The sequence below is a fragment of the Anaerococcus lactolyticus S7-1-13 genome, assembly GCF_000758765.1.
Lineage (GTDB): Bacteria > Bacillota > Clostridia > Tissierellales > Peptoniphilaceae > Anaerococcus > Anaerococcus lactolyticus.
This window is the reverse complement of sequence record NZ_JRMW01000026.1, coordinates 1-47,291: the sequence shown is the minus strand read 5'-3', so window position 1 is coordinate 47,291 and position 47,291 is coordinate 1. Positions and strand designations below refer to the sequence as shown.

Genomic DNA, 47,291 nt, shown 5'->3' with positions numbered 1-47,291 from the left:
TAATGTTAAAATGAGGAGCTCTATTACTTGAGCCTATTTTTAGGAAAATTGTGGAAAAATTTATCTTTACCTTTAAAATTTCTATATAATTAAATAGCTTGATACAAATATCCAAGAAAAAAGTGATGAGCAGAATAGTTTTAACTATTCTGCAACATCACCTTTTTGTTGGATATTTTATTATTCAAAATACTGGGCTTGGGCCTTGTAGAGTTTGGAGTAGAGGTTGTCAGATTTCATTAGGTTCTCGTGGCTATCGAAGGCTGCTGCCTTTCCTCCGTCTAGTAAGAGAATTTTGTCGGTAAACCTTGATGAGCTCATTCTGTGGGAGATGAAGATGGCGGTTTTGCCCTCAGTCATTTCGTTAAAATGCTCATAGATTTTGCTTTCTGCAAGGGGGTCTAAGGATGCTGTTGGCTCATCTAGGATTAGAAAGTCTGCGTCTTGGTAGAGGGCTCTGGCTATGGCGAGTTTTTGTTTTTGACCAAGAGAGAGGTCGGTTGCATTTTCGTAGATATCCTTATTGAGGTAGGTACCAAGACCTTTTGGGAGTTCTTTTATCTTTTGATCTAGGTCTAGCCTTCTTATAATTTCATGAGTTTTTTCTCCGCTAAAATCCTTATTTGCTATAATATTTTCCTTGATGGTAAAAGGCATGATAGCAAAGTCCTGGAAGACTCCGCTGATTTTTTTATAGAGAGATTTTTTGCTAATCTTTTTTATATTTACTCCATTATATAAGATTTCTCCGCTATCTATGTCGAAAAACCTCAAGAGAAGTTTCACAATCGTTGTCTTTCCAGCGTTATTTACACCTACAATTGAGATTTTCTCGCCCTTGTTGATCTTAAATGACAGATTGTCTATAATTTTCCTATCAGATCCTGGATAGGTGAAGGTCACATTTTTAAAGACTAGGCTTTCAAAATCACCTGCTTTCTCTAAATTTTCTTCCTTGTCAGAATCTAGGATATAAAAATCATAGAGGGGCTCGAGGTTGGCTAGACTCATAATAAAGTCAGCTAGCTCTGAAAACATGGTTTGAAAAGATTTCATAAAGTTTTCGTTCGCAGCAATTATGGCAGAAAAGGAACCAAAACTTATTTGTGGGCCGTAGGCAGCTGATAGGGTTCTCATTGCTACATAGGTGTAGGATACAAGCCTTAGGATTGATTCTAAAAAGATTTTAATAGCACCCATATTTGCTTCATAGCCAAATTTATCTTCAAAGCCATCCATCATTTGGTCTAAGTATCCTTGTGTTTTGGATTGGAGCATTTCTCCTAGGTCAAAGACTCTTATTTCCTTTTGGTAGTGGGGACTTGCCATGAGGGAGAAATAATAGGAAAATCTCCTGTTTACATTAACAATCTCTAGGTTAAACTTGCTGGTGTAGGAAGACTCTTTGCCATTTACAAGGATTATTAAAAGGGAAATCAAAATTGAAAAACCAACCAAGTAAGAGGAGAAAGATATGATTACAAGGGCAGTTCCTATCATGGTTGCCACGCTCGTTATAATATCTTTAAGGCATGATAGCAAGTTATGGATAGCTCCCATATTAATCGCAGCATTGGCCTTTTCCTTTAGAACTAGCGTATGAGGATTTTCTATGTTTTGGTAGGTTAAATCCATGGCTTTTTTTGCAAGTTCAAAGGTTAGGTAATCATTAATCCCTTGGCGCCTTACAAATTCCTCTCGGTTTAGAAGTCTTTCAAGGCTTTCTAGGAGGATTTTCCCTATAATTAACAAGACTACAATTTTTATAAATTGGTCAGCTGGCCTTGGGTCTGTGATTTGATTAATAAAAATCATTGGTACAAAGACATTGATTAAGGTTCCCGCCGCAGGGGCTAGGGCATTTAGGATAATCACCGGTATATAAAGAGGATCGTTTTTTGCGGTGATTTTTGCAAAAAGCCAGAGGGCCTTTAATTTATTTTTCATTATTTTCCTCCAAATAGTATTTTCTTTGGGATTCGTACATTTCCTTATAAAGACCATTTTCTCTCAAAAGCTCATCGTGAGTACCGTATTCGGTAATTTTTCCACCATCAAGGAGCATGATTTTGTCACAAAATCTGGTTGAAGCTAGCCTGTGGGAGATAAAGATAAGAGTCTTATCCTTGCTAATCTCATCAAGGTCCCTGTAGATTTTCTCTTCTGCGAGGGCGTCTAGGGCAGCTGTTGGTTCGTCCATGATTAATGCTCCTGAATCTTTCTTGTAAAGTGCTCTTGCGATGGCAAGTTTCTGATTTTCCCCTCCAGAGAAAAGTGTACCATCATCGTGGATATTTCTGGTCATCTGGGTGTCAATTCCTTTTGGTAATTGGTCAAGCTTATATCCTAAACCTGCTTTTTTTAGAGAGTCGATAACCCTGTCCCTGTCGATATTTTCATCGGTCGCTGCCACATTTTCTGCGATAGAAACTGCGAGGGGTTCTACATTTTGTAGGACTGTGGCAAAGGCAGCGTACCTTTCTTTTAAGTCAAGGTCATTAGCATTTGTACCGTTTATAAAAATTTCTCCTGCAGTTGGCTTATAAAGGCCAAGGATTAGGGAAACAATGGTAGATTTGCCAGCTCCATTCACACCAACAATGGCAACTTTCTCCTTTTGTCTAATAGTAAATGACAGATTTTCCAAAACATTTTTATCAGATAGGGGATAGGAAAAAGATACATTTCTAAATTCTATTGACATTGGTCCGGTAATTTTTTCTGATCCTTCTTCTGATTTTAAATCTACCCTTAGCATATCAAAGCCATCTGATACATAAAGTAGGTTTGACCTGGTTTGGGCAATATTTATCACGAGATTTGAGATAACAGAGCTGTAGATTGCCACAGAAGTGATAATTAAAGTTAGGTTTTTTAGTGTGATTTGGTCTGCCAATATTTTTCCTGTTAGGAAATAAAAGCAAAGGGCTTCGACTCCTACAAGGAGGACTGCAAGGATAGGGGATAGGTACATTTCAGGCTTGATAAAGGTCCTTGAAATCTTAACCACATTTGCCACAAGAGGTTTAAATCCCTCTATAAACTTGTCTTTGAAAGAAAATACCCTAATATCCTTGGCAAAACGAAAATCGGATGCTTCCTTGTAATAAGCTTCGGTTTTTCTTTTGACCTTGTTAAGCTCTCCCATGTGGGCATGCCTGTACTTGTCAGTATAAGTCCTAATCCCAAGTTGAATTAGAATTGAAATTATGACAAGGATAAAAATAAGGGGAGAGAGCTTTGCCATAATCACTGATATTATCACAAAGGAGATAAGATTTGCCAAAAGCTTATACATATCGTGGTAAACTCCCTCAAGGCCTGTGACATTGTTAGAAAAAGGCTCAAAACCTCTGGAAAATTCAGCCATAAAGAGAGAATTTTCCCCAAGGCCGTAGTCCATTTCCATAATAGGCCCAGAAGCTTTGATGAAGGTAGATAGCCTTGTGCCCATATAAGTCGAGTAAGTCCTACGCTCAATCTGGTTTGAAACCATGGAGCAGATGAAAATTATTAGGGCGTAGGCTAGGATTGTTAAAATCATGGTCCTAAGATCAGTATTTTTTTCTATCAGACCTACCAAGTAATACATGATAAAGGCCTCTATAATTGGTATTAGACCAGCTGTGATAGGATAAAGAATTAGGGATGATTTTATTTTTAGATTGTCTTTAAAAGGCCCATAGGCCATTTTTAGAAGGTCAAAATTTGATAATTTATCGGCTCTTAGATATGATTTTATGACTTCTTCATCATTTAGATTTTGGGCGAGGTTTTCTTTTAGGTTTTTAAGATTCTTTTCCATGATCTTCCTCCTTAATATCCTTAGAAAATTCGGTTAATTCTTCTATTACTTTTTCAAAACCGGGTTTTCTCAAGTAATAATATGTCTTCCTGCCCTCGATATAGGCACCGATAAAGCCGCATACGTGAAGTTGGCTTATGTGGTAAGAAAGGGTGGCGGGAGTTATATAAAGCTTGTCAGAAAGCTCTTTTGCGTAGTAATTTTTTTCCTTTAAGAGATCTAGGATGTCAATCCTAGTTGGGTCTCCCAGGATTTTTAGGTATTGGCTTAGGTGTTTTAGTTTATTTTCCTTTTCAATAAATTCCTTATTTGAATAAATTCCAAACTTGATAAAGGCATCATCATAATCTTCTGAAATAAATTGAATCATGGTCATATTTGGTGCAAGGATTAGACCATAGATGTTAAAAGGCTCATCTCTTTTGCTTAAAAAACTTGCTAAGCCAACTTGGTCTATTACTTCATTTACCTTTTTGTAGTCATCTTTTTTTATTTTTTTTAAATGGTCCATGAATTCGTCTTGGATTTTATAAAAATTATTTTCTAAAATCTGGCAAATTTTTTCTAAAAGAGGATAAAGCCTATCATAGATTGATTTTTTATTGGAAAAAGACCTTAAAAGTGCCATAGAAAGCTTATCTTCGTAGGGTAGACTAGCTATTAAGCTTAGAAAGTCTGATTTTAAAGCTTTTTTTGACCATTCTTTTATAGTTGTAGACTTTAATTCTGGATCATCTATGTCAACACCTATATATCTTAAAAAAGCTAGGTTGAAGACTAGGTCAAAGATCTCATAGGAAAATTCTTTAATAGAGCTAACATTGATATTTTGGAAAACACCTGCCATAAAAGGCAAATAATTCCCATCGTTTTCTGTAAATATGTAAAAAAGATTTAAAATATCCTCATTTTGGTCATGAAAAAACTCTTCTAGATAGGGAAGGGATTCCTTTTTTACACTTCTAACAAAGTCTATATAGGCCTTGTTGTTGTAAAAAGCAGTATCTATTGAGGTTAAATTCATATCCTGGGAGTAATTAAAACCTGGATAGGAATCCTCAAAAGAGAAGAAGTTTTTGTTCTTTGCAGCTAGGTAGTTTGTATAAAGGTAAACCATTAGACCAGCTTCATTTACAAGTAAGGGCTGTTCTATGAGCTTAAAATTATAGAAATTAGTTTTCATTGTGAATCCTTTCTTAGAATTATATCTAATAAATATTTTTATCTTAGATTTCTATTAACTTAATTATAAGATAAATCTCATCTAACATCAATAGTCTTATATTCGATATTAATCTAAGTATAGATTGGGAAAATTTTCCTTGACAAAAATTTGAGAAAGATTTAAAATATAAGGCATACAAGGGAGTTCTTAAAAGATCTGAGAGGAGGCCTAGCCTCGACCTTACCTGATTTGGATAATGCCAACGTAGGGATGTATATTTTTATGCATATTTTTTTGAACTTATAGGACGAGCCTTGGCTTGTTCTTTTTTTGTAAATAAGAAAAAGGAGATTTCATGAAAAAGATGATGAACTTATTTGGGGAAAGAAAATTCCAAGAAAAGAAAGGAGAAGAAAAATGAAAAAAACTTCTAATTTTGAAAATGGCCTAATTTGGTTTGGTGCGGGCGTATCTATAGCAGAAATTATTACCGGTACATATTTTGCACCCCTAGGATTTAAAAAAGGTCTTTTGGCAATGCTAATTGGTCACGCTATCGGTGCTGTTCTTTTATATATGGCAGGTCTTATCGGTGGCAAGACCGAAAAATCAGCTATGGAGACAGTAAAAATGTCCTTTGGCCAAAAGGGCGGACTATTTTTTGCACTTTTAAACGTCCTCCAACTTGTAGGATGGACTGCTATTATGATCTACGACGGGGCGATTTCAACATCCCACGTTTTCTCTACAGGCCATATAATCTGGGCACTTGTAATAGGAGCCTTGGTTTTAGTCTGGATAATGGTCGGCATTTCAAATCTTGGCAAACTAAACACAGTTTCTATGTCGCTTTTATTTATCCTTACAATCTTACTTTCCTTTAAGGTATTCCAAGGAGTAAATTTTGCTTCAAAAGAAACAGCCGATGCTATGAGCTTTGGTCTCGCCATAGAACTTGCTGTAGCCATGCCACTTTCTTGGCTACCACTAATATCCGACTACACCAGGGAGGCAGAAGACCCAAGAGGAGCAACCCTCACTTCAACTGTAATCTACACTCTAGTTTCTATGTGGATGTATGTCATTGGTATGGGCATGGCCCTACTTACAAAAGAGAGCGATATAGCAATGATTATGGTAAAATCAGGTCTAGGCTTGGCTGCGATTTTGATTATAATTTTATCAACAGTAACAACCACCTTCCTAGACGCCTATTCAGCAGGAATTTCTGCCGAATCACTTTCTAAAAAAATTAATGGTCAGAAGATAGGAATATTTGTCACCATAATTGGTACAATTGGAGCAATTTTATTCCCAATGGATGATATAACAGACTTTTTATACCTAATCGGTTCAGTATTCGCTCCAATGATAGCCATCCAAATCGCTGACTTCTTCATCCTACATAAAGATAAATCGGAAGCTGATATCTATTACAAAAACATGGTAATCTGGCTAATCGGCTTTATCGCAAACAGGGTATTTTTGAAGATGGACCTCCTTGTAGGTTCGACAATTTCTTGTATTATTGTTGTGATAATAGTAAAAGTTTTGGCAGAAAAGTTAATAAAAGATTAAAAAAATACGAGCCTGGCAAGATTTCCTTGCTGGCTCGTTTTTTAGTTTATATCCTCTATGGAAATGTCGTAGAGGTCTTCGTAGAGGTAGGACTTGTCGATTCCCTTCATGAAAACATCCCTGTTATTAATTTCATCTGTAAGGGCAGATTTTAAAAGATGTTTGATTTCAAGTGTGTTTACAACCGATCTTTCCATGGCGGACAGGTAAGCAAACTTATCGATCTTATCCCAATCGATGCATTTACCTAGGTTTTTCTTAAGGATTAAATCAAGCCAAATCCTTGTAGCCCTTCCGTTTCCTTCTCTAAAAGGATGAGCTATATTCATCTCAACATATTTGTCCACAATCTCATCAAAAGTTGTTTCTGGCATTTTTTCAATAATTGCAAGGTTTGATTCTAGGAAAAGCAAGGGTGCAAAACGAAAATTCCCCTTGGAAATATTTACAGTCCTAATTTTGCCAGCAAAGTCAAAGACGTCTTGGAAAAGATAGGCGTGGATGTCTTTTAAAGATTTAAAAGTTCCAACCTCAAAATTATTTATAAGGCCAAGATCCCAAAGTTCTTTGGCACGTTTTTTACTTAAGTATTCTTCATTTCTATTCATTTTAGCACCTAGGATTATTATACAAGATTAAGAGAAAAAATTCCCCCAAAACCAAAGTTTTGGAGGAAAATTTTTAGGCTAATTCCACCTTGTGGAAGTTTTTCTTGCCTTTTTTGATTATTATTCTGTTATCTTCAAAGATTTCTTCTGTGACTTCAAAGGCTGGGTCTGTGATTTTTTCATCGTTGATTGACACGCCACCTTGTTGGACAGTTCTTCTTGCTTCACCATTTGATTTGGTTAGGCCTACTTCTGTCATGAGGGCTAAAAGGCCCTTTGGTAGGTCAGATGCAGAAATTTGTGTTGTTGGCATGGCGCTCTCATCACCTTTGCCAGAGAAAAGTGCCTTTGCTGCATCAAGGGCAGCGTCTGCTTCTTCTTTGCCATGGACGAGTTTAACAACTTCGTAGGCTAGGATTTCTTTTGCTTTGTTTATTTCGGCTGCTTCTGTTGCTTGTCCTAATTTTCTACATTCAGCTGTTGGTAGGAAGGTTAATTGGAGGAGGAATTTCTCCACGTCCCTGTCATCTACATTTCTCATGTATTGGAACATTTCAAATGGACTTGTTTTTTCCTTATCAAGCCAAACTGCACCTTTTTGAGATTTGCCCATTTTAATTCCGTCAGCTGTTGTAAGGAGGGCAAAGGTCATGCCGTAGGCGTCGCCTTGTTCATGTTTTTTGATTAAATCAACACCACCGATGATGTTTGACCATTGGTCAGACCCACCCATTTCAAGGGTTACGCCATTTTCCCTGTACATTTTCAAAAAGTCGTAAGATTGGAGAAGCATATAAGAAAATTCGAAAAATGTTAGACCACCAGCTGCCATCCTGTTTTTGTAGGCATCTTTTTTGATCATTTCATTTACCAAAAATTCGCTTCCAACATCTCTTAAAAATCCAACAAAGTTAAGGTCAAGTAGCCAATCTTTGTTGTTTAGCATTTCTGCTCCGCCCTCATCAGAGAAGTCTAAAAATCTTTGGAATTGCTTGTAGAAGCACTCAGCGTTGTGGTTGATTCTTTCAACTGTCATAACTTGGCGCATGTCAGACCTGCCTGATGGGTCACCGATTAGGGTTGTACCACCACCGAGAAGGGCAACTGGTCTGTGACCGTAGTTTTGCATACGCATCATAACCATGATCTGGATAAGGTGGCCAACAGTTAGGGAATCTGCAGTAGCATCAAAACCACAGTAGAATTTTACAGACTCTGTGGCAAGTTTTTTCTTTAATTCTTCTTCGTTTGTAGCTTGCTCGTAGTAGCCACGATCTACAAGCTCATCAAAAACATTATCGTATTCTTTTTCGTAAGTAAATTTCATAAATCTTCCTTTCTTTTCTTTTGTGTGTCATATGGAATTCAAGCGAGAAATCCCATAAAAACAGGACTTCTAATTCAAAATAGGCACAAAAAAAGAGCATAAAAGCGCAAAGACTTGCGGTACCAGCTTTTTTTATACTCATTGCCAAGTACAGACAACTTGGCTTGCCTTAAACAAAATGAAAGTGTAATTTCAAAAAAGCCATTCCAGGCCCTTCCTACTTGAATTCATTGTAAGTTTTATTCTTATAGACTATTTAACACTATAGGCGAACTTTTGTCAAATAAATCTCACTTTATTGAGGTATTTAATTATTGAAACCTCGCAAGAGGGGGTATATTTATAATAAGAAAACGATTGATAATAATAGAAAGGAGCAATCATGAAAAAGAAATTTTTGGCAGGAGCCCTTGCCCTTATATTTTTAATTCCAAATGCAAGTGCCTTTGCCGACGAAAAGGATGTGGCAGGTTCGGATGATTTTAAGGGAGATTATACCTATGAAGATGGCATGTATTTACCAGCCCTATATCATTTTGGTGTAACAAAGGGTAGGCAGGTCCATCCTTATGGAGCTAGCAAGGTAGGAAAGATATCTCAAAAAGAGAAAAAAGCAGTCCTTCAAAGACCTAAGGTTAAGAAATTGATAAAGCTATACAACAAATATTACCAAAATCTTATTGTCTGGTATAAGTTTGGCGATAAAAACATGGCTAGGTGGAAGGAAGTTAAGACCATGACCGACCCTGTTTTTGGAAAGTTTACCAAGGCTAGTTGGGTAGATCATTACGAAAAATGGGCAATCACTCTCCAAAATGCGCGTGATTATTTTAATTCTTTGGGCCTTGCTGATAGTGACTTCACAAATGAAAAGACCTTGAAAATGATCTATAAGCCTGAATTAAGCTTTGAGAAAATTGAGTCTTGCGGGGCAGAAGATACAATTGTTTTTAACCAAGGAATTTCAAGTGCTAAACTAGATGCCCAATCTAGGGAACTTACTGATGCAAATGGCGGAAAGTTAGTAAAGAAACTTGTGGAAAATCTTGATGGATATGAGCTTGGAGAACCAACAGAAGTCTTGGGCAAGTCGAAATCAGGTGCCTATGATCAGAGACTTTTTGTGGAAATTTATTTAACTAGGGATGACTCACAAATCCTCTTTCAGATGGCAGGCAAGGATGAAGAAACCTGGAGCGATTATTCCTTGAAAGATAAAAAAATCTCTAATTTCTATGGCCAAGAAATGCTACTTTCTTCCTATAAAGAGGGAGGTTTATATAGGGCTGAGTTTAAAGATTTGGATAATGAATATTTGGTAGAATCCTCTGGTATTTCTGAAGACGAATTTTTGGTAATATTAAGGTCCTTTATAGCCAATATTAGAAATGTCTCAGCTTTATCATCCATGAAATTAGAATTCTAGGAAAATCTAGGATTACTGTCATAAATATAAAAAAATCTGGATTTTAATAAAAAGTTACCGTTTATAAAACTTTGAAATTTAAATGATACAACCTGTATTTAAAAAAATGTCGGGAAAAATCTAGGAAAATTATTTGACAAAGAATAAAAGCCGGGTTACAATGTAATCAATCAAATCATTAGTTAGCAAAAGTGTTGAAGAGAAGAGTAACTTTCTTAAGGCTTACAGCGAATCCCGTAGAGTGTGAGGGGAGAAGTTAAGAGATTGTGAAAAGAACCTCAGAGCTTATAGGTCGATACAAGGAGACTTATACGGGCACTCCCGTTACAGAGTTAGAGTATGTTAGTACTTGAAGAGGTCTATTTTGTGAGAAATAGATGAATATGGGTGGTATCACGAGTCTTCGTCCCTTTTTGGGACGGAGGCTTTTTTTATTATCAAAAAAGCGGCACAAATGACTAATTTTGATAAAAAAATTAGGAGTAAAATATGATAAAGAATGAATATGAAGTTTTAAAAGAAGCAAAGAAGGTAGTTTTGGCCTATTCTGGAGGTCTTGATACATCTGTGATTGTAACTTGGCTTATGGAAAATGGGGCCAAAGAAGTCATTTGTGTGTCAGTTGATTTAGGCCAGGTAAAAGACCCTAAGGCCATGGAAGAAAAGGCCATAAAATCAGGTGCAAAGAAGTTTTATAATATCAATGTAGAAGATGAATTTGTTGAAGAGTACGGTTTTAAATCGCTAATGGCAGGGGCCAAATATGAAAATGTCTATCTTCTAGGCACAGCCATAGCTCGTCCTCTGATTTCAAAAGTCTTAGTCGATGTAGCCAAAAAAGAGGGGGCAGACCTTATTGTCCACGGTTGCACCGGTAAGGGCAACGACCAAATCCGTTTCGAGCTTTCAATCATGGCTATAGCTCCAGATATGAAAGTTATCGCTCCATGGAGGTTCTGGGATATCAAAGGACGTAGCGAAGAAGAAGCTTATGCCAAGGACCATGGTATAAACTTAAATTTCACTAAAGATGAAGATTATTCTATGGATGAAAATATCTGGCACTTATCCCACGAAGGACTTGACCTAGAAGACCCAGAAAACACTGCAAATTTGGAAAAAATCCTACATTGGGTAACCCCACCAGAAAAAGCTCCTGATAAGGCAGAAATTGTTGAAATAGAATTTTTTAAGGGCAAACCAATCGGGCTTAATGGAGAAAAACTCAAAGGTTCTGACCTGGTTAAAAAATTAAACGACCTTGCCGGTAAGCACGGAATAGGCATTGATGATATAGTTGAGTCTAGGATGGTCGGTATGAAATCTAGGGGAGTTTATGAAAATCCAGCTGCAAGTGTGCTTTATTTTGCCCACGAAAAGCTAGAAACAGTCACCCTTCATCCGGACAGCCTCCAATATAAGCAAAAAATAGCCCTTGATTATGCTAAACTCGTTTATGCTGGCAAGTGGATGACACCTCTTAAAGAAGCCATGGATGCCTTTATAGAAAAAACTCAGGAAAATGTGACTGGCAAGGTTAAGGTCAAACTCTACAAGGGGGCTATGCAACCAGCTGGTATATTTGGGGCAAACTCTCTTTACCTAGAAGAATATGCAACCTTCGAAGAAGATGATGTTTATAACCAATCAGATGCAACTGGTTTTATAAATTTATTTGGTCTATCAACAAAAATTTATGCAAAGGCCATGAAAGAAGGAGAAAAGAAGTAAATGAAACTTTGGAATGGAATGCTTGATGGATCTTTGGATAAGGATGCCGAAATTTTTAACTCATCAATAAAAATAGATAAGAGATTGGTTTTTGATGATATTACTGGATCAATTGCCCATGTGAAAATGCTTGGAAAACAAGGAATTATCGGGGAAGATGAGGCGAATAAAATTATCAAAGGCCTTAATAAAATAGAAGAAAAGTTGAAGGCAAAGACTCTTGAAATCGATCTAGGATGTGAAGACATCCACACCTTTGTAGAAGGAGCTTTAATTGATGAGATAGGGGAAGTCGGCAAAAAAATGCACACAGCAAGGTCTAGAAATGACCAAGTCACAACCGATTTAAAACTTTATATAAAAAGGGAAGGCTTGGAAATCATAAAATATTTGAAAGACTATGGCAAAATCTTAACCGACCTTGCCAAAAATCACACAGAAACCCTCATGCCAGGCTACACCCACCTCCAAGCTGCACAGCCGGTAAGCTTTGCCCACCATCTTATGGCCTACGCCTTCATGAATTTGAGAGACATATCTAGAATGGAAGATTATATCAAAAGGTTAAATGAACTTCCACTAGGAGCCTGCGCCCTAGCTGGCACAACCTATGATATAGATAGGAATTTTGTGGCAAGTAAGCTTGGTTTTGACACAGTTATGGGAAATTCTATGGATGCAGTAAGCGATAGGGACTATGTAATGGAGCTAGCTTCGGTTTTATCAATAATAGCCGTCCACCTTTCTGGGTTGTCAGAAGAACTTATAATTTGGTCTTCACCAGCCTATAAATTTATAGAAGTCGATGATAAATTTGCCACTGGCTCATCAATCATGCCCCAAAAGAAAAATCCAGATATGGCAGAGTTAGTAAGGGGAAAATCAGCAAGGCTTATTGGAAATATGAATCAATCTTTTGTAATGATGAAGGCTCTGCCACTTTCCTATGCTAAGGATATGCAGGAAGATAAGGAATTTATCTTCGACTCCATCGACACCATAAAAATTTCCCTAAAAATAATGGCAGGGCAAATCCAAAGTCTTAGTGTAAATAAAGAAAAAATGCTAGAGGCATGCAAGGTTGGGTTTTTGAACGCGACTGATGTGGCAGATTATCTAGTAAAAAAGCAAGTCGCCTTTAGGGATGCTCATCACATAGCAGCAAGGCTTGTAAAAATTGTGATTGAAAAAGACTTGACCTTGGAAGAATTAGATCTTGAAACCTATAAGAAAGAATCAAAGCTTTTTGAAAATGACATCTACCAAGCCATTGACCTTAAGACTTGTATTAAAAATCGAAAATCCCAAGGTGGGCCAGCTCCCGAAGAAGTCCTAAGGCAAATTGCCTATGTAGAAGGAAAAATTTCTTAATTTGCTTAAGGAAGTATTGAAATTTCCTAAAGAAAATTATCTAAAATTGAAAATACAAAGAATTAATAAGTTCATTTGCTTAAAATTATAGTAAAAAAATGCTGGTGCATGAAATTACATGCACCAGACATTTTTGTAGACTATAAATAACTATGGGGAATTATGCTTCTAATAATTTTCCTGCAATAGGACCTGAATCAAGGGTGTAGATTTTTTCTACATCTATGATTACGGCTGCAGCCTTTGGCATAACGCCAGCCTTTTCCTTGGCTAGGTTCATATGCTCTTCGTCAGTATAAGATTTGGCTGTACCCACAATCCTAAAGCCCTTGTTGTCTTCTCTTTTTACAAAGGCGATAGCAACCTTGCCATTAGTTTTAATGTTGGCATGGTGCTTGCCATCGGTATTTTCGCAATAGATGAGATGTTCGTCATCGAGAACTCTCATAGTTCTTTTTGGTCCTATATTAGGATTGCCATTTTCATCGACAGTTGCCATATAAGCAAGCTGTTCAGCAATTAAATCTTTTATTTCTTGGGTTAATTTCATATTTTCACCTCGTTATATATTTTTTACTTTTATAGTATAGCACATTTTTCAAAAATAATCAATAATGATTATCATTATTTATGAGTCGTTGAACTTTTATTAATTTTATTCATATAAATCATCTTTTACTAGTGTGCATTATCAAATAAAAAGTCTTACCAATTAAATGGAATAAATACCCAAGATAGGAATTTTTGGTACGGGGATAATAAATTTGTCTTATCAAGTGCTGATGAAACCTATATTGGAACGACAAAATAAAATTAATATCAAACTTAGCCCGGCCCTGTGCTGGGCATTTTGTTTTTTGTGGTAAATTTCGATTTTTGAGAGCCTTTGAAGTATGATAAGATAAGAAATATTTATAGGAGAAACTAAATGACAGATAGAAAACCTTATTATATTACAACACCAATATATTATCCAAATTCAAATTTACATATAGGAAATACCTATACTTCAATAATTGCAGACGTTTTAAAAAGATATAAGACCCTTTTAGGTTACGACGCCTACCTTGTAACAGGTACTGACGAGCATGGTCAAAAGATTATGGAATCTGCTCATGCTCATGGCAAGGAGCCTCAAGAATTTGTAGATAAAATCGCAGCTGAGACCATCAAATTATGGGAAAAGCTTGATATTAACTACGATACCTTTATAAGATCAACAGGTAAACAACACGAAAAAGACGTAGTAGATATTTTCAACAAACTTTATGAGCAAGGCGATATTTATAAGGGAGAATACAAGGGATATTACTGCACACCTTGTGAAACTTTTTGGACTGAAAGCCAGTTAGAAGACGGCAAGTGCCCTGATTGTGGCAGGGACGTTAATTACCAAGAAGAGGAAACTTATTTCTTTAGATTATCCAAATATGCAGATAAACTCAAAGAATTATTCAAAGACCACCCAGAATTTCTTGAGCCTGCCTTTAGGCAAAAGGAAATGCTTAATAACTTTATAAACAAGGGACTTGAAGACCTTTCTGTAACCAGGACTTCCTTTGACTGGGGAGTTGACGTGCCATTTGATAATAAACACGTGGTTTATGTGTGGATTGACGCCCTTTCTTGCTACCTTTCAGCTATTGGCTATGGGGATGATAAGGAGAAATTTGAAAGATATTGGCCAGCTTCCGTTCATTTAATCGGTAAGGACATAGTGAGATTTCATACTATAATTTGGCCAGCCCTATTGATGGCCCTTGACCTTCCACTTCCAGAAAAAGTTTTTGCTCACGGTTGGATTTTGTTTGAAAACGACAAGATGAGTAAGTCAAAGGGTAATATTATGTATCCAGAGCCACTTGTAGAACTTTACGGCAACGACGCCCTTAAATATTTTATGCTTAGGGAATTTAACTTTGGTTCTGATGGGGACTTTTCTTCAAAGAAATTTATGGATAGGTATAACTCTGATCTTGTAAATGACCTTGGTAACCTTGTTTCAAGAACAACATCAATGATTTCAAAATACAACGGTGGAGTCATTGAAAAAGGCACTGAAGAAGGCGAATTTGACGATGAACTAATCGCTCTTGCTAAAGAAACCTACACAAGATTTACAGACTTAATGGATTCTTTTAAATTCAACGAAGCCTTAGAAACAATTTGGAAATTAATCCGTCGTGCTAATAAGTATGTAGATGAAACTGAGCCATGGATTTTAGGTCGTGATGAGGCAAATCTTCCAAGATTAAACAGGGTTTTATACAACCTTGCAGAGACTTTGAGGATTGTTGCTCAATTAATAGAGCCAACCATGAAGGATACTACAAAATTAATCTTAGAAAAACTCGGCACAGACAACAAGGGCTTTGAATCTGCCAAGGAATTTGGTCTTCTAGAAGAAGGTGCCAAAGTTTCTAAGGGCAAAAACCTCTTTGATAGGCTAGATGTAGAGGAAGAATTAGTAAAACTTCATGAAAAAAATAATGCCCTAATCCACGAAAGACTTGCTGATAAAAAAGAAGAAGAACCAGCAGTAGAAGAGGAAGTAAAACCAGAAATTACCTACGAAGACTTCACAAAACTAGACCTAGTTGTAGGAAAAATTATCGAAGCCAATGACCATCCAAATGCTGATAAGCTTTTAGTTTTCAAGGTTGATATCGGATCTGAAGTAAGAACAATTGTATCAGGCATCAAAAAATGGTACAAGGCAGAAGATTTAGTCGGCAAAAATGTAATTGTGGTTAAAAATCTCGCTCCAAGAAAGATGAGAGGCATCGAATCCCAAGGCATGCTTCTTGCAGCAGATTTTGGGGAAGACTTGACCATGCTTTCAACTCTTGCTGACATCAAGCCAGGAAGCAAGGTTTCTTAATGAATTTAATTGATTCACACGCCCATTTAACAAGCGAAGAATTTAATGAAGACAGGCTCTTTATCCTAAGAGACCTGTCTAATTTCTCTATAGAAGCTGTGGTTAATCCTGGGACAAATCTGGAAAATTCGAGGGAAAATATAAGACTTGCCAAGGAATTTCCAAATTTTTATGCTCAAGTAGGCATCCACCCTTCAGATGTGGAGGAAATGGGAGAAGGTGACCTAGCAGAAATTGAAAACCTCGCTAAAGACGCTGTTGCCATAGGTGAAATTGGCCTTGATTATTATTGGACAACAGAGACCAAGGGCCTCCAGAAAAAAGTTTTTATAGCCCAACTAGATATGGCAAGGAGGCTAGAAAAGCCAGTTGTAATTCATAACAGGGAAGCGACAGAGGATATTATGGAGATTTTGGCAAATTATAAGGACCTCAAAGTGCAAATCCATTGCTTTTCGACAGATGAAGAAACTCTAAAGACCTTTATGGATTGGGGTTTTTACATTTCAATCGGTGGAGTTGTGACCTATAACACTGGCCTAAATGAAAAGCAGGCAGCGGCTCTTGTTCCCATAGAAAGATTGATGCTAGAAACAGATAGTCCCTACCTTACTCCTGAGCCTTATAGGGGCCTTAGAAATGATCCTAGAAAAATTATAGAAGTGGCAAGAAAAATTGCGGAAATAAGGGGAATGAAATTGTCAAAAGTTGCTAAGTGGACAAGCAAAAATGCCAGGGAGTTTTTTGACCTATGATTAAAGAGACAATAGTAGTTGAAGGAAAAGATGATATAGCCAATGTCAAAAGGGCAGTAGATTGCGAAATGATTGCCACAAATGGCCTAGCCTTTGGAGATAACCTTATAAAAAGGCTTGAAGAAATAAATGCTAGGTGTGGAATAATAATCCTTACTGACCCAGACTATGCAGGAAAAAGAATCAGGGCAAGGCTTGCTCGTCACATCCCGACTGCCAAACACGCCTACATTGACAGGAAAAAAGCCATCAAAAAGGGCGACCTGGGCGTTGAAAATGCAGAACCAGAGGTAATTATAGATGCCCTAAAAAGGGCAAAGGCAGAAGAAACTACTCGCAGGGAAGAATTTACCATGGCAGATCTTGTGAAAAATGGCCTATCAATCGGCGATGGCTCTCGAGAAAAAAGGGCTAAACTTGGCGAATTACTAGGGATTGGCTATTATAATTCCAAGGGGCTTTTGGCTAAACTTAATTCATTTGGGGTAAGTCGAGAAGAATTTGAAAGGGCGGTATCTAGCTTATGAGAAAATTATATTCACCAAAGGTTGTAAAGGACATAATCGACCTCTACGGCTTTAGGTTTTCCAAATCTTTGGGCCAAAACTTTTTGATTGACAAAAATTTTGTTGATAAAATCGTAGAAGGCGCTGATATAGCCGGCAAAAACGTGATTGAAGTAGGTCCAGGCATTGGAACAATTTCTTATGAAATGGCAAAGACTTGTAAAAAGCTCGTCCTAATTGAAATTGATTCAAGTCTTATTCCGATTTTGGAAGAAAATATGTCCGACTTTGATAATGTCACAATCATCCACCAAGACATTTTAAAAACTGACCTAAAAAAGATTCAAGATGAATATTTTGGAGGGGAGGCTTTTGACTTTGTATCAAACCTTCCATATTATATAACAACACCAATTATCGAAAAAATCTTTGAAGAAGACCTCAATTGCCATTCTATGACCATCATGGTCCAAAAGGAAGTGGCAGATAGGATGCTGGCTACAGAAAAAGACAAGGACTATTCATCTTTGTCTGTCTTTGTAAAATATTATTCTGAAGCGAAGCTTCTCACCAAGGTACCAAAATCAGTCTTCATGCCTCAGCCAAAGATAGATTCGTCTGTTTTAAGGCTTGATTTGAGGATTTATGATGAAAAAGTAAATAAGGAAAGGCTTTTTGCCCTAGTTAAGGCGGGCTTCTTAAAAAGACGCAAGACCATCCTAAATTCCCTATCGGCTGTAGCTGAAAAAGATGACCTCAAAAAAGTTTTTGAGATTTTAAATTTAAAGGAAAATCTTAGGGCGGAAAATCTTTCCCTAGATGATTATATAAAAATTGCCGATGAGCTAGAAAATTGTTAGGCTAGAAGGATCGTAGAGCGTTTGATCTATGATCTCTTCTATGCTTTTTTCTTTGATAATAATTTTATCAAGGCTAGCAAATAGTCCCTTTCTGTCATCAAAGTCAGCCAAATAAATATTATCATCTGGACTTGATAGCACCCAGGCATTTGGGTGGTCATCATCGCCCAGATTATTTATAGAATAAGGGACATTATCAAAAATAAATTCAATCTCATGGCCTATTTCTAGTAGATTTTTAAGGTGCTTATAGGAAAAATTTTGATTTTTCATGACTCCTCCTTGTTTATAAGTCAAATTTTGGGGTATACTTCTAATTGAGACTTGGGTCTTACTTTTATTTTATACTAATTTTATTTTTTGGGTATATATAAAATAGAGAAATAGAAAGAGGGTTATTATGCACGATATTACAATTTACACATCAAACACTTGCGTATTTTGCAAGGCAGCTAAGCAATATTTCAAGGAAAATAATATTGAATACAAGGAAAGAAATATTGACGAAGACAAGGAAGCTGTCAACTACCTAATCGAAAAAGGTTATAGGGGAGTGCCTGTAATTAACATCGACGGCGAAGATATTGTTGGTTTTGACAAAAAAGTTATAGAAGAAAAATTGAAATAAAGTAGACCTGCTATGCTAGCAGGTCTTTTAGGTTGGAAATTTTTATTATCTGTATTTGATCTTGGAATTTACAGTTTCTATGTCCTTGCCAAGGCAGTATTTGATGTAAGGAACGAGATAGTCCTTGTCGATTGCCTTTGGTCCAAAGATGAGCCTTTGGTACCTTAGTTCATAGTCTGTAAGATAGGTGCCCAAGAATGGGAGTGGGAAATTTGGGTTGTGGTATTTTATTTCCTTGAAATGATCGCGAGATTCGTCTTCATCAAGGTCAACAACTATCCTGTACTCTCCTTCATAGGCATAGGAATCTTTTTTGAAATAGTATGAAATCTTATCGAGTTTTAAGAAAATTTCGTTGTTGAAACTCCTCAAGAGTTGGCTTTTATTTGTTGAATCCTTATTTAAGATTTCAGAAATTTTCTCTAAGTAGGCCTTGTAATCCACCTTTAGCTTCTTAAGAAGACCATTTATTTCATCAGATTTTTGGTTATAGTTAATGGCCTTGTCACCTATATAAAAGACCTTGACCAATTTGATTTTTTTATCATTTATAATCGATTTTATAAATTCTTTTGAAAACTCAAGAAAAACTCCCTTGGTATCATCTGCATATTGTTTCCACATAGGGAGGCTGTCAGCCATATTGGATGCAGATAGGAGGTAGATTTTGTTGTTTCCGTAGTTGTTTAGGTTGATATAATCTTCGTTGCCATCATTTAAATATTCAAAGACTGCCTTGCCCTCCATAGGATCGTTCATCATCCTTGCATTGGTAAGTCTTAGCTTGTTTCTATAGATTTGATCTATTTCTTCAATATCACCGTCAATAAGGTAGCCTAGGATATCGAGCGAAGTGTAGTGGCCAATTGAAATCCTATTTTCAGCATCCTTAAGCTTTTCGTAGTCAGAAGGTTTTACTGTCAAAAGTTCTACAATCCTGTCTATATCATAAGAAATAGCCTCCTCGTATCGTCTCAAATTATCTTCATCTTGAGGCAAAATCCTATAAAAATTATTAAGTTTTTCAAAAATATTTAGGCTATCTCTAAATTCATATTCTAAAGAAGTCAGGTAGGTCTTATAAAAATTTTTGCTTTTTGCTTCTATGTTAAAATCAAGATTGCCAAGAGCTTCAAGGGCCTGAGCTATGAACTCGTATATGATATTTAGGTCTGGATATTTTTTTAATTTTTTATTTATAAGGGCAAAAATTTCAAAAATTTTATCGGTCATTTTAAAATCATTTAGGACATTAGCAATTTTTAGGAAAGAAAGGTTGAAACCATCAAATTCCCTAAGAAGAGAATCCTTGATTATGGTGTGGTAGCCCATATTTTTGTTTTCAAAATAGTCGCTGTCTTTTAAGATTAGGTCGTTTAAGTCTGTTAGGACTTTTCTGGTATCTTCTTTCCCCAAAGCCTTTAACATATTTAAGTAGTAGGTAGGACTTGAAAAGACAGTGATATAGGTCATTAATTTTTTTCTTTCTCCATCATCAACTGAGATAAGTCCAGAACTTTCCTTAAAATCATCCTTTAACAAGTTATAGGCCTTGTATTTAAGGTTGGCTATATTTTTTGTATCTTCAAAACTTTCCTCTTCCTTATATAATTTGACATCGCCAAGCCTGAGCTTGTCGGTAATATTATCACCTTTTAGGTAGGATACACGAAACTTGGTTTTAAATTTATAGTCAATATCCTTGCTCATTTTTAAAAACAGGTTATCCTTGTATTTTATCTTTAGCTTACTAAGCTTAGCCTTATCCTCATAGAAGGTATAGGATATTCCATTTTCTAATGATTTCTCCCTTATAGTTAGGTCGGATTGACCGATAAAAGAAATAAATTCATTGATTTTAAAAATAGAAATCCCATCTAAGTCTTTAAAAAATCTAGATTTTAATTGGGTTTCTCCTAGGATTTTTCTTAGGAAGCCTTCGTCATAGGAGTAAGCCTTGGCATATATAGCTTCCTTACTTATTTTATTTTCCTTGATATATTCCGAATCGTCTTTAAAAAGGTCGACTAGGATTTTGTTTATATTTTCCATCTTAGCTCCGTTCTACTATTACTATACAACAAAATAAAAAAATAATAAAAAAGCCCGACTGGGCTTAGTAAATATCTATTGATTGGACGGTACCATTATGGGCATTTAGTCTGATGGTGTGTCCGTCACTTGTTTTTAGGTAGTAGATTTTGATTGTGGCTTGCTTGTTGTTCTTGTCTTCTATGAGCTCTTTGGGGAAGGTTTGTTTAATATCGTAGATAGAATCTTCTAGCTTAATCCCCATAATCTCAAAGTCTCTATTGTTATTTATGACAGAAGCGGAAAGCTCTTTTATTTGAGCATTCTCGATTTTTTCTTTGTCTTCACTAAGGTCATAGATGGCTTCTAGGAGATAAAATTCCCTGTAGACTTCGTTGTTGACTCCATCTGTAAACCAGGTTGGTTTAGGATCATAAGAATCTCCAACCCTTGAGATGGTCGCAACGAGGTGGTTATCTTTTTCTTTCAAAGCATAAGTAAAACCGTGTTTGGTAAAATCAGAAAGTCTAAGAGGAAATTTATAAAGCTCTCCTTCTATAATGAAGGACGCATCTCTCTTAAATTTTGTGGAATAGCCCTTATCTGGTGCTGTGGTTTCATAGGGATTTTTTGTTGGTTCCAAGGCTTTTTCTGTTGTAAGAAGGATTGGATAGGCAAGGGCCATGATTAAATTTAAGATGCCTATAAGGAGGATGCCATTTCTAAAATTTTTATTCACCCCATCTATGATGGCAAGGATGGCGCCTAGGGTGCCAAGGATGGCACAGAGAATGCAGGCTAATTTAAGGGGCCTGTCAAAACCAAAAAAATTTATATATGAATACCTAAAGATGAAAGAAAGGGTAAGGACGCTAAGACCGATTAGCAAGGTTCCTATATAAAATTTTTTCTTATCAATATATCTCATTTATTTTTCCTCTTGACTTATGAAATCTTCACTATATTTTACACTTACCTTAAAAAAAGTACAAATACGTGATATAATTATAATAGGTAAGTGGGTCTATTAAAGATGCTACTTAAATTTGTGCTTAATGAACTTAAGGGGGACATATGTTCGATTTTAAAAAAGCAAAAGAAAGAGTTGATGAGGTAATAAATCCTACCCATTTAATTTATTCGGAGGTGTTTTCTGATTCATCTAATAACAATGTGTACATAAAACCAGAAAACCTTCAAAAAACTGGTTCTTTTAAGTTAAGGGGAGCCTACAATAAATTATCAAAACTTGATAAAGAGTCGGCTGATAAAGGTATTATCACAGCATCTGCTGGCAACCATGCCCAGGGTGTAGCTTTTTCTGCTCAAAAACTAGGCATGAAGGCAGTAATCTGTATGCCAGAGCATACTCCGATGATTAAGGTGGATGGCACTTTGAAATACGGCGCAGAAGTCGTTTTACATGGGGCAAGCTTTGACGAATGTAAAGACCACGCTCTAAAACTTGCCGAAGAAAAAGGCTATACCTTTATTCCTCCCTTTGATGACCTAGATGTTATCGAAGGCCAGGGCACAATCGGCCTTGAAATTGTAGAAGAGCTTAAGTATGTGGATTATGTTTTAGTGCCAGTTGGTGGTGGTGGCCTTATTTCTGGTGTGGCCAAATGTTTGAAACAAATTTCACCATTAATCAAGGTAATAGGTGTTGAGCCATATTCTGCAAGGAGCATGAAAGAAGCAGTTAAACAAGGCCACATTGTAACCCTTGATGGGGTTGACACTATCGCTGACGGAACAGCTGTTGCCACAGTTGGCAAGCTAAATTATGAAATCTGCAAGGATAATGTTGACGACTGGATAACAGTAACTGATGAAGAAATCCTTATGGCCTTTATAAAATTAATTGAAAAACATAAATTAATTGCAGAGCCATCTGGTATCCTACCATTAGCAGCTCTTGATAAGCTAAATTTCTTTAATAAAAACGTGGTTTGCCTAGTTTCTGGTGGAAATATCGACATGTCATTCATTTCTCAACTAATTGATAGGGGACTTTATGAAACAGGACGTATCACAAGGATTGAAGTTGAGCTTCCAAATATACCAGGCAAACTCCAAGCACTCTTAACAGAAATTGCCGAAACTAAGGCCAATGTAATTTCAATCGAACACGATGGTTTCAAGGCTGCGAGCAGGTTTAAAAACATAAACGTTGAGCTAACTTTAGAGACCAATGGCAAGGATCATGCAAATAAAATTAGAGAAGTAATAGCCAAGAAGGGATATATAATACATTGATAAAACTAAGCGACTTAGTTAGGAAAATAAAATATTTAGACATTAAGCACGGAGCAGAGTTTAAGATTAGGGCAGTGACTAATAATTCTCAAAAAGTAGAAGATGGATTTATTTTTGTGGCAGTCAAAGGGTCTATTTTTGATGGCCACAAGTATATTGATGAGGCAATAAAAAAGGGTGCCAAGGCAATTGTTCACACAGAGGAAGTGGAATATAAAGAAGGCATTACCTATTTTAAAGTTGCCGATCCTAGGGAGACTTTGGCAGAAATTTCAAACCTAATCACAGGCTTTCCATCAGAGAAATTATCGGTAATCGGTGTTACTGGCACAAATGGCAAGACCACTACATCAAAACTCATTGCCTATTTGATAGAAAAAGTTTTTGGCCATTGTGCTAATATCGGCACTGACGGAGCAAATGTGGGTGGAGAGATAATTGAAACTTCAAACACAACTCCAGATATAACTGAAATTAATCGAATCTTAGAAAAATGTGCTGAAAAGGGGATTAAATATGTAACCCTCGAGGCTTCAAGCCATGGTCTAGTCCAAAAAAGACTTGCTGGAGTTCATTTTAAGGTGGGGATTTTTAACAACCTTTCAACCGAACACCTTGACTACCACAAGACTATGGAAGAGTATTTCAAGGCAAAGATGATTCTTTTTGAGAATTCAGAGCTTACAATTGCAAATGTTGATGATCCTTGGGGCAAGAAGGCCGTTTCACTTTATGAAAACACCATAACCTTTGGAAAGGACGAAAAAGCCAACATCAGGGCAAGAGATGTGAGGAAAACTGATAAGGGTATAGGTTTTAAAGTTGACGGAGTAGACTTTTTTATAAGGTCAATTGCAGACTTTGAATTAAATAATTATCTGGCAGCAATCTCCACCCTAAAGAGCTTAGGAGCAAGTTTGACTGAGCTAAGCGAAGTAATAACAGATTTTCCAGGAGTTGGGTCAAGGTTTGAATATATAGAAAATGACAAGGGCCTAAATATAATCGTAGACTTTGCCCACACACCAAGAGCCTTTGAGGAAATTTTCAAATCCCTACCAAGGGATAAGAAAAAAATTGCAGTTTTCGGTATCCAGGGTGACAGGAATCCTGAGTTTAGAAACTTAATCGGAAAGACTATTTCAGATTACGGAATTTATGCAATAGTAACTACAGATGATCCAAAATTTGATAGCTACGAAAATATTTCAAAGGATATAGTAACTGGCATGGAAGAAAATTATGGGGCCTACACCCTAATTAAAGATAGGAAAGAGGCCATCGAAGCAGGACTTAGGATGGCAAAGCCAGGTAATTATGTGCTTTTCATGGGCAAGGGCGAGGAAAATTTCATAAAATTACATGGCAATGAAAAAACTCCTTGGAATGAAAAAGCGACTATTAGAGAGATTTTGGAAAAAATATGAAAACTGTGTTGATAGGTGGGGGTGTGGCAGGACTATTTTTTGCCAATCTCTACGATGGCGACCTGATTATTGTTGAAAAAAATGAAGTTGCCGGAAGGAAACTCCTTGCTACAGGCAATGGAAGGTGCAATTTTACAAATTTGAACCTATCGCTAGATAAGTTTCATTCTGCTGGCAAAGATTTTTATAAGGTGACCCTTAAAAAATATGACAATTTTGATTTGATAAATTTTTTAAATGACCTTGGGATTTTGACAACTTCCCTCCCTTCAGGTAGGTGCTATCCGCAAACCTTAAGTGCCAAGACAATTAGGGATATTTTGTACTTAAATGCCAAGGCTAAGTTTATTTTTGAAAGTGAAGTAAGGGATATTGACTTTAAAAACAATCTGGTAATCACTGACAAATCAAAAATTTATTACGACAACTTAGTCATAGCAACTGGTGGGATTACTCTTCCAGGTTCTGGGTCGGATGGAAAATTTTTTGATATCCTAAGGCCATTTCACAAGGTCACAAGGCTAAGCTATGGGATTACAAATTATAAGACAGCAAATCCTCTATCAAAAAAAGCCAAGGGTGTTAGGGTAACTGCAAGGGCACGTCTTTTTGTGGATGGCAAATTTATCGAAGAATCCACCGATGACGTGATTTTCCAAGCCTACGGCCTTACAGGCACAGCCATCCTTGACCTTTCAAACCATATTTCATATGCCCTCCTAGATAAGAAAGAAGTTTGGGTGTCTCTTGATTTATTAGAAGCTTATCCAGAAGAAAAACTTGCCAGGATTATTAAAAATCTGGCAAGGAAAAATCCAAATAAAACCATTGAAGAAATTTTAATGGGTTTTTTGCACGCAAAACTTATCATAGATGTCCTAAATAGGGTAAAATTAAAAAGTAAGATGAAGGTCGGAGATATGAGTGATGGAATGATTGTGAATCTCATCAGGACAATCAAGGATTTGAGCTTTAAGATTACAGCTATAAATGATGAGGAAAATGCCCAGGTAACAATTGGTGGAATTGATACAGATTTTGTAGATCCTAAGACTTTTGAATCTAAAATCATACCGAACCTTTACTTCATAGGCGAAGTCCTAGATGTGGATGGAGCTTGTGGAGGCTATAATATTCAATGGGCCTATTCGTCAGCAAAGGCGTGTGTAGAAGGCCTATTAGCCAAAAACAGAGAGGAAATAAATGTTAAAAATAAATAGAAAGTTAAGAGAAATGAGAGATAATGGCGAAAGTATCAAGCTTGCAATCATCGGTTGTGGCAAGATGGGTGGTTCACTTATTAGCCAATTATCCAAACTTGACGCTATGGAAGTCAAATTAGTTGTAGATAGGAATCCAAGAAAGGCTATCAAGGCCTTGACTCAAGCTGGAATTTCTGAAGATAAAATAATCTACACAGATGATTATAATGAAGGCTACGAAGTCCTTGAAAAGGGCTATGTAGCAGTATCTACCAACTATAGACTTTCCTATAAATTATTGCAAATAAATGCTGTTGTGGATTGTACAGGAAACCCACCTTTTGGTGCAGTCATAGCTCGTAAAACTATCCAATACCACAAACACATGATAAGTTTTAATGTTGAGTGTGAAGCTACTGTTGGTCCTGTTCTTCACGACATGGCGAAAAAAGCAGGCGTAGTTTATACTGGTATTTTAGGAGATGAACCAGGAGCTATTATGGAACTTGTGGACAATGCTTACGGCATGGGTCTTGAAGTCCTAGTAGCTGCTAAGGGCAAAAATAATCCACTAAATAATTACGCTACCAATGAAGAATTAGAAGCAGAAGCAAATTCTAAAAAATTATCACCAAGGATGTTAACAAGCTTTGTAGATGGGACAAACACCATGATAGAGCTAAACTCTGTATGTAATGCTATAGGATTTTTGCCAGATACCTTTGGTTGCCATGGCATTACCACAAGTCCAGATAAGGTTGTAGAAGACTTTAAATTAAAAAGAGATGGGGGGATTCTAAATTCCTATGGAGTTGTAGATTTTTCTCCAGGCATGGCACCAGGTGTCTTCATAATCGTAACAAGTGATCAGGAAGATGTAAGAGATTTGATGAAATTTTTAGGATTTGGCGATGGTCCAAACTATTTATTATATAGGCCATACCACCTAACAAGTCTAGAAGCGCCTATTACAATTTTCAATGCAGTTGTTGAAAATGAGCCAACTATAGCACCAATCCACGGGCAGGTGGCAGATACTGTAACAATTGCAAAAAGAGATATTAAAAAGGGTGAAAAACTAGAAGGTATCGGCTCAAACAAGGTCTTTGGCAAACTAACTAGCCACGCAAGATCCATAGAAGAAGACCTCCTACCAATAGGACTCATCACCCCAAAAACTGAAGCGATTGTTGATATTCCAAAGGATACTGTAATAGATATGTCCATGGTAAAAATCGACGAAAAGGCAACAATTACAAGACTAAGAAGAAGACAAAATTCAATGAAACTTTAAAATATTCCACAGGCGAAAGCTTGTGGATTTTTTAACATAAATTTTACAATAGATTTACCTATAATAAAAGAAAATTTATTATAATTAAGATAGACAAGTAGGAATTTGGAGGTCTTATGGAGAATTTGATTGAAGTTAGGGGACTTGTCAAAAAATATAAGGAGCTTGTAGCTGTTGACGGACTTGATTTGGACGTTAAAAAGGGTCGTATTTTAGGACTTTTGGGGCCAAATGGGTCGGGCAAGTCTACAACTATTAACTGTATCTTAAGTCTTTTAAAGAAAGACGCTGGCAGTGTGAAAATATATGGCAAGGAAATGAGCCCAGACGCTTATGATATAAAGAAAAAAATCGGGGTGGTTTTCCAAGATGTGGGAGTTTATGATGAGCTAAATGTCTATGAAAACATCGACTATTTTTGTGGTCTTTATATAAGGGATAAAAAGGAAAGAGAAAAGCTAATCAAGAGGACTTTGGACTTGGTTGGCCTGAATGACTTTGTGAAGTTTAAGCCAAAAAAACTTTCAGGTGGTCTTCTAAGAAGGCTAAATATAGCCTGTGGTATTGCCCACAGACCTGATATAATCATCCTCGATGAGCCAACTGTGGCAGTTGATCCCCAATCTAGGAACAATATTTTGGAGGGAATCAAAAAGCTGAATGAGGAAGGCTCCACCATTATTTACACCTCCCACTACATGGATGAGGTCGATTTTCTTTGCGACGACATAGTTATAATTGATAAAGGCAAAGTAATTGCAAAAGGCACTTCAAATGAGCTTAAGGATATGATAGAGATTAGCGAAAAAATTTCCTTTGTGGCTGAATCTTTGACCGATGAGGTTAAAGAAAAGCTTAGAAATATGGCCCATATCATAGATTTTGCCTACAAGGATGACACTTGCAAGATGACTTTTTCTAAAAGTGAAGAAAATCTCTTAAATCTTGTTAGAATCTTAAGTGATAATCAAGTTTCTTATAGGTCTATTAGTGTTGAAAAACCAAGTCTAAATGATGTTTTCTTAGACCTTACAGGCAAGGATTTGAGGGACTAGTATGTTTTGGCATTCTTTTAAAAATACTTTTAAATTCCTTTTAAGACAAAAGGCCATGGTCTTTTGGGCCTTGGTTTTTCCGATAATTTTGGGAATGTTTTTCAAACTCGCCTTTGGAGGCATAAGTGATAATAATAAATTTGACCCTATTGATATTGGGGTGAGCGAATCCGCCTATGAGGATCAAAATTTCAAAAATTTCCTAGAAAAAATGGAAGAAGAGGATTATTTTAGGATTACAAAAGCCGAGGATGAGGGGATTTTAGATACAAATCCTGATGTCAGGGCCTATATAAAATCAAGGGATAAAATTATTACAAAAAAATCTGGCATCCAGGAAACTATTGTGGAGACAATCCTAAATGCCTATGGTCAAAAATCTGAGATTATAACAAGGGCTATGGAGAAAAATCCTCAGACTGATATTTCAAAGCTAATAAATGTCGAAAACCACATCAAAGATGAATCTCGTAAAAATATGGACCCGATTAATGCCTTTTTTTACACTTTGATAGGCATGACTACCATTTACGGCTACATGTGGGGGCTTTACGTTATCTACCAATACGAGGCAAACTTGTCTGTAAATGCCAAGAGAAATGCAGTAGCACCCATAAAAAAATCGGTAAGCCTATTGGCATCTGTCCTTGTTTCTTGGCTTATAAATTTCATAATCACCCTAGTTTTTATTTTCTACCTTGATAAGGCTCTTGGAGTTGATTTTGGTGGAAGAAAGTCGCTTTTGATATTATTATCTGCGGTTTCATCCCTAACGGGAGTTGCCTTTGGGATTTTTATTGGAGTTTCAAATAAAAAGTCGATTGAATTTAAAATAAATCTAGGCATTGCCATCTCCATGCTAATGAGTTTTCTATCGGGCATGATGATTTCAAGTATGAAAGTCATTGTTCAAGAGAATTTCCCAATCCTAGGCAAAATCAATCCTGTTGCTGTGGTTACAGATGCGATTTATTCTTTGTATTATTACGATTCTACAGCTAGGTTTTATGAAAATCTCGGTCTTTTAGTGCTTATTAGTGCTGTATTTTTGGCTGGATCTTTGTTTTATATGAGGGGTAAGGAATATGAGAGTCTATAAAAATTATTTTAAAATAGCCATGGCCCATAAGGTTGCCATTATTTTATACACCCTAATTTTTCTTGCCATTCTTAGTTTTTCAACCAAGTCTGATAAGAAGGAATTTTACACAAATGTAAGGCCAGATATCTATGTGAAAGATGAGGCGAAGACTGAACTATCCAAGGGACTTTACGATTATCTGGATAAGAAAGCTGTGATTAAGAAAATGGATGAGTCACTTGTTGAAGATAAGCTTTTTTATAAGATAATAAGCGCAAGTCTTGTCATTCCAAAAGATTTTGATCAAACAAGGAAGGTGAATTTTAAGCAGGCTCCTGATGATATGTATGGTATGGCTGTTAAAGAGCATGTAAACCAGTACCTAAGCCAGGTTGATTCCTATGAACAAGTTGGGTTTTCTACGAATGAAGCTATTAAATACACAAATAAAGATTTGGCAAAACAGGTCGATGTAAAAATAAAAAGTAAAGTTGATATTGCTGGTGAAGATGATTCGGTATTTTATTTTAATTTCATAAATTACCTCATCCTAGCCCAGGTCCTTTTGATTGTATCAACGATAGTTAGCGTTTATAAAAAGAAAAGTCTAGCTATGAGAAATGCTGTAAGTCCAATGCCAAAGGCAAGGATGAATCTCGAGTTGATTTTAGGCCACATAAGTACAGGTCTTATAGTTTGGGCCCTTTATATTTTGCTATTTGTTATTCTCTACAAATACGATTTTTCTGCCGTCCACATAAATTTAATGATGGTAAATTCTCTGGTTTTCACAATCAGTGTTGTGACTATGGCAGTTTTCATTTCAAGCCTAATATCAAATGAAAACACCATTTCAGGAGTCATGCAAGTGGTGTCCTTGGGATCATCATTTTTGTGCGGAGCCTTTGTACCTCAAGCCCTACTTTCAAAAACAGCTCTGACACTAGGAAAAATTTTTCCATCCTATTACTATATAAAAAATAACGAACTCTTATTAGAAAACCCAAGCTTTGGGACAATCCTGCCAAACATAGGAATAATGCTAGCCTTCTCTTTAGTCTTTATCCTTATAAGTATGGGAATGAAGACAAAAGTAAATGAGAAAATTTCATAAAAGATTTCCTCTGCCTTAAAAATTTTATAAAGCTATAAAAAAAGAGCTAGACCATGTTGGTTTAGCTCTTTGCACTTTTATTTATAGACCGAATATTTCTCCACCAAGTTTGGTTTCTTTTGGGTCTATTCCTTCAAAGACTATTTTTTTAACGTCCATTTGGTATTTGATATCTCCCCAAAGGATGCCGCCTACAAATTTATCGCTATTTTTAAATAATTTGTAGATTTTTTCACCGTCTTCTTTTTTAACTTCTTCTATACCATCACCTGCGTTTTGGCCTGCTGAAAATAGCTTGATGTCGCCTAGCATGAGGGTTGAGAATGGTTTTGGTTTCTCGTACAATTTATTTCCACCAGTCATGTTTGCGCCGGCAATCTTACCCATTTCCATAGATGCTGTCCAAAGACCTATTGAGAAGTTTCCTATTTGAGCAACGTCGCCTGCAGCGTAGATGTCCTCATTTTCTACTTGTAGGTTTTCGCCAACAAGGATGCCCCTGTCTATGGCAAGGCCTGAATTTTTAGCAATATCAATATTTGCCCTAATACCTGCTTGGATCATGATAGCATCAGCTTCTAATTCTGTGCCGTCAGTTAGTTTTAGACCGCAAACAGCGCCGTCTTTTACTAGGATTTCTTCGCTAAACTTGCCTGTTAGGGTCTTCATGCCCATATCATTTAGGGCTTTTTCTAATTTTTGTGATAAGTCCTTGTCAAGTTGGCGAGCTAGTAGGTAGTCGAAGGCTTCAACTATGGTAATTTCAATACCTAATTGAGAAATTGAGTTTGCTGCTTCAAGGCCTAGGATACCACCACCGATAATTATTAGTTTCTTTTTGTTGGCTAGGTAGGCTTTGAAGTTTTTGAGGTCTTCTGAGCTTCTTATAGCAAATACTCCCTTAGCATCAGCGTTTTTGATAGGTGGCACAAAGGCGCGAGATCCGGTTGCTATTAAAAGCTTGCCGTATTCAAATTCTTCACCATCTTTGCTTATTACTTTTTTATTTTCTTTGTCAATTTTTTCAGCATGGGTGTTTAGTTTTACTTCGATTTTTCTTTCCCCATACCAAGTTTCTTTTTTTACAAGAATTTCTTCATCTGTATAGTCTTTGGCAATTAATTCTGAAAGACGAGTCCTCCAATATGTATGGCCATTTTCATCAGTTAGTATCAAAATAGAGCCTTTGTCGTCGTTTTTTCTAATTTCTTCAGCTGCTGAAAGACCACAGATTCCGTTTCCTATAATTAAATAATCGTACATTTTTTATCCTTCCTGTCCATTAGTTAAGAATATTATATCACTTTGAAAGTCGCTTTCCAATCCTAAAGCCAGCTTCCCTTATTAAGGTATAATGTTTGTATGAGAAAAGCAGGAATTAAGGATATTAAAAAAATAGATAAAATAATAGATAAGGCTAAAAAATCTTTGAAAAAAGATGGGATTGATCAGTGGCAGATTGAATCAATGAATGAAAAATTTTTGCTAGGACAAATTGAAACTGGCAAGGCTTATGTGTTTGGAAATGAAGGGGAGATTCTTGCCTATTGTTTTTTGTCAGACGAGAAGGAAGAGGCCTATAAGGTTCGGGAAGGTGACTTTGAAGGAAAAAATCCTCTTACAATTCACACATTTGCTGTAGATACTGCCGTCACCCAAAGGGGAATTGCAACAAAATTTTTTATTGCCATCATAAGGCATGCCGAAAAAAATTCTTTCGATGCCCTAAGGATAGATACCCACGAGGATAATTTCAAGATGCGTGGTCTAATCAATAAATTAGGTTTTAGGAAAATTGGGCAAATTTTCATTGACGAGGAAGGGGCAAAAAAGCCTAGGATTTGCTATGAGAGATTGTTATGATAAATGAAAGTCAAAGGATAATTATAGAAAAGGCCAGGACACCTGCTGCTGTTATTGCAGGGCCAGGCACAGGAAAGACCTATACAATTGTAAAAAAAGTTATTTCTCTGATTAAAAACGAGGGTATAAGTCCCAATAGGATTTTGCTTACTACCTTCACCAAAAAAGCTGCTAGCGAGCTTCAAACTAGGATTATTTCTGAATTCAAAGCCGAGGGGATTAAAACTGAACTTAAGGATATGATGATTGGAAATTTCCACTCTCTTGCTCTTGATTTTCTTGAAAAATACCCATCGCTTGATAGGCCTTTTTTGGATTCCAAGGTAATTGACCAAGTCCTTGAGGGATACTTGATAGAAAAAAATCTGGCACGTTATAAAAATATCGAAGACTATGAAAAATACATCACCTATAACCACTCCTGGGCCATCAAGGGAATTTATGAGGAAATTACCAACAAGCTTATGGATGTGGACAGGCTTTTAAAGTCTGAAAATCCAAGGGAAGTCTTCGCTGGAAAAATTTTTAAAACTCACGAAATGCTCCTTAAAGAAAACAACCTAATTAATTTCCAGATGATCCTGAGGGATTTTTACCTGCTTCTAAAAGACCCTGTAAGGGGAGAGGAAATTCGCAAAGGCATTGATTTTGTAATTGTTGACGAATACCAAGATACAAATTATATCCAACAGGAAATTGCCTTTAACCTGGTCAGAGATAAGGAAATCATGGTTTTTGGTGATGATGACCAGTCCTTATATTCTTTTAGGGGGGCAGATCCTAGAAACCTTACAGAATTTTCTGATAATTTTTTCAAAAAGAAGGGTCACAAGGCCTACACCTATAAACTCGACATAAATTATAGGTCCAACCAAGCTATTATAGAAAAGTCATTGAAGTGGCTTGATAACAAAGATTATGCTGGTGAAAATAAAAAGACTTTGAGGGCTGTTGACAAGGAAAAAAATCCAAACACAATCGTAAGGGCCAGGGCAAATGAATTACAAAACCTTGCAACAATTATAAGGATTTTAAAACAGGATATAAATCTCGGCCAGATTGCCTTTTTATTCCCGTCTTTAAACCACGCTTATGTGTCAAAACTTCAAGCTTATTTTGAAAAGGCTGGCATCAGGGTTTTGAATAAAAAATCTTCTGAATTTTTTAGGCGAGATGAGATAAGGGGTTTTATTTACCTTATCATGAACCTTGCTGAAATTAAAACTTTCTATGAGGACCCATCCACAATTTATGGAGCCTTTGCAAAAAATAAGGCCAAGTATGAAAATTATTTATATTATTTGACCAGGGATGAGACTTTCAAGGAAAATAAGGAAATCCAAAATTTTATAGCTAGTGAAAAGGAAAATAATCTTCCCCTAACAAGTTTGCTTTATAAGGCGATGGGCCTTGAATATTTTAGGAAATTTTTAATAATGGATGAAGAAGACCTTGATGGTGCAAGGGTACTTGGCAATATTTCAACGATGATAAACATTGCCAAGGACTTTGATGAAATTTTTAAAAATGAAAATCCTAAGGACCACTATAAGGAATTTATAAATTCTTATTTAGAATACCTCTTTGTTTCAAGAGCTATAGAAGAATATGCAAATATTGACAGTCACAAGGATGCAGTTAACTTTATGACCATCCACCAGGCCAAGGGCTTAGAGTTTGAAGTTGTCTTTATATCTGGTCTTTATGATTCTCCAAAACCAGCCAAACCAGGATTTTTAGAAAAGCCTGACCCAAATGATTTTTCTTATGTAAAAGATTTTTATAGGAAGTATTATACAGGTTTTACCAGGGCAAAAAACCTCTTGGTCCTCCTTGATAATAGTGAAGATTATAAGCTAAGTAAGTTCTCAGAATCTTTCCCAAGAACCTCCCTCCTAAAGAGCCTTGCCTTTGAAAGGAGCGAGGAAAAGAAGGAAAAGAAGGTCCTTGCCTACACTACAGACATAGAAGTCTTTAAGACTTGCTCTTTAAAATATAGGTTTGTAAGAAAACTTAATTTTAGGTCGCTAAACACAAGGGCTCTAAGCTTTGGTACCAACACCCACAAGATCGCAGAATACTATGCGCTCTTGCCGAAAGATAAAGCAAAGCTTTTAGATTTTCTAGAAAAAAATCCTGAATATCAGGAACCTATCGAAAATTTTATCAAGAGAGAATTTAAAATCACAGGTGTTGAGACAAATTATAAACTCGATAGAAATTTTTACATCCTCCAAGGTAAGGTCGATATAAGTCTTGAGGATGGGTCAATCCTAGATATAAAAACTGGATCTTATAATGAAGATTTTATCTCAGCCTACAAGGGCCAACTTATGACCTACCGTCATTTAATTTTAGGCAACCACCATCCTTTAAATAAAATGTACTTATATTTTATTGAAGAAGACAGGCTCATAGAAATCGAAGTAACAGACTTTGATATCAATGAAATTGACAAAATTGCAAGGATGATTGATAGAAACATTGGCTACAGGCGAACTGACGATGTCGAAGCCTGCAAATTTTGCCAGATGAAATATTTTTGCAAGAGAAATTGAAAGTCATCTACTATGTAATACAATATAGATAGGAGGGCCTATGATAGATACACAAATGTTAAAGGGGCTTATTGACGGAATAATCCTCCATATAATAAAAAACAAGGAAACTTATGGCTACGAAATCATAGAAGAACTTAAGTTAAATGGGTTTTATAATATGACAGAAGGCACGGTTTATCCAATACTCACCAGGCTAATTAAAAAGGGTTTAATCTTGGGCATTTTTAAGGAATCGACCAAGGGCCCTAAGAGAAAATATTATTATATTACAGACAAGGGCAGGGATTATTTGAAAGGTTTTTACAAGTCCTATGAGAGTCTAAAGGCTGCCATGGACAATGTTTTAGAAAAGGGAAATAAATGAGAGTAGATAAGATGATAGGAAATACTGGTCTTGATACCAGGAAAAATATAAAAAGAAATGCAAAAAAAGGGGCACTGGTAATAAATGGCGAAATTGTAAAAGATTCTTCAGTTAAGGTAGATCCTCTTGTAGACGAAGTATTTTACATGGGCCACTTTGTAGAATATATAGAAAATCTCTACCTAATCCTAAACAAGCCAGCTGGAGTTTTATCTGCTACTCAAGATGCTGAACAAACAGTTATCGACCTCTTAGATGATTTTTATACAAATTACGACTTATCCATAGCAGGAAGGCTTGATAAGGACACAACAGGTCTAATAATTTTGTCGACAGACGGGAAATTTATCCATAAGATAACCAGCCCAAATTCACATATCACAAAAACCTATGAGGTAAAAACTCGCGATCCTATCGCAGAAAATTTGGTAGAAGAATTTAAAAAGGGAGTCTATATCAAAGAAGACGATTACACAGCAAGGCCTGCAGAATTAAAAATAACAGGCGAAAGGGAAGCTATTGTCAAAGTCACAGAAGGCAAATACCACTTAGTAAAGAGACTATTTTCTAATCTTGGAAATGAGGTGGTTGGCTTAAAGAGAACTGCTATTGGCAAACTTGTTTTAGACCCATACTTGAAAGAAGGAGACTACAGAGACCTAACTGAAGCCGAACTTGAACTTTTTGATTTTTAAAATTTGATTTATGAAAACACTTGCAAAAATTGCCTGAGTGTGATAACATAAATTTATATTATGATATTTAGAGAAGCGGGCTTGATTAATTTTGGGCTCGTTTTATGCGTTTGGGGAGGGATATGTTGAATATTAGAGAAATCTTGTATGAAAATCCAGTGATTATGGCGATTAAAGATGGTAAAGACTTGAGGGAATGCCTGAAGGAAGAGTATATAGACAACAAGGTTGTTTTTGTACTCTTTGGAAATATAGAAACAATTCCTACCATAGTTAAGAAATTAAAAAATAAGGATAAAATTGTTTTTGTTCATGAAAACCTAGTAGAAGGATTGTCGTCTTCGCACTATTCTCCTAACTTTATCAAAAAATATACGGACGCTGATGGTATTATTACTACTAGGGCACAAAATATTTACGAAGCAAGGAGGCTGGGTCTTAGCACAGTCTTTAGGTTTTTTATACTTGATAGCCTTTCTTATGAGAGTATCAAGGAGACAATAAAGAGCACTTCTGCTGATCTATTTGAGGTTTTGCCAGGCATTATGCCCCAGATAATAGGGGAAATTGCAAGCTGGAGCCAGGTGCCACTAATAGCTGGAGGTCTTATTAGAGATAAGGCAGATGCTATGGGGGCGATAGGTGCAGGAGCGATTGGAGTTTCATCATCAAATACAAAAATTTGGAAAATGTGAGGATTTATTATGACTAAATACATAATGGCACTAGATGCCGGAACAACAAGCAATAGAGCGATAATTTTTAATAAAAAGGGCGAGATTATGTCAGTTGCCCAAAAAGAATTCACACAATTTTTCCCTCATCCAGGTTGGGTAGAACATGATGCGACAGAAATCTGGTCAACTCAATTGGGTGTGTGCACAGAAGCTATGGCAAAACTTGGTCTTACAGCTTGTGATATAGAGGCTATTGGTATTACCAACCAAAGAGAAACTACCATAGTTTGGGAAAAAGCCACTGGCAAGCCTGTTTACAATGCTATTGTTTGGCAGTGTAGGAGAACAGCTGATATGGCAGATAAACTTGTTGCTGACGGCCATAGAGGACTTATCCAAGATAAGACAGGACTTGTTGTAGACCCATATTTTTCTGCGACAAAGATTAGGTGGATTCTTGATAATATAGAAAATGGTCAAGAGAGGGCCGAAAATGGTGAGCTTTTGTTTGGTACGGTTGATACTTGGTTGGTTTATAATTTGACCCGCGGCAAGGTGCACGTAACAGACTATTCAAATGCTTCAAGAACAATGATTTTTAATATCCATACCTTAGAGTGGGATGATGAACTTCTACAAATGTTAAATATTCCAAAATGTATGCTTCCAGATGTTAAACCATCTTCTTATGTTTATGGAACAACCTTCCCTGGCTACTTTGATGGAGAAATCAAAATCGCAGGTATAGCTGGTGACCAACAAGCAGCCTTATTCGGGCAAACTTGTTTTGAAAAGGGAGATGCCAAAAATACTTACGGTACAGGTGCCTTCCTCCTAATGAATACTGGCAAAGAGGCAGTTAAGTCAGAAAACGGACTTGTCACAACAATTGCATGGGGCCTTGAGGAAGGAAAGGTTGACTACGCTCTTGAAGGTTCAATTTTCGTTGCAGGCTCTGCCATCCAATGGCTAAGAGATCAACTAAGGATAGTTGATGCTGCTGATGATACAGAATATATGGCAACAAAGGTCAATGATACTAATGGGTGTTATGTAGTTCCTGCCTTCACAGGTCTGGGTGCCCCATATTGGGACCCATATGCTAGGGGCTCTATCGTCGGTCTAACTCGAGGCACAAATAAATACCACATAGTAAGGGCGACCCTAGAATCCCTTGCCTATCTAACAAATGATGTACTAGCGTCAATGGAAAGAGATGCTGGTCATCCACTTCACGAACTAAAGGTAGACGGTGGTGCAAGTGCAAATAACTTTTTGATGCAATTTCAAGCTGACATGATCCAAAGCAAGGTAGAAAGACCAAAAACATTAGAAACAACAGCCTTGGGCGCATCTTATCTGGCAGGTCTTGCCACTGGATTTTACAAAGATAAGGACGAAATTAAAGCCTACAGACTTGTAGATAAAACTTTTGAGCCATCTATTTCTAGGGACGAAAGAGATAAGAAAGATAGAAATTGGCAAAGAGCCATTGCTAGGTCTTTTGACTGGGCTAAGCACTACGAAGAATAGTATTGATTGAAAATTAAATTCATAGTATAATTAAGATAAGTAAATAATAATAGAGATAAGCGAGTAAAAGTGACCCTACTTTTGTTCGCTTTTTTTTATTTTACATAAGGAGTTAAAATGTTTGATGTAATAATAATTGGTGGAGGGGTTATAGGAGCTTCAGTAGCAGCCCATCTTTCAAAGAAAAAGGGAAGATTTTTATTACTTGAAAAAAACGAAGACGTTTGTACAGAAACAAGTAAGGCGAATTCTGGCATCTGCCATGGTGGTTACGATGCAGAGCCGGGAAGCTTAAAGGCAAAATTTAATGTCGAGGGTAACCACATGATGGATGAGGAAAGCAAGCTTTTTGCCTTCCCTTATAAAAAAATTGGCACCCTTGTTTTATGCCACGATGAAAAAGATATGCCAAACCTTCAAAAACTATACGATTACGGTATAGCAAATGGGGTTACTGGCATGAAAATTTTAAATAGGGAAGAGACCTTAGCCCTTGAGAAAAATATTACAGACGATGTGGTTGCCTCTTTATATTGTGCAGAGGCTGGAATTTTAGACCCATTTTTGATGACTATTGCCTATGCCGAAGTTTCAAATATAAATGGTGTGGACTATAAGTTTAATACTAAGGTAGAGAAAATTGAGAAAAAAGACGACCACTGGATCCTACATACTAATGATGGAGACTTTGAAACAAAGGCTGTGATTAACTGCGCAGGTGTATATTCAGATGAGCTCCACAATCAAATATCTGATAAAAAATACGAAATCAAAGCCAGACGTGGGGAATATTTGCTCTTAGATAAGGAGACAGCAGGTTTTGTAAACCATGTTATGTTTAACCTCCCTTCTGATAAGGGTAAGGGCATCCTTGTAAGTCCAACTATTGATAACAACACCCTTGTTGGACCTACTTCAGACTTTGTTGACGATAAAAATGACAGAAGATCAACAAGAGAAAGACTTGAAGAAGTTGTAGAAAAATCAAACCACACTGTAAAAAACGTGCCAGTTAGGATGGTAATTACATCTTTTTCTGGAAACAGAGCCCACGAAGTTGGTGGTGACTTCATTCTTGAAGAAAGCAAGGATGGCTTCTTTGACTGCGTTGGTATAGAATCTCCTGGACTTACTTCATCTCCAGCTATCGGAAAATATATGGCAGAGCTTGTGGCTGATAAATACGACTTTGCTGATAATAAAGAATTTACCTACGACAGACATCCTATTCCAAAAACAAGTGAAATGAGTCTTGAAGAACATTCAGCCTTGATTAAGAAAAATAAACTCTACGGCAAAATCATTTGCAGGTGTGAATCTGTTACTGAGGGAGAAATCGTAGATGCAATCAATAGGCCACTTGGAGCAAGGACTGTAGATGGTATTAAAAGACGTGTTAGGGCAAGCGCTGGCAGGTGCCAGGGTGGATTCTGTTTGCCACATTTAATGGAAATCTTAGCCCGCGAACTCGGCGAAGATATGTCAGAAGTTGTTAAAAACTCAAAAGATTCTTACTATGTAGACGGAAGAGTGAAGTAGGAGAAAGAGATGAAAAATTATGATTTAGTAGTAGTAGGTGGCGGTCCTGCAGGACTTGCAGCAGCAGCCAAGGCCTATGATTGTGGTATAAAAAACGTCTTGATTGTTGAAAGAGATAAAAAACTTGGAGGCATCCTCAACCAATGTATCCACAATGGTTTTGGCCTTCACAGATTTAAAGAAGAATTAACTGGACCAGAATATGCGGGAAGGTTTGAAGACGAAGTAGCTAAGCGAGATATCGATGTAATGCTAAATACAATTGTAGTTGACTTTAGTTCTGATAAGACCCTTACCCTTATGAACGAAGAAAATGGAATGTTCCAAATTAGGCCTAAGGCAGTTATCCTCGCCATGGGTTGCAGGGAAAGACCAAGAGGAGCCCTAAACATTCCAGGAAGTCGTCCAGCAGGTGTATATTCAGCTGGTACTGCCCAAAAATTAGTCAATATCGATGGCTTTATGCCAGGCAAAAAAATTGTAATTTTAGGTTCTGGAGATATTGGACTAATAATGGCAAGACGCATGACCCTAGAAGGAGCAGAAGTAAAATGTGTTGCAGAAATTATGCCATATTCTGGAGGCTTAAAGAGAAATATTGTCCAATGCCTAAATGACTTTGACATTCCTCTTTATTTTTCAACAACAATTTCAGATATAGAAGGAACTGACAGGGTAAAGGGTGTTTACTTATCCAAGGTAGATGAGCATATGAAAGTCATCCCTGGCACAGAAAAATATGTGGAATGTGACGCTATTCTTCTGTCAGTAGGCCTTATTCCAGAAAATGAACTAAGTAGGGATGCAGAGATCAAAATGGATCCAAGAACAAAGGGAGCAGAAGTATCTGACAGGATGATGACCTCAATAGATGGTGTATTTGCAGCAGGCAACGTCCTTCACGTTCACGACCTTGTCGACTATGTAACAGAAGAAAGTGAACTTGCTGGAGAAAATGCCGCAGCCTATATCAAAGATGAATTTAATTCGGAAAATGAAAAGAAAATCCACCTCACACCAGGCAATGGCGTAACCTATACAGTACCTCAGTACATAGCTCCTGGCTCAATGAGAGATGAAGTTGTAATTAGGTTTAGGGTAAATAATATCTATCAAAAATCAAGGCTAGTCCTTGAAGTGGATGGCAAGGAAGTTGCCCAAAAGAGAAAGATAGTCTTTGCTCCAGGTGAGATGGAGGACTTGGTTCTTAAGAAAAGCGATTTGAATGAAAATAGCGAAAAAATAGAAGTGAGGTTGGAGAGCTTATGATTAAAGAATTAACTTGTATAAATTGCCCTCTAGGATGCACAGTAAGCGTTACAGTAGAAGATGGACAAATCACAAATATAACTGGCAACACCTGCAAGAGAGGCGAAATTTATGCTAAAAATGAGCTAACAAATCCAGTTAGGACAGTGACATCAACAGCCAGGGTGGACGGTGCAAAGGAGTACCTTGTATCTGTTAAAACCGAACAGGCTGTCCCAAAGGGAAAAATAATGGAAGTCATGAAAGAAATAAACAAGGCCCATATAAGTGCACCAGTAAAAATTGGCGACTGCCTCATAGAAAATGTTGCAGGCACTGGAGTTAGGGTAATAGCAACATCAAAGGCAAGTTAGGTTTATTTTGCCAAAGCCTTCATAAATAGAAAATAATTTTAGTATAATCCTTAAAAACCACCAACAAAAATGTTGGTGGTTTTTTTAGTCGGAAATTTCCTTGATAAATTTGTTGATATCGGCCTTATTGATCCTGCTAATGCCTGAGTGTTCGCTATCAAAGAGGTCGGATTTAATTTTTGCTCCGACTTCATCTTCCATGACCTCGATTACTCTTTTCCTACAAAAAGTCCCTTGGCAAAAGCCCATGCCAGCTCTCGTCCTTCTTTTTATAGAATCGAAACTATTGCAGTCAAGACCACGATTCATGGCATCTCTGATGGTTTTTTCGCTAACTTGTTCGCACCTACAAACAAGTCTTTCAGGATTTCCAAGAGGTAGGTCCACTTTTTTAATAACTTTGTTGAAATCTTCAAGGTCCTTGTAGCTGATGATTGGCTTTCTGTTTGGATTGTAGCTAGGATTTTCTATCAAATTTAGGCCTAAATTTCTTAAAATTTCTTCTACCATTTTTGCAATAGCAGGAGATGAAGTTATGCCTGGTGATTGGATGCCAACCACATTTATAAAGCCATTTGTCTTTGTGTTTTCTATAATAAAATCACCTGTCGATGATGCAGGGCGAAGGCCTGCGAAAGACCTGATAAATTCTTTGAGGTTTATCACGTCATCCTTAACTGATTTTTGAGCAAGTCTATAAATCTCAGCCAACCTTTCTATGTGGGTACCCTTATCTATTACTTCCTCATCGATGGCATCTGGGCCTAGGAGAAGGTTGTTGTGGTAGGTCCTTGTGACAAGTATGCCCTTGGATTTTGGGCTTGGGGTTTGAAAGAGGACATGGTTAATCCTTGCCCCAGTGCCTTTTTGCATAAGGAGGTATTCACCACTCCTTGGGTGAATGGTGAAATTTGTTTCTGTAATCATTTGGGAAATTTTTGCACCTTCGAGGCCTGAAGCATTAATTATGTATTTGCCCTCAAAAGTATTACCATCTTCGGTTGTAAGGGTGAAGATTGGTCCATTTTTTTCTATATTTGTAACCTTACTTTCAAGTTTAAGCTCTACTCCATTAGAAACTGCATTTTCCATAAGAGCAATTACGTATTCATAGGGCGAACAAATGCCGGCACCCTTGCAATATAAGGCAGATATGGCTTTGTCTGATACGTTTGGTTCGATTTGCCTTAGCTTATCTTGGTTGATTATTTCTAGATCATCTAGGCCATTTTCAAGGCCCATGGCCATTAGCTTTTGAAGTTCCTTTTCATCTCCTTTGTCAAAGGCCAAAACGAGGGAACCATTTTCTAAGAAACCAAAATTTAATTCTTCATTTAGTTTTTTAAATTCCCTCCTGCCTTCATAACATATTCTGCCCCTAAGTTCAGAATGGGGTTCAGCATAGCCACCATGGATTATGGCAGAATTTGCCTTAGAGGCACCCATAGATACATCATTTTCTTTTTCGAGGACGAGGATATTCAGCTTGTAACGAGATAGGTTTCTGGCTATACTAGCTCCTGTGACTCCAGCACCGATAATTATAAGATCATACATAAATAATCCTTTCTGCAAAGACTTTTAATTTGTTAGTCGAATTTTTATTTTAGACAAAAAGAGAGCGGGTAAATATATCCGCTCTTTCACTCTTATCTAAGGTAAACCTTTTTTTAATTATAGCATGAATTATTTATTTTTTCAATTTTGTCTGGTCTCGGTCTTAGCAAGTATTATTTATAAAGATTTTAGGAAAAAACTTTATATTAAAATCGAAAGAGATTTTCTTTTATTAGTTTATATTTTCACTTTTAAAAGTATATTATATATAGTATGCAAAGGGAGAATTAATATGAGATGTGAGCATTGCGGTGCGAGTATAGATCAGGCTAGCAACTTTTGTCCAGTTTGTGGCAGCAAAATAGAGAACAAAGGACCGGCCGAGGAAGCTATAGAAAAAAATACAAGCCCTAAGAAGAGTCTTTCTGATCTTCTTAATTTTAAATTAATTAAAAATAAAATAGACCCTAAAGACCATGCAAATTCTAATGAAAGTGTTGGAGGCGAGGCCAAAGAAAATAAGGCATCTAAGGATGGCGAATTAGATAATTTTGATTTAAATCAAAACCTAAAACCTTCAAATAATTCCGATGAAAATCAGACCAAGGAAGAAAATCCAGAAGAAGATTTATTTAGTCTTGACCCCCAAGATAGGATGGATAAGGAAAGTAGGAGGTTTAAAAACCTAGGCGAAAAGTCTTCTCCTTACAATCAAAGGTCTGTCATAGAAGAAGTCCAGGCTAAGGTTTCCTTAAACCAAGCTAGAAAAAATGGGGACGAAGATTATTATATAGATGATTATAAAGAAACCATTTTAAATAAAAACCTTGAAGAAAAATTAGACAGGCTTATAGGCGATGGTGAAGATGACCTGGCGAACATGACTATTTCTGCTGGAATTAGAAAAATCCAAGCTAGGAATAAAAAGATAAGCAGGGAAAATTTCATCAAGGACAATGGTGATCAAATCCTAAGAAATGCTAATCCAAAACAAAGGACACCTGCTGTAAGGGAAGCTGATAAGAAGGCTGATGATACAGAAAGCTCACAAGAAAAGGTTCAGGCAAACCCACTAAATGATTTCCAAAAGAAATATCTCACTAGCAGAAATCTTTTGCTAGGTCTAATTGGCGTTTTGATAGCCGTAATTCTCGGTACCCTTTATGTAAAGATGAATAAGACCACTGACATTACAATCCCACTTAGCGATTATATTACCATAAGTTATGAGGGAGAAAATGGAAGTGCTGTGCCAAAGGCAAGTATAGATACTGATAAATTGATTCAAGCCTATGGCAAGGACATCAAATACAATTCAAGGAATAATAATAAAGATTCTTATGAGTCGCCTGCTCAAGAATTTGCAGCTGACCTAAAAGATAATGTTGTTTTCCAATATTCTAAGGATAGTGGCTTGTCAAATGGTGACGAGATAACAGTCATGGCTAATCTTGATAATATCAAGATCTCAGATAAGTACAATGTCTTAATTACAAATGCATCCAAGGCTGTGATTATCGATGGCATATCAAGTGACGACTTTACAGATCCATTCAAATATATCAATGTAAAATTTGAAGGCGAGAGTCCAAACATGACCCTAACAGCAAGTCTAACTGATGATGCTCCTGAATTTATGCACGCAGTTGACATTATTCCAGCAAAGACAAACGGCATTAAAGAGGGCGAAGATATAGCAGTTAGCCTAAACTTTAACGAGGAAGAATTCAAGAATAACTACAATGTGAGTCTATCCCCAACCAGCAAAAACTTTACAGCCAAAACTGGTGATGGTGATTCAACAAGTGAGGGGGATTCTGAATATATCAAGACTACAGCCCACCTTAATAGCGATTTACTAGGCCAATTGAAATATAATGCTGGCAAATTAATTAAGCAAACTATCTTATATAAAAATATAATTAACGTTGATAATATTGAATACCTTGGCTCTTTCACAGGCTTTAAGGATGATGGTAGTGGTGATGTGAAAAATAAAGTATATCTCATTTACGAAGTAACAACATCTGAAAAATTACCAGAAACAAACTTCCAATCAAGCTTTAAATATTACACCTTTGTAGAATACCAAAATGTCAAAAAAGCTATGGATGCTGATGGTAAGTTCTACAGTCAAGGGCCGGTTACAACTGATAATCAAATCTTCCATAAGTTCTTTGTGGAGAGCGACTATAAATATTACCAAATCGAATACCAAGGATTTGGATTTATAGATAAGGCTCTTGCAAATGTTGGCAGCGGTCTTGAGGGTCTAACTATGACCGAAGATAACAAGACCAATATAAAAGACCACTTTGCTACATCCGACGGAGTTGTTGGAGAATATGAGGCAGATGGCAGGAGATTATCTCTAAGAGCAGATGGTAGCCTAACCTATCAAACAGACAAGGCAGTTCACCTAGGCTCTTATAGCGCAAATGGCAATGAAGTATCTGCCACAATCAAGGGAGTAAATGTTGATACTCCGATTATATTAAAATTTGAAGGCGGTAGCCTCAAGGCTGAAAGTCAAGGAGAATTTGACTCAATAAGCTTTAACAAAATAGAAAATTTTTAAAATAAGGGGCCTGGTGGCAAGTGAAATCAACCCATAATCATCAAAATTTGGTGGTGAGGCTTTCACGAAACCAGGTCTTTTTTGTAAGGAAAAGAAAGAGGAACATATGTTAGAAAACAAAGAAAAAAAATCGACTTATTACGAAGCCTATCCAGAATCTTTTATAGACTCAAACTCAGATGGCATTGGCGACCTAGAGGGTCTTAGGAGTAAGCTTACAATCATATCCCAACTTGGGGCAAACTACGTCTTGATCAACCAAGTTTTCAAAGAAAATTCTGGCAAGGTTGATTACTATAAAATCAAAGAAGATTTGGGAGATATAGAAGATATAAAGGCTATTTGTGAAAAAGGAAAATATATAAGAATTAAAATTCTTTTGGACTTTGATTGCAAAGACCTCCTAGCATCCTATGGGGATAACTTAAAAGAAAGATTAATAGACCTTATAAAATATTGGAAAGAAACTGGGATTAAGGGCATCAGAATTAAAAACTTAGATTGCCTATTTGAGAAAAATGAAAATGACGCAAAAGAATTAATTGCAGCAATCAAGGAACTAACAGATGAGCTTGAATTAATATTTATAGGTGGCTTTGATAATCCAGACTTGGTAAAGGATGACATGGTAGATATGGCCTATTTGTCAAAAGCTAACAGTCTTGTAAAAGAGCCTAACTCCTACAAGGAATTTTATAACTTCATAGATCGAGTTCAAAAATTAAGCGAAAAAATACCGGCAGGCATGGATTTGGACAACTTTGCAAGTCCAAGACTATTAGAAAAAATTTTAGACCATGACGAAGAAGTTAGACCCCTATCAGAAGCTCTAGCCACAATGCTCTTTAGCCTAAAAACTATTCCTTTTATTTACCAAGGCACTGAAATCGAAGCCAAAAGTGAATATGAAGTAGACATGGACGGTATAAATGATGAGAAAATCAAAGCGATTTATAATTTATACCTAAAAGATGGTCTAGATTCGGAAGAAGCCTTCAATAAAATAAAAAGAGAGACCAACTTCTCAGCCAAAATTCCCCTAAGATGGGATAACTCCATCCTTGGAAGATTTTCCGAAGTGAAAAATTACTATGGAACAATGATCCACTATGACAACAACTACAAGGATTACCTAAAACATGGCGACTCATTTTTCTTCTACATGTATAACATAATCATGCTAAGAAAAAAAGAATCAACCTTTGGCCTAGGAGACTATGAACTCCTATCAATAGACGAAACAGTCTACGCCTACAAGAGAACCTACAAAGACAAAGCCTTTGTAGTCCTAATAAATTTAAGCGATGACTTCTATGAGCTAGACGAAAAAATCACCGAGCTCATAAAGGATGGAAAGGTAATTCAAAACAACAACCCAGACTATGACCCAGAAATCCTAGACGCTTACCAAGCTGTAATTGTTGAATTGTAGAGCATATGAAAAAGATAAATCCAACCCAGACATTTTGAGAAGGGTTGGATTTTTTTGAAAAAAAGATAAAACCAAAATTTAAGCTAACTTGTTATATATAAAATATATAAATGTTGGAGGCAACAAAAAAGCAACCGTAATGGTTGCAAATTTTTATAAAAGTTCTTAATTTTCAGGCAATAAAAAAGCGACTTTCGTTGCTATTTGAATGGTCGGACGAAAGGATTCAAACCTTCGAGCCTCACCTTCTCAAAGCCAAAGTGTTACCAACAAAAAAAGCAACTACTATGAGTTGCTGATTTGTATAAAAGCTATTAATTTTTCAGGGCAATAAAAAAACAACCTAGTTGGTTGTTAATCTATGGTCGGGTGAAAGGATTCGAACCTTCGAGCCTCACCTTCTCAAAGCCGAAGAGATTCTAACAAAAAAAGCAACTACTATGAGTTGCTTGTTCTGTATAAAAAGTTTCTTAATTTTTAGGGAAATAAAAAAGCAACTGATGTTGCTAATTTAAATGGTCGGACGAAAACACGTTTGCTTCGCAAACTTCTCCGCGCTCGAGAAAATCGCTTACTTTGTAAGCTTTTCGTGCTTCCGCACTGTTTTTTCTCCTTAAACATCCAAAATCAATGGATGTTTAAGTGCGCTAGTTTTCGGTTAAATACCCCAAATCAAGGGGTATTTAACGGTGAAAGGATTCGAACCTTCGAGCCTCACCTTCTCAAAGCCGAAGAGATTCTAACAAAAAAAGCAACTACTATGAGT

38 protein-coding genes, 1 riboswitch and 1 other annotated feature are annotated in these 47,291 nt (G+C 36.6%); of the genes, 27 read left to right on the top strand and 11 right to left on the bottom strand.

Annotated features, from left to right (window positions below):
• Positions 1-180: 180 nt before the first annotated feature.
• From HMPREF1630_RS03190 to HMPREF1630_RS03180, 3 genes are read right to left on the bottom strand one after another with little or no spacing between them, the layout of a single operon-like run.
• On the bottom strand, positions 181-1,947 hold the full coding sequence (locus HMPREF1630_RS03190; protein WP_037327000.1) for an ABC transporter ATP-binding protein: 1,767 nt from the start codon (positions 1,945-1,947) through the stop codon (positions 181-183).
• Positions 1,937-3,805 (bottom strand): ABC transporter ATP-binding protein, encoded by a 1,869-nt coding sequence (locus HMPREF1630_RS03185; RefSeq protein ID WP_037326997.1) that lies wholly within the window; start codon positions 3,803-3,805, stop codon positions 1,937-1,939. The genes HMPREF1630_RS03190 and HMPREF1630_RS03185 overlap by 11 nt, the downstream gene beginning before the upstream one ends.
• Entirely contained in the window at positions 3,789-4,988 is a 1,200-nt protein-coding gene (locus HMPREF1630_RS03180) for an ArsR/SmtB family transcription factor (RefSeq protein ID WP_037326996.1), read from the bottom strand. Before HMPREF1630_RS03180 ends, HMPREF1630_RS03185 begins: the two co-directional genes overlap by 17 nt.
• A 169-nt stretch (positions 4,989-5,157) precedes the next feature.
• A riboswitch (TPP riboswitch) is annotated at positions 5,158-5,259 on the top strand.
• Positions 5,260-5,387: 128 nt separating this feature from the next.
• Here HMPREF1630_RS03180 and cytX point away from each other — a divergent pair.
• Entirely contained in the window at positions 5,388-6,548 is a 1,161-nt protein-coding gene (gene cytX, locus HMPREF1630_RS03175) for a putative hydroxymethylpyrimidine transporter CytX (protein ID WP_004827905.1), read from the top strand.
• Positions 6,549-6,589: 41 nt separating this feature from the next.
• Here the strand turns inward: cytX and fic are convergent, their stop codons facing one another.
• Together fic and tyrS are read right to left on the bottom strand one after the other, a co-directional pair.
• Complete coding sequence (gene fic, locus HMPREF1630_RS03170) at positions 6,590-7,156, bottom strand: protein adenylyltransferase Fic (RefSeq protein ID WP_004827907.1); 567 nt, start codon at positions 7,154-7,156, stop codon at positions 6,590-6,592.
• A gap of 73 nt (positions 7,157-7,229) precedes the next feature.
• The gene (gene tyrS / locus HMPREF1630_RS03165; protein WP_004827908.1) at positions 7,230-8,483 is read right to left on the bottom strand and encodes a tyrosine--tRNA ligase; all 1,254 of its coding nucleotides are present in this window, start codon (positions 8,481-8,483) and stop codon (positions 7,230-7,232) included.
• Positions 8,484-8,865: 382 nt separating this feature from the next.
• On the opposite strand from tyrS, the gene HMPREF1630_RS03160 reads away from it, so the two are divergent.
• The 3 genes from HMPREF1630_RS03160 (at position 8,866) to argH (ending at position 13,011) form a co-directional block, all read left to right on the top strand.
• A complete protein-coding gene (locus HMPREF1630_RS03160) occupies positions 8,866-9,909 on the top strand; it encodes a hypothetical protein (RefSeq protein WP_004827910.1) in 1,044 nt (347 codons plus the stop codon).
• A 185-nt stretch (positions 9,910-10,094) separates the two neighbouring features.
• Positions 10,095-10,323, top strand: a binding site (T-box leader).
• A gap of 75 nt (positions 10,324-10,398) precedes the next feature.
• Complete coding sequence (locus tag HMPREF1630_RS03155; RefSeq protein ID WP_037326995.1) at positions 10,399-11,640, top strand: argininosuccinate synthase; 1,242 nt, start codon at positions 10,399-10,401, stop codon at positions 11,638-11,640.
• Positions 11,641-13,011 (top strand): argininosuccinate lyase, encoded by a 1,371-nt coding sequence (gene argH, locus HMPREF1630_RS03150; RefSeq protein ID WP_037326994.1) that lies wholly within the window; start codon positions 11,641-11,643, stop codon positions 13,009-13,011.
• Positions 13,012-13,171: 160 nt separating this feature from the next.
• On the opposite strand, the gene HMPREF1630_RS03145 is transcribed toward argH, so the two are convergent.
• Positions 13,172-13,561 (bottom strand): pyridoxamine 5'-phosphate oxidase family protein, encoded by a 390-nt coding sequence (locus tag HMPREF1630_RS03145; protein WP_037326993.1) that lies wholly within the window; start codon positions 13,559-13,561, stop codon positions 13,172-13,174.
• A gap of 378 nt (positions 13,562-13,939) precedes the next feature.
• On the opposite strand from HMPREF1630_RS03145, the gene metG reads away from it, so the two are divergent.
• The 4 genes from metG to rsmA are packed head-to-tail and all read left to right on the top strand — an operon-like array spanning position 13,940 to position 18,013.
• Complete coding sequence (gene metG, locus HMPREF1630_RS03140; RefSeq protein WP_037326992.1) at positions 13,940-15,892, top strand: methionine--tRNA ligase; 1,953 nt, start codon at positions 13,940-13,942, stop codon at positions 15,890-15,892.
• On the top strand, positions 15,892-16,647 hold the full coding sequence (locus tag HMPREF1630_RS03135; RefSeq protein ID WP_037326991.1) for a TatD family hydrolase: 756 nt from the start codon (positions 15,892-15,894) through the stop codon (positions 16,645-16,647). The genes metG and HMPREF1630_RS03135 overlap by 1 nt, the downstream gene beginning before the upstream one ends.
• On the top strand, positions 16,644-17,174 hold the full coding sequence (rnmV, locus tag HMPREF1630_RS03130; RefSeq protein WP_037326990.1) for a ribonuclease M5: 531 nt from the start codon (positions 16,644-16,646) through the stop codon (positions 17,172-17,174). Before HMPREF1630_RS03135 ends, rnmV begins: the two co-directional genes overlap by 4 nt.
• Positions 17,171-18,013 (top strand): 16S rRNA (adenine(1518)-N(6)/adenine(1519)-N(6))-dimethyltransferase RsmA, encoded by an 843-nt coding sequence (gene rsmA / locus HMPREF1630_RS03125; protein WP_037326989.1) that lies wholly within the window; start codon positions 17,171-17,173, stop codon positions 18,011-18,013. The genes rnmV and rsmA overlap by 4 nt, the downstream gene beginning before the upstream one ends.
• On the opposite strand, the gene HMPREF1630_RS03120 is transcribed toward rsmA, so the two are convergent.
• On the bottom strand, positions 17,999-18,286 hold the full coding sequence (locus HMPREF1630_RS03120; protein ID WP_037326988.1) for a hypothetical protein: 288 nt from the start codon (positions 18,284-18,286) through the stop codon (positions 17,999-18,001). The two genes, rsmA and HMPREF1630_RS03120, sit on opposite strands and share 15 nt — an antisense overlap.
• Before the next feature lie 127 nt (positions 18,287-18,413).
• Here HMPREF1630_RS03120 and HMPREF1630_RS03115 point away from each other — a divergent pair, with 127 nt between their 5' ends.
• Complete coding sequence (locus HMPREF1630_RS03115; RefSeq protein ID WP_004827924.1) at positions 18,414-18,641, top strand: glutaredoxin family protein; 228 nt, start codon at positions 18,414-18,416, stop codon at positions 18,639-18,641.
• 45 nt (positions 18,642-18,686) lie between these two features.
• On the opposite strand, the gene HMPREF1630_RS03110 is transcribed toward HMPREF1630_RS03115, so the two are convergent.
• Complete coding sequence (locus HMPREF1630_RS03110) at positions 18,687-20,693, bottom strand: DUF2971 domain-containing protein (protein ID WP_037326987.1); 2,007 nt, start codon at positions 20,691-20,693, stop codon at positions 18,687-18,689.
• A 64-nt stretch (positions 20,694-20,757) separates the two neighbouring features.
• Complete coding sequence (locus HMPREF1630_RS03105) at positions 20,758-21,600, bottom strand: hypothetical protein (RefSeq protein ID WP_037326985.1); 843 nt, start codon at positions 21,598-21,600, stop codon at positions 20,758-20,760.
• 146 nt (positions 21,601-21,746) lie between these two features.
• Between HMPREF1630_RS03105 and ilvA the strand changes: the two genes are divergently transcribed.
• The 7 genes from ilvA (at position 21,747) to HMPREF1630_RS03070 (ending at position 30,104) form a co-directional block, all read left to right on the top strand.
• A complete protein-coding gene (gene ilvA / locus HMPREF1630_RS03100) occupies positions 21,747-22,931 on the top strand; it encodes a threonine ammonia-lyase (protein ID WP_037326982.1) in 1,185 nt (394 codons plus the stop codon).
• A complete protein-coding gene (locus HMPREF1630_RS03095; RefSeq protein WP_081931856.1) occupies positions 22,928-24,358 on the top strand; it encodes a UDP-N-acetylmuramoyl-L-alanyl-D-glutamate--2,6-diaminopimelate ligase in 1,431 nt (476 codons plus the stop codon). The genes ilvA and HMPREF1630_RS03095 overlap by 4 nt, the downstream gene beginning before the upstream one ends.
• Entirely contained in the window at positions 24,355-25,578 is a 1,224-nt protein-coding gene (locus HMPREF1630_RS03090) for an aminoacetone oxidase family FAD-binding enzyme (protein ID WP_037326980.1), read from the top strand. Before HMPREF1630_RS03095 ends, HMPREF1630_RS03090 begins: the two co-directional genes overlap by 4 nt.
• Entirely contained in the window at positions 25,562-26,854 is a 1,293-nt protein-coding gene (locus HMPREF1630_RS03085) for an NAD(P)H-dependent oxidoreductase (RefSeq protein ID WP_037326979.1), read from the top strand. Before HMPREF1630_RS03090 ends, HMPREF1630_RS03085 begins: the two co-directional genes overlap by 17 nt.
• A 116-nt stretch (positions 26,855-26,970) precedes the next feature.
• Entirely contained in the window at positions 26,971-27,909 is a 939-nt protein-coding gene (locus HMPREF1630_RS03080; protein WP_037326978.1) for an ABC transporter ATP-binding protein, read from the top strand.
• Position 27,910: 1 nt separating this feature from the next.
• Positions 27,911-29,008, top strand: a complete 1,098-nt coding sequence (locus HMPREF1630_RS03075; RefSeq protein ID WP_037326976.1) for an ABC transporter permease — start codon at positions 27,911-27,913, stop codon at positions 29,006-29,008.
• Positions 28,995-30,104 (top strand): ABC transporter permease, encoded by a 1,110-nt coding sequence (locus HMPREF1630_RS03070; RefSeq protein ID WP_037326974.1) that lies wholly within the window; start codon positions 28,995-28,997, stop codon positions 30,102-30,104. Before HMPREF1630_RS03075 ends, HMPREF1630_RS03070 begins: the two co-directional genes overlap by 14 nt.
• Positions 30,105-30,185: 81 nt before the next feature.
• On the opposite strand, the gene HMPREF1630_RS03065 is transcribed toward HMPREF1630_RS03070, so the two are convergent.
• Positions 30,186-31,367, bottom strand: coding sequence for an NAD(P)/FAD-dependent oxidoreductase (locus HMPREF1630_RS03065; RefSeq protein ID WP_037326973.1), 1,182 nt, complete (start codon positions 31,365-31,367; stop codon positions 30,186-30,188).
• Between the two features lie 99 nt (positions 31,368-31,466).
• Between HMPREF1630_RS03065 and HMPREF1630_RS03060 the strand changes: the two genes are divergently transcribed.
• The 9 genes from HMPREF1630_RS03060 (at position 31,467) to HMPREF1630_RS03020 (ending at position 40,958) form a co-directional block, all read left to right on the top strand.
• The gene (locus HMPREF1630_RS03060) at positions 31,467-31,967 is read left to right on the top strand and encodes a GNAT family N-acetyltransferase (protein ID WP_037326971.1); all 501 of its coding nucleotides are present in this window, start codon (positions 31,467-31,469) and stop codon (positions 31,965-31,967) included.
• Positions 31,964-34,525, top strand: coding sequence for an ATP-dependent DNA helicase (locus tag HMPREF1630_RS03055; protein WP_037326969.1), 2,562 nt, complete (start codon positions 31,964-31,966; stop codon positions 34,523-34,525). Before HMPREF1630_RS03060 ends, HMPREF1630_RS03055 begins: the two co-directional genes overlap by 4 nt.
• Before the next feature lie 40 nt (positions 34,526-34,565).
• Complete coding sequence (locus HMPREF1630_RS03050) at positions 34,566-34,892, top strand: PadR family transcriptional regulator (protein WP_004827966.1); 327 nt, start codon at positions 34,566-34,568, stop codon at positions 34,890-34,892.
• Positions 34,889-35,587: a 16S rRNA pseudouridine(516) synthase gene (locus HMPREF1630_RS03045; RefSeq protein ID WP_037326966.1), complete on the top strand. Its 699-nt coding sequence runs from the start codon at positions 34,889-34,891 to the stop codon at positions 35,585-35,587. Before HMPREF1630_RS03050 ends, HMPREF1630_RS03045 begins: the two co-directional genes overlap by 4 nt.
• Positions 35,588-35,709: 122 nt before the next feature.
• A complete protein-coding gene (locus tag HMPREF1630_RS03040) occupies positions 35,710-36,282 on the top strand; it encodes a glycerol-3-phosphate responsive antiterminator (protein ID WP_037326963.1) in 573 nt (190 codons plus the stop codon).
• Between the two features lie 9 nt (positions 36,283-36,291).
• Positions 36,292-37,797: a glycerol kinase GlpK gene (glpK, locus tag HMPREF1630_RS03035; RefSeq protein ID WP_037326960.1), complete on the top strand. Its 1,506-nt coding sequence runs from the start codon at positions 36,292-36,294 to the stop codon at positions 37,795-37,797.
• A gap of 117 nt (positions 37,798-37,914) precedes the next feature.
• The gene (locus HMPREF1630_RS03030) at positions 37,915-39,336 is read left to right on the top strand and encodes an NAD(P)/FAD-dependent oxidoreductase (protein WP_004827974.1); all 1,422 of its coding nucleotides are present in this window, start codon (positions 37,915-37,917) and stop codon (positions 39,334-39,336) included.
• A gap of 9 nt (positions 39,337-39,345) precedes the next feature.
• On the top strand, positions 39,346-40,605 hold the full coding sequence (locus HMPREF1630_RS03025) for an NAD(P)/FAD-dependent oxidoreductase (RefSeq protein WP_037326958.1): 1,260 nt from the start codon (positions 39,346-39,348) through the stop codon (positions 40,603-40,605).
• Positions 40,602-40,958 carry a DUF1667 domain-containing protein gene (locus tag HMPREF1630_RS03020; RefSeq protein ID WP_037326955.1) on the top strand — a complete coding sequence of 119 codons (357 nt, stop codon included), beginning with the start codon at positions 40,602-40,604 and terminating at the stop codon, positions 40,956-40,958. The genes HMPREF1630_RS03025 and HMPREF1630_RS03020 overlap by 4 nt, the downstream gene beginning before the upstream one ends.
• An 84-nt stretch (positions 40,959-41,042) precedes the next feature.
• On the opposite strand, the gene HMPREF1630_RS03015 is transcribed toward HMPREF1630_RS03020, so the two are convergent.
• A complete protein-coding gene (locus HMPREF1630_RS03015; protein WP_037326952.1) occupies positions 41,043-42,515 on the bottom strand; it encodes an NAD(P)/FAD-dependent oxidoreductase in 1,473 nt (490 codons plus the stop codon).
• A 292-nt stretch (positions 42,516-42,807) separates the two neighbouring features.
• Between HMPREF1630_RS03015 and HMPREF1630_RS03010 the strand changes: the two genes are divergently transcribed.
• The gene (locus HMPREF1630_RS03010; RefSeq protein WP_037326950.1) at positions 42,808-45,093 is read left to right on the top strand and encodes a zinc ribbon domain-containing protein; all 2,286 of its coding nucleotides are present in this window, start codon (positions 42,808-42,810) and stop codon (positions 45,091-45,093) included.
• A 106-nt stretch (positions 45,094-45,199) separates the two neighbouring features.
• Positions 45,200-46,525, top strand: a complete 1,326-nt coding sequence (locus tag HMPREF1630_RS03005; RefSeq protein ID WP_037326947.1) for an alpha-amylase family glycosyl hydrolase — start codon at positions 45,200-45,202, stop codon at positions 46,523-46,525.
• Positions 46,526-47,291 lie beyond the last annotated feature (766 nt).

Bases quoted from the DNA above. Each gene is read 5' to 3' on its own strand.
- HMPREF1630_RS03190 (WP_037327000.1), bottom strand. From the start codon at position 1,947: ATGAAAAATAAATTAAAGGCCCTCTGGCTTTTTGCAAAAATCACCGCA.
- HMPREF1630_RS03185 (WP_037326997.1), bottom strand. From the start codon at position 3,805: ATGGAAAAGAATCTTAAAAACCTAAAAGAAAACCTCGCCCAAAATCTA.
- HMPREF1630_RS03180 (WP_037326996.1), bottom strand. From the start codon at position 4,988: ATGAAAACTAATTTCTATAATTTTAAGCTCATAGAACAGCCCTTACTT.
- cytX (WP_004827905.1), top strand. From the start codon at position 5,388: ATGAAAAAAACTTCTAATTTTGAAAATGGCCTAATTTGGTTTGGTGCG.
- fic (WP_004827907.1), bottom strand. From the start codon at position 7,156: ATGAATAGAAATGAAGAATACTTAAGTAAAAAACGTGCCAAAGAACTT.
- tyrS (WP_004827908.1), bottom strand. From the start codon at position 8,483: ATGAAATTTACTTACGAAAAAGAATACGATAATGTTTTTGATGAGCTT.
- HMPREF1630_RS03160 (WP_004827910.1), top strand. From the start codon at position 8,866: ATGAAAAAGAAATTTTTGGCAGGAGCCCTTGCCCTTATATTTTTAATT.
- HMPREF1630_RS03155 (WP_037326995.1), top strand. From the start codon at position 10,399: ATGATAAAGAATGAATATGAAGTTTTAAAAGAAGCAAAGAAGGTAGTT.
- argH (WP_037326994.1), top strand. From the start codon at position 11,641: ATGAAACTTTGGAATGGAATGCTTGATGGATCTTTGGATAAGGATGCC.
- HMPREF1630_RS03145 (WP_037326993.1), bottom strand. From the start codon at position 13,561: ATGAAATTAACCCAAGAAATAAAAGATTTAATTGCTGAACAGCTTGCT.
- metG (WP_037326992.1), top strand. From the start codon at position 13,940: ATGACAGATAGAAAACCTTATTATATTACAACACCAATATATTATCCA.
- HMPREF1630_RS03135 (WP_037326991.1), top strand. From the start codon at position 15,892: ATGAATTTAATTGATTCACACGCCCATTTAACAAGCGAAGAATTTAAT.
- rnmV (WP_037326990.1), top strand. From the start codon at position 16,644: ATGATTAAAGAGACAATAGTAGTTGAAGGAAAAGATGATATAGCCAAT.
- rsmA (WP_037326989.1), top strand. From the start codon at position 17,171: ATGAGAAAATTATATTCACCAAAGGTTGTAAAGGACATAATCGACCTC.
- HMPREF1630_RS03120 (WP_037326988.1), bottom strand. From the start codon at position 18,286: ATGAAAAATCAAAATTTTTCCTATAAGCACCTTAAAAATCTACTAGAA.
- HMPREF1630_RS03115 (WP_004827924.1), top strand. From the start codon at position 18,414: ATGCACGATATTACAATTTACACATCAAACACTTGCGTATTTTGCAAG.
- HMPREF1630_RS03110 (WP_037326987.1), bottom strand. From the start codon at position 20,693: ATGGAAAATATAAACAAAATCCTAGTCGACCTTTTTAAAGACGATTCG.
- HMPREF1630_RS03105 (WP_037326985.1), bottom strand. From the start codon at position 21,600: ATGAGATATATTGATAAGAAAAAATTTTATATAGGAACCTTGCTAATC.
- ilvA (WP_037326982.1), top strand. From the start codon at position 21,747: ATGTTCGATTTTAAAAAAGCAAAAGAAAGAGTTGATGAGGTAATAAAT.
- HMPREF1630_RS03090 (WP_037326980.1), top strand. From the start codon at position 24,355: ATGAAAACTGTGTTGATAGGTGGGGGTGTGGCAGGACTATTTTTTGCC.
- HMPREF1630_RS03085 (WP_037326979.1), top strand. From the start codon at position 25,562: ATGTTAAAAATAAATAGAAAGTTAAGAGAAATGAGAGATAATGGCGAA.
- HMPREF1630_RS03080 (WP_037326978.1), top strand. From the start codon at position 26,971: ATGGAGAATTTGATTGAAGTTAGGGGACTTGTCAAAAAATATAAGGAG.
- HMPREF1630_RS03075 (WP_037326976.1), top strand. From the start codon at position 27,911: ATGTTTTGGCATTCTTTTAAAAATACTTTTAAATTCCTTTTAAGACAA.
- HMPREF1630_RS03070 (WP_037326974.1), top strand. From the start codon at position 28,995: ATGAGAGTCTATAAAAATTATTTTAAAATAGCCATGGCCCATAAGGTT.
- HMPREF1630_RS03065 (WP_037326973.1), bottom strand. From the start codon at position 31,367: ATGTACGATTATTTAATTATAGGAAACGGAATCTGTGGTCTTTCAGCA.
- HMPREF1630_RS03060 (WP_037326971.1), top strand. From the start codon at position 31,467: ATGAGAAAAGCAGGAATTAAGGATATTAAAAAAATAGATAAAATAATA.
- HMPREF1630_RS03055 (WP_037326969.1), top strand. From the start codon at position 31,964: ATGATAAATGAAAGTCAAAGGATAATTATAGAAAAGGCCAGGACACCT.
- HMPREF1630_RS03050 (WP_004827966.1), top strand. From the start codon at position 34,566: ATGATAGATACACAAATGTTAAAGGGGCTTATTGACGGAATAATCCTC.
- HMPREF1630_RS03045 (WP_037326966.1), top strand. From the start codon at position 34,889: ATGAGAGTAGATAAGATGATAGGAAATACTGGTCTTGATACCAGGAAA.
- HMPREF1630_RS03040 (WP_037326963.1), top strand. From the start codon at position 35,710: ATGTTGAATATTAGAGAAATCTTGTATGAAAATCCAGTGATTATGGCG.
- glpK (WP_037326960.1), top strand. From the start codon at position 36,292: ATGACTAAATACATAATGGCACTAGATGCCGGAACAACAAGCAATAGA.
- HMPREF1630_RS03030 (WP_004827974.1), top strand. From the start codon at position 37,915: ATGTTTGATGTAATAATAATTGGTGGAGGGGTTATAGGAGCTTCAGTA.
- HMPREF1630_RS03025 (WP_037326958.1), top strand. From the start codon at position 39,346: ATGAAAAATTATGATTTAGTAGTAGTAGGTGGCGGTCCTGCAGGACTT.
- HMPREF1630_RS03020 (WP_037326955.1), top strand. From the start codon at position 40,602: ATGATTAAAGAATTAACTTGTATAAATTGCCCTCTAGGATGCACAGTA.
- HMPREF1630_RS03015 (WP_037326952.1), bottom strand. From the start codon at position 42,515: ATGTATGATCTTATAATTATCGGTGCTGGAGTCACAGGAGCTAGTATA.
- HMPREF1630_RS03010 (WP_037326950.1), top strand. From the start codon at position 42,808: ATGAGATGTGAGCATTGCGGTGCGAGTATAGATCAGGCTAGCAACTTT.
- HMPREF1630_RS03005 (WP_037326947.1), top strand. From the start codon at position 45,200: ATGTTAGAAAACAAAGAAAAAAAATCGACTTATTACGAAGCCTATCCA.